This window comes from Marisediminitalea oceani (assembly GCF_003731635.1).
Lineage (GTDB): Bacteria > Pseudomonadota > Gammaproteobacteria > Enterobacterales > Alteromonadaceae > Alteromonas > Alteromonas oceani.
In genome coordinates this window covers 57,672-106,761 of sequence record NZ_RCUA01000005.1, presented here as the reverse complement: position 1 = coordinate 106,761, position 49,090 = coordinate 57,672, and the positions used below count along the sequence as shown (strand labels likewise).

Genomic DNA, 49,090 nt, shown 5'->3' with positions numbered 1-49,090 from the left:
CGTAACCGTTCACCAAGGCCCTATTGACAGGCAGCTTTAAAGTCGTTGAGCAGAGGATAGGTGGTTTTATTCAGCGTCGCAGCAAGTATTGCCCGGATCCATTTCAGAGGATTCAGCTTTTGTTTTCGGCAGGTTTCTACGATGGTGAGTATACGTTGTCTGAACAGTTCGCCCCGATGTGACCACACGCCATAGCTGCCTTTTCGCCACAGCACATAGCTTCGCAATGAACGCTCGGCTTCATTGTTAGTGAGAGGGACGCCATCGTGACTGAGGAATACCCAGCACATGTCATCGTGTTTTAGCAGTAGCTTACACCGGTTCTGATAGCGGGGAGTCACACAGCGTCTTGATGCCAGTTCAAGTTGCTCTCGCCAGGCGATGCGTAGTTTTTCCATCCGGTCCAGGTATCGCTTTTCACTTAGTGCGTTACTCTCATACCGGTGTTGCAGCCGGAACAGTATGCGAATGAGCCTGACTAACGTTGTTCCATAGGTTTTATTCGTACCCCAGCTTTCCGCCAGCGCATTCATGTTTCTTAAGATATGCGCCCAGCACAATTGACGGTGGTCTGAATCGATGTAGTGATAACCGGCATACTGGTCAGTAACAACAATGTTTTCCGGATTATCGCCGAGTAGTTTCTTTGCCGCCCAGGCGCCACGTGAGAAGTGCGTCATAAAGCATGATAATTCTGCTGTGCATACCTGCCACATCCAGCGGTTTTCGTTACCACGCTGATGACGGGTTTCATCGCAGTGCACCACCGCCTCAGTGCGCATCGTCTCTTTGATATCCTGATACGCTGGCGTCAGTACTGAACTAACCCGGCCCTGCGCTTCAGAGATAGCACCGCGACTGAACGATAAACCGAAGTTCTGTTCGAGCTGCTGCTGGATTTTACTGATACTCTGGTGAAACTGCCCCGACTGCATTGCCACATAGGCTAGCAGGTTATTTCCCATCTGCCCCTGATTCACGTTGTCAGGTAGCGTTGCTTTTACCGTTTTACTGCACTGACAACACTGGCCCTGATGCAACTGATGTTCGACTACAGAGAATGCCTGGCTGGGAATATCAAATACCTGATGCCGACGATAAGGGGAATCATTGATAGCAATGTCACCACCGCAAGCACAAGTATCGTCGGGATAATAGGTGCGCGTCTCATCAACGGTATCGGCCAGCATCCGCTTACTACCTTTATGGCCGGATTGCGCACCGCGCTTACGGCCCGTCGGCTTTTTAGCTGGCGCAGATGAAGCTACACTCGGACCATTAGAAGATGGCGGGCGCGATGAATTACGACTGTTTTGATTCAGTCGGTCTTCGAGGTCATTTAGCCTGTCCCAGAGTGTACTAATGAGCTCATTGGCATCATCGAGATTAGTAGCGACGGGTGGCTTTGTGGGCTGCTTTTTACGTGGCATGAAACCACTCTGACAGACTGGCGGGATCAATCAATAGGATCCCCACGATCATTGAAAATAAATATTACTAACTGTCAATAGGGCCCTGGTGAACGGTTACCACCAAAGCTATGTGTATTATTTTTGTTGCCGTTGAACAGCACAAAGACTATCCGCTCATTATTGCTGCTAATCGCGATGAGTTTTATCAGCGCCCTACCCAGCCAAGCCATTGGTGGGATGTGCCAGATACAATACTGGCCGGCAAGGATTTACAGGCCGGTGGCAGTTGGATGGGAGTCCACCGTAACGGCGATATTGCTGCATTGACCAATATTCGCAATCCTGCCCGTGAGCAACCTCAGGCACGCAGCCGTGGTGAGCTGGTGGTTAACTATCTCTCTCGCACAACCAGCGAAGCGCAATTTGAACAGCAGCTTAGCAAAAGTCGCGAAGCCTATAACGGCTATAATTTGCTGTACGGCAATGTTACCCGCCTGCAGGTGTATAACAATCACACTAACCGTTCTTCGCCGCTGGCTACGGGCTTTCAAGGCCTTTCCAACAGTGCGCTCAATACGCCCTGGCCCAAAGTAAGACGCGGCGTAACCAGGTTGCAGGAATACATCAGTTCGGCGACCACCCTAAACAAGGACGCCCTGTTTAACCTGCTTCAGGATAATACCCCGGCTGCGCAACACGAACTCCCGGATACCGGCGTACCGCTTGAATGGGAGCAGCGTCTGTCATCTATCTTTATTGCCTCACCTGAGTACGGCACGCGCAGCTCTACCCTGCTGCTGATTAATCATCGCCGTGAAGTCACCTGGATTGAGCAGGAATATGAACACGGCAAAAAGGTAGCCTCGCCCCGTGAGTTTCAGTGGAAAATTGTGCAGGAATAAGCGCTTTTCTATTCGAATTTGCAGCGGTTGATGGCATAATGCGCAGCCTGACTGGTTAACTCCCGTGCCAGCGGAAGATGATGAAGTGGTCTGACTGACAACAGTGTTGAGCAACAACACACGACCACCGTTGTTTGAGTTTGTGAAAGCCCAGGACTGTTCATAAACTTAGTAAACCGATTCCTGTACATTTAGAGGACATAACGTGTTTGAAGTGCTACCCCAACTTGCCCCGGATCCGATTCTTGGTTTGTCTGCTGCGTTTAAGCAAGATACTAACCCTAATAAAATTGACTTAGGTGTTGGCGTTTATAAAGACGAGCAAGGCAACACCCCTATTTTATCTGCGGTAGCCAAAGCGCAAACCATCTTACTTGAGCGCGAAAAGTCAAAAACCTATATCACCCCACAGGGTGTACAGGGTTTTATCGACGGTATGCTGGGCCTGATCCTGGGTGAAAAGAGCCCGGTATTGATGGCCGATCGCGTAGCAGCCGTGCAAGCGCCTGGTGGTTGCGGTTCATTACGCATTCTTGCCGAGCTACTGACTCGCGTTAATAAAGACACTAAAGTTTGGATCAGCGATCCGACCTGGGCTAACCATATCCCTTTAATGGGCAATGCCGGTTTAAGCCTGGAAACTTACCCCTACTTCGACAAAGCCACTGCTTCGATTCGCTTTGACGCGATGATGGACACTCTGCGCAAAGTTGAAAAAGGCGACGTGGTATTACTGCACGGTTGCTGCCACAACCCAACCGGAGCCGACCTCACCAAAGAGCAATGGCAACAAGTGGTAGAAGTAGCTAAAGAGCGTGAATTCCTGCCGTTCGTAGACCTGGCTTATCAGGGCTTTGGTGATGGCCTGGAAGAAGATGCCTATGGTGTTCGCCTGCTGTGTGAAAACCTGCCTGAAGTGATTATCGCCGCCTCGTGCAGCAAAAACTTCGGCCTGTACCGTGAACGTGTTGGCTTAGCGGCTATCGTTACCGCAGACAGCGCGACCAAGAAAATCGCCCAGGCGCAAATTCAGTCGGTTGCCCGTGGTATGTACTCAATGCCACCAAGCTACGGCGGTGCGCTGGTTGACATCATCTTATCCGACGTTGCCCTTAAGCAAGAGTGGGAAACCGAAGTTAATGAGATGCGTAACCGCATGTCTACTCTGCGTAGCTTGTTAGTTGAAAAACTGACCGCCAACGGCGCACAAAAAGACTTCAGCTTTGTAAACAACCAGAAAGGAATGTTCTCGTTCCTGTGTATCACTCCGGAACAAGTACAGAAGATGCGTAATGAGCACAGTGTTTACTTTGTTGATTCCAGCCGTGTTAACGTAGCAGGTATCAGCCAGGCAAACATCGACGATCTGGCCAAAGCCATGGTAGCTGTGATTAACAGCTAATCGCTGATAGTTAGTAAATACCAGAAAGCCCTGACTGTTTAGCCAGGGCTTTTTTATTATTCATCAATTATTTCTTTTACGAAGCGTTTCTAAAACCGACAAATATAGACCATAGAATAAACTAAGCCTCGCAAACGCGAGGCTTCAGTCTAACTTGGAAATTTTGTTTATTGAGATTCGCAATTATTTTTCTCACGAACGCCAAATAGTCCTAACCATAATAACAATAATGATATCGCCAGTTGCTTGGATAGATAAGAGTAATATCCCCGGTGTTCACCTTTAACAAAAGTAAATTTACCGTCGATTGCAACACTCGTGGCTGCTGTCTCATAAACGTTGTAAACAAAAGGAATTGACGCTAACAGAAAAAATATCCGTAAAGGCCATATGTACTTTTTATCAACGTGGTATTTAATCAACTTCAATCTACATCCCTGCTATTTACCACTTTTGATAAGATCATTGTATTTTATATTAGGTTTACAGATGCCGTTACTCATATTCAGGCTTATTCTAAAAAAACTATGACTGTATTATTAGTAAAAGTTGACTGTCCTTCTTATTCTAATAATCCTTGTATGCTGAATTGAGTTAAAGAATATTACTTATTTGGAATAAATGCCTAATAAATCACCTAATCACCACCAGAAGCAATATTTCCTGAAGAGCTGGCACCACCACCAAAATCCTTATTCCGGGATATTGGTTCATCCTGACTTTTGTTAAACTGCCATAGGCCTAAAGCGCCAATAATTGGCACGAGCCACGCCAGTATAATTTGCAGTACTTTTTGTGCTTTCGTCAGGTCATCCCGTCTGATTAGAAATACCGAAACGGCCAGACTTATAATCACGTACACTGCCAGTGAAACATAGATTATCAACGTGATACTCATCGACTACCTCCTTTTAAAACGGCATTGTCCTACTTTCTCTTTGCTCTAAGCTTTAAAGAATTCGATAATTTCTTTTGATAGCTGCGCAGGTGCTTCCTCTATCACCAGATGTCCGGCTTCGGGAATCGATTTAAGTTGAGCTCCGGATATCTTTTCCTGCAGAAGATAAGCCTGTTCAACGGGGATCCAAGTATCTTCTTCTCCCCATAAAATTAGTACTGGCGCAGTAACTTCATTGAAGCGTTGCTGGAATTCATCGGTAAATCTGGAGCTTGCCTGGGCGATTTGCCGGTAAAACGCAGATTTGCCTTGCTCTGAGCACCACGGAGCCAGAATGCCATCAATGGTTTCTTTGCTCAGTGGCTGATGCGCAGCGGTTTTAATGTAGGCCTCAACTATTGCCCGATGGATATAGTCAGGTACGCCGGCGAAAGCTTGTTCATGTGCTTCTACGTGTTTGAAAAACGGCGAGCCCCAGGGCGATAAGGCAACCGGGTCGATCACTACCAGCTTACGATACGGTCGCTGGTTAAGAATATGGTTTCGGAGCACTGTGGTACCGCCAAAGTCGTGGCCGACTACGTAGGGCAATTCCAGTTGCCAGTGGTCCATCAGGGCATCCAGCAAGGTATTCTGAATCCCCAACGATACGTCGGCATCACTTTTATCAGACTGGCCATAACCGAGTAAATCGAAGTAATGGACTTTAAAATGTGCTGATAAGTGATGTATCAAATGACGTAAATTAAATGACGACCAGGGCGTACCATGAACGATAACCAGCGGTTCACCCTCACCTTTTATACCGTACTTTACCGTACGCCCCTGAAACTCAAACTCATAAGGCAAAATCCAGTCATTCATAAGCATAACCTCCATGTTTAGATATCATTCACGTTTTAGTTATCAGCGCCTTCTCCCTACAACGACAAAGAGTATTCGGCAAAATAACTCTACAAGAATGGCCATCATAACCTCCTCAGCTCACTTGATGCTATTAATCATACGTAAGCCAAAACTACACTCTTGCAGGCTGTATCAAACCATTAGTCACTAAAGTGACAACGTGCTGCGTCTATTCGGATATTAACATGACTGCCTTCAGCCCTATCCGGCGCACTCATATCGAAGTGAATCGGTTTGCCCGCACGCAGAATCGATTTTAGTGAAGGTTGGGAACAAATAAATGCCAACAAGTGAGGTTTATATTCTCTGGCCGGCTCGGGTAGCCCCGTAGCGGTAATTTTAATACTCAACAGTTCGTGAGTGTCAGAATAATAACTCAGCCTGGTACTCACGTCCGGGATACCGAATACCGTATCGTGGAACATTGCATTTATGTTTTCAGCCTGTGCTTTGTCGCGATAGTAATAATAAACACTGCTAATCACAAAGATAACAAAGGCGATGCCAAGCCTGGTCAACTGTTGTTGCTTTGAGAGTTCCCTGCGCATTCTAACTCACTATCCATAACCTGTGAGGAAGCTGCAATCACGACTGATCGGTCAGACGCTCAAATAAAAACTGTTTAAAGAGTACCCCAACCGCTTTCAGGGAGTCATTTAAACGATGATCGCCGGGAATCAGATGTAGCGTGATATTCAGCTGTTTAGCGAAGTTTAAAATATTTTCCGCCGGGATAATTTCGTCCTGCCAGCCGTGAACGCAGGTTACCGGACAGGAGACCGGATAGGATTGTACCTTGTAGCCAGGCATTGCCACGGCAGGCGCCAGCAAAAACACTCCACGTACTTTATGCTGTAAAGCCGTAACCAAAGACACATATCCGCCCATGCTGGAACCCACCAGTAACACTTCGGGATCGTCCTTGGGGATAGATTGCATCAGCCTTTCTACCCTTTTTTCCGGATCCAGGGTGTCGCTGTAGTCAATACTTTGGATCTGACAGCCCATTTCTTCAGCGATGTTTGCCAGAAACCGTATTTTGGTTCCCCACGGGCCACTTTCTTTACCGTGTGAAAAGATAACTTTCACGCACAACTCCTTATCTAGAAGCGTGATTATCCGATATTACGGATAAATAACAATGGTATTTATCTTACATTATACGGTTTTAGTAACAAATTTATGAAACCCAGCTTCAGGCAGCGGTAGCCCAATCTTTTAAGTAGTGACGTTGCACCAGCGACTGTAATTTCTTGCAGGCCTTCACATACTTACTATCCCGCTGGTAGTAAACCTGCTCAATAATCTGGCCGTTTTCGTCAATCAAAAAGCTGGCTAAGCGGGCCTTACGGTGAGGCAGATAAAACTGGTGCAGCGATAAACGGCGGCTCACCGGTAAATTGGCAATGATCTGATAAAAACAAAACGGCAGCTTCATAGTAGTGGCGCGGCTGTCACCGCCGTAAAGATCCAGTACCTGCTGAAAAGCGTCATGCCCCTCGCCCACTGAAATACCAAAGCGTTCAATTAAGTTATCAATTGTTTTTAAACCTGTGTTCATCACAATACCCTCAAATACTGTATAACCAAACAGTACTGTATAATTTATCAGCATTCAAGCTTTTTGTGATTTATTTTAAACCGGTTTATTTTAAACAGAGTGATTTTGCAGACTACAGCCTGAATTAAAAACGCCGGTCAGGTTTCCCTGCCGGCGTTTGTTTAACTACCAAATGTGGCACACATGGAGCGCCCGTAGCGACTATTTGGATATCATCCCTTCAGATGGCTCAGTAGCCAGTGCCGAGCGCTTATTTCTGGTCAGGCCATTTTTAATGTCATCCAGAATAACGTACAGCGCGGGCACCAATAGTAAGGTGATCACCGTGGCAAACAAGATACCAAACGCCAGGGATATGGCCATTGGGATAACCACCTGCGCCTGCAGACTACGTTCAAACATTATCGGTACCAGGCCCATGAAGGTGGTCAGAGAGGTAAGAATAATCGCTCTGAACCGCTGCGTACCTGCACTAATTGCCGCATCCATCAGGCGGTGGCCCTCCTGCCGTGCGCGGTTAACAAAATCAACCATGATCAGGCTGTCGTTAACCACCACGCCCGAGAGCGCGATAATGCCGCAAATCGACAATACACTGACTGCATGGCCCAGCATCAGGTGGCCCAGTATTGCCCCTACGATACCAAAAGGGATCACCGACATAATGATCAACGGTTGCGTATAAGAACGTAACGGAATCGCCAACAACGCATAAATAGCAAACAGGGCAAATAGTAAGCCCTGGGCGAGCGATGTCATGGCTTCCATCTGTTCACGGGAGTTACCTTGCAGTTTAAACTCCACCCGTGGGTACTTTTTCATGATTTCCGGAATGACCCGGGTGATCATTTCCATGGTGACTTCGTTAGGTTCGGCAATGTCTTTATCTACCGCAGCCGAAACCGTTACCGAACGCTGGCCGTCTACCCTGATAATTGAGTCGTACCCTTTGCCCAGTTCGATATCTGCCACCTGTTCAAACGGCACATCTTGACCCGCCGGCGAACGCACCCGCATGGTTTCAAGGTGGCCAATGGAATTACGTTCTTCCTTGGGATAACGCACCATCACTTTTACTTCTTCGTCGTCACGCTGTACGCGCTGAACTTCGGCCCCATAAAAACCGTATCGCACCTGCTGCCCCAGTTGCTGTAAGGTAATACCAAGGGCTTCTGCCTGCGGTTTTAACTGTAACTGAATTTCATCGGCTCCACCGGCGAAGGTATCGTTAATATCAGACACCCCGTTGTATTCGGCCAGTGCAGCTTTAACGTCCTTACTGATGAGTTCGAGCTGAGTAATATCACTGGAACTGAATTCAAAGCTTAAGTCTGAGCCGCCGCCCGGGCCGCCCGGTGCATTAAAATTCAGGGTTTTCACGCCCGGAATTTCCGGCATAAACTCACGCCAGCGGCGCTGAATTTCGGTATCGGTAACTTCCCGTGATTCTCCTTTACTCAGCTCGGCAAACACCTGACCACCCAGCGAGCCCTGATCGAAGGCTACCGCATGGCTAATCACGCCTGAACCGGTTTCCCGCGTGAGTTGTTCATCCATCCGATACATCGCATCCAGCAAAGTATCCATTGCTTTATCACGCTGCGACAACGATGAACCCGGCTCCAGCTCCACCGAAGCCATTACAAAATCACTTGGAATGGTAGGGAAAAAGACAAACCGCACCCAGTCACCCTTAAACATGCCGTAAGTTAAAATCAGCATGCTGACAAAAGCAGCCAGCGTCACATAGCGGGCTTTTACCGCTTTAACTAAAAACGGCGCGTAAATGTTTTTAATAAACGATTTAATGCCTTCACTGAAAAAATCGCGGAAACGCTGAAAACGGTTAGCTTTCGCCGGATCGTAAGGCTTGAGGCGCATGTGCGCCAGGTGAGCCGGCAGGATAAGCTTTGACTCGATGAGTGAAAAGGTCAGGCACACGATGACTACCAGCCCAATGGTTTTCCATATCACCCCAAACGGACCAGACACCATCAGCATCGGCGAAAAAGCAGCAATGGTAGTAAGTACCCCGAAGGTGGCCGGCATGGCGACCTTTTTTACACCGGCAATAACATTATCTGTGCTATGCCCTTTGGCATCGATTTCTGAATAGGCAGATTCCCCCATAATAATGGCATCATCCACCACTATCCCCAGCACCAGAATAAAGGCAAACAAGCTGAGCATGTTAATAGAAACGCCCAGGCCTTCCATGGGCAATACCATCAGCGTGCCTAAAAAGCACACCGGCAGCCCCACCATTACCCAGAATGCGAGTTTAATTTTGAGAAACAGGGACAGTACCAAAAACACCAGCACCCCACCCCAGAACATGTTTTCCAGCATCATGTTAAGGCGGTCGGCCAGGTAGAACGACGAATCGCCCCAGGCATCGGCTCTAATATGCGCCGGAAAGTCCTTTTTATTTTTCTCCAGGTACTGATTCACTTCTTTAGAGATTTCCAGCGCGTTCTGGTCGCCCACGGCTTTTACCCGCACGTTTACCGCTGGCTGGTTATCAAACATGGCATACTGGGGATCTTCTACAAAGCCGTCATCAATAGTGGCAATATCACCCAGCGTCAGGCGCGAGCCGTCAGCGCGGGTTAACAGCACAATCTGCGCAAACTCCCAGCCGGTGTATGCCTGGCCTTTAGTTCGCAGCAGAATATTGCCGTTATCCGATTTGATCGCACCGCCGGGTAAATCAACCGACGACTGACGTACCGCATTTACGACCTCAGAAAAGGTTAAATCGTATTTCTGCAGCGTGTATTCCGACATTTCGATAGAAATTTCATAGTCGCGATCGCCCACCACCTGAACATTAGATATTCCCGGCAAATTGGCAACATCATCACGCAGGTTCTTGGCAAACTCCTTTAATTCGCGTTCGCTGGCGTCGCCGTACACCGCAATCCACAGTACGTCCTGCTGGAACTTGGTACGATAAACAATTGGCTTCTCGGTGTTACCGGGGAAACTGGGAATGGCGTCGACCTGAGATTTTACCTCATCGAGGACCACCTGAACGTCGTAGTCTTCTTCTACCTCGATAGTAACCGAGCCCATCCCTTCGGTGGCAGTCGAGGTGATCTGTTTAATGCCGTCGAGATCTTTAATCGCATCTTCAACTTTTAACAGAACACCTTCTTCTACTTCCTGTGGCGCAGCGCCAAGATAAGGCACCCGCACCGAAATAATGTTCACCTCAAAATTGGGAAACACCTGCTTTTGAATACCGAATGCCCCAAATACGCCGCCGATGAGCAAGATCCACATCAGCAGGTTGGCCGCCACGCTGTTGCGGGCAAACCAGGCTATCAGGCCTTTATGCGTGTTATATGCTTGCATGGCTTATGCTCCGGTATCTAACGCAGCATCTTCATCGGCTACGTCCTGTTCTGCAGGATCCTGCTCAGGCAAACGCACCGGCATACCATTATACGGATTAGGAACAGCGCTACGTACTACCTTGTCGCCGTCGCGCAAACCGGCCGAGATATACACCGACTCCGGGCTGGAGCGGGCAATATCTACCTGTTTTATTTGCAGTTCGTTATTCTCGTCGGCCACCAGAACGGTGCCATCAAGGCGCAGTAAACTGCGTGGGATCACAATTAACGAGCGTGCGTCGGTCCCGCTGATTACGGCTTGCACAAACTGGCCAAAGCGCAGTGGTACGCTAAACTCGCTGTTATCCCGCAGGTACGGATCGCGTACTTCAACAACTGCGTAAATCAATCGGTTAGTGGTATCCAGCACCCCTTCACTACGCACCAGCGTGCCCTGCCACTGCTGAAACTTACCACCTACCATAGCGCTTAGCGTAACCGGGTTACGGTGGGAAATACCGCTTTCAAGATCAATAAAAGCCAAATCCGCATCGGTGAGCGGTAAGCGCACTTCGGCCACCTCGGTAGAATACAGCTCACCTACCAGGGCGCCGGTACCTACAAACTGGCCCAGATCGGCGTTACGCTCAATCACAATGCCATCATACGGGGCAATTACCTGAGTCCGCTCAAGGTTACGTTGTGCTCTGGCCAGCTTGGCTTTAGCGGCTTTTACATTGGCTTGCTCTTTGGCCAGCTGAGGCTTACGCAAACCAAGCTCAGGCGGAACTACACCATTCACCGAACGCCATTCTTCAGCGGCCACTTTACCGCGGGCGATTTCTTCCTGCAGTGCCGCTTCGGCCTGTGCCAGTTCGGCCTCAGCCAGGCTCAGATCAGTTTGATAGTCATCTTGTTCCAGGGTAAGCAGTACGTCGCCTTTGTTAAAGAAACCACCCACCACAAAGTTGTCGGCGATTTCCACTACCCGGCCACTCACCTGGGTGGCAATACTTGTTTTGTGCTTGGGTTGTACGTTGCCCTGACTGGTGACCGTAAACTCCACATGCTCGGTGTAAACCGGCTGTGCATCAACTAAAAACGCCAGCTCTTCTACTACTTTTTTCTCCGGCGGTTTTTTCGACAGGATCATAATACCGGCTGCGATAAGCGCCAGGCCCAGTAATAAAATCGGCAGCGCCGACCTGATTAAAGACGATAACTTCATTAATGTGCCACTCTGGTTGTCTGCTGATCTACGCCAGCCTGCTAAACATAAACTTTTCTAACGCTAATATTACGGAGTAAGCCGGGTAAACGCCTTATTTCTTTTGTTAATAAATGTGTCGATTTATTAAGACGATTGTTGCTTTGGTAACTTTTGCTTTTAATAAACGGTATTGCCGTTAATTTGTGACCACATTTCGAACAAAAGCGCTTGAAACGGTGATAATTTGAGCGTAACTTGTAATTTAATTACAGATTGTTGAGCAGGAGAAAAACAATGAGTCTGAAAAAGCAATATTTAAAATCCAAACCTATCTGCAAAGTAACTTTCAAGCTAAAAGCCAGTGAAGCCAATAATGCCGGCACTGCCAAGCTGGTGGGCGATTTTAATGCATGGGATATCCAGGCTGAACCGATGAAAAAGCTCAAAAACGGCGATTTCACCCAAACGGTTAATCTGCCTGCTGAAGCGGAATATCAGTTCCGTTATTTGCTGGACGACGAAAGCTGGGAAAACGACTGGGAAGCGGATGCTTATTCGCCTTCACCGGTGAGTTTTGACGACAATTCAGTCGTTCGGGTATAACTAAAAGGCCCGGCAGACAGCCTGCCTGCCGGGCCTATTTGACTGGCTCAGCCCTTAGCTGCCCAGCGCGCTTTCGATTTCCGGTAATGCATCAAACAGGTCTGCTACCAAGCCGTAGTCTGCTACCTGAAAAATAGGCGCTTCCGGATCCTTGTTGATGGCAACAATCACTTTGGAGTCTTTCATACCCGCTAAGTGCTGGATGGCTCCGGATATGCCTACCGCAATGTAAAGCTGTGGCGCAACAATCTTACCGGTTTGCCCTACCTGCATATCGTTAGGTACAAATCCGGCATCAACAGCCGCCCGGCTAGCTCCTACGGCAGCTCCAAGCTGGTCGGCAATCCGCTCCAACATGGCAAAGTGTTCACCATCCTGCATACCGCGTCCACCTGAAATGACGATGTCTGCAGCCGTCAATTCAGGGCGGTCTGACTTGGTCATCTCATCACTTTCAAAGGTTACCTGAGTGTTTTCGATTACCGTATCGAGGGTTTCAACAGAAACACTGTTACCTTCTTGTGCAGCATCAAAGGCCGAAGCACGAACCGTAATCACCTTTACTGCGTCGCTACTTTGTACCGTCGCGATAGCATTACCGGCGTAAATAGGCCGCACAAAGGTATCTGCGCTTTCAATGCCAATGATATCGGATAGCTGCACCACATCGAGTAACGCCGCTACCCGTGGCATAAAATTCTTGCCGGTAGTGGTAGCCGCTGCCAGAATATGGGTATACCCCTCAGCGATATCGAGTAGTAAATCGGCGGTGTTCTCAGCCAGTTGATGTGCGTAGGCCGGACTGTCTGCCAGCATGACACGTTTTACGCCGGCTATGGAAGCCGCTTGTTCGGCCACTGCCGCGCAATCTGATCCGGCTACCAGAATATGGATATCGTCACCTAGCTGGGTGGCAGCTGTTACCAGTTTGTGCGTTTCCGATTTAAGGTGGTTGTTATCGTGTTCTGCGTAAATCAGTATGCTCATGAGATCACCTTTGCTTCGTCGCGAAGTTTTGTCATCAGTTCGGCCACTGTTTCTACTTTTACACCTGCACTTCTGGCCGGTGGTGGCGTTACTTTCAAGGTTGTCACCCGTGGGGTAATGTCCACGCCCAGTTCGTCGGTACTCATCACCGCCAGCGGTTTACGTTTGGCTTTCATGATATCCGGCAATTTTGCATAACGTGGTTCATTTAAGCGTAAATCGGTAGAAACCACCGCAGGCATGCTAAGTTTCAGGGTTTGCAATCCACCGTCGATTTCGCGGGTCACTTTCAGGCTGTCGCCCTCCACTTCCACTGCCGAGGCAAAAGTCGCCTGAGGCATTTTGGTTAATGCAGCCAGCATCTGACCGGTCTGGTTATTATCAGAATCGATGGCTTGTTTACCAATAATGACCAGGCCCGGTGATTCCTGCTCTACCAGGCGGGCCAGAATCTTGGCAACCTGTAGCGACTCAGGAAACGTTTCGCATTCCACATGTATACCGCGGTCTGCACCGAGCGCCATGGCATTACGGATCTGCTCCTGACATGCCTTAGGGCCAATGCTAACGGCAACAATTTCTGTTGCGATACCTTTTTCTTTTAATCTGACCGCCTCTTCCACTGCTATTTCGCAAAAAGGATTCATGGCCATTTTAGCGTTGGTTAGATCCACATCGGATTGATCGGATTTTACCCGCACTTTTACGTTGTAATCGATTACCCGTTTTACCGGCACCAGTATTTTCATATAAGCCTCTTTCATCCTTTACGGTTTAGTCTGCTTAGATCGTGCTCCAATAACTATGGCACTTTAATGACAGCAACTGTCAATTTGACGTAACAACACTTTTGCAACATCTTTAGCATAAAATTTACTTGCAGTTGACGTTAACGTCAACCTGGTTTAGTTTGACGCAACGCAATAAAAGCCATGAAAGTGGCAAATATGGTTGCCAGTTAACGCCCCTACAGAGAACAATAAAACTAATCAGACTATGAGGAGAAAGGCCGTGGAAAGAGAATCAATGGAGTTTGACGTTGTGATTGTTGGCGCAGGTCCATCGGGCCTCGCCACCGCTATCCGACTGGCTCAACAGGCTGAGCAGTCAGGCACTGAGTTATCCATCTGTATCGTCGAGAAAGGTTCAGAAGTAGGCGCTCATATTCTTTCCGGTGGCGTGATGGAAAGCGCGGCCCTCAGCGAACTCATTCCCGACTGGCAGGAAAAAGGCGCTCCCCTTAATCAACCGGTAACCGAGGATGCCACGTATCTGTTACGCAGCGAGAGCGCCAGTATCAAGCTACCGGATCTGATTACACCTAAAACCATGCACAATAAAGGTAACTATATTGTCTCACTTGGGAATCTGTGCCGCTGGCTCGCTGAGCAGGCCGAAGGCATGGGCATTGAAATATTCCCTGGTTTTGCGGCCGCAGATGTCCACTACAACGACGATGGCAGCGTGGGCGGTATTATTACCGGCGATATGGGCGTCGCTGCTGATGGCTCTGAAAAAGACAGCTACATGCCGGGTATGTTACTTAAAGCAAAATATACCGTGTTTGCCGAGGGGTGCCGTGGTCATTTGGGTAAAACTTTGATTGAAAAGTTTGCGTTGGATAAAAATGCCACAGCACAACATTATGCCATTGGATTTAAAGAAATCTGGCAGGTCGATCCAGCAGTACATCAACCTGGTCTGGTTGTCCACACCGCTGGCTGGCCATTAACAGAAGCCTCCGGAGGCAGTTATTTATATCATGCCGAAAATAATCAAATTTATGTTGGTTTAATTGTCGATTTAAATTACGACAATCCGTTTTTAAGTCCCTTCGATGAATTTCAGCGCATGAAACATCACCCGCTGTTTGCTCAATATTTAAACGGCGGTGAACGCGTAGCTTATGGTGCGCGGGCAATTACCAAAGGCGGCTTTAATTCGTTACCGCAAATGGCTTTTCCGGGTGGTTGCCTGGTAGGTTGTAATGCCGGAACGTTAAATTTTTCCAAAATTAAAGGCATTCATACTGCAATTAAGTCGGGCAAAATGGCCGCAGAAGTTATTTTTAATCAAATTAACCAAGCGACCAACACAGACTTTTGTACAGAATTTAACCAAGCCTATCAGCAAAGTGATTTAAGAAATGAACTTTTTAAAGCACGGAACTTTGGTCCGGCCCTGCATAAATTTGGCAATTTACTGGGAGGTGCGTTTAATACGCTGGAACAAAATATTTTTAACGGCAATCTTTTTGTGACATTAAAAGATACTGATGCTGACTATAAAAAATTAAAATCTGCCGCCCAGTGCCAGCCAATAAACTATGAAAAGCCGGATAATAAACTCAGTTTTGATAAATTATCATCGGTGTATTTAGCCAATACCAGTCACGACGAGGACCAACCCTGTCACCTGCAGTTAAAAGACCCGGAAATACCGGTAAAGGTTAATCTGCCAAGTTACGCGGAACCAGCACAACGCTACTGCCCTGCTGGTGTATACGAGATAGTTGAGGGTGACGACAAGCAACCGCAGTTTCACATTAATGCGGCCAATTGCGTACATTGTAAAACCTGTGACATTAAAGATCCGGCACAAAATATCCGCTGGGTGGTACCCGAAGGCGCCAGTGGTCCTAATTATCCGAATATGTAATTCGTTTATTGTTTTAAATATAATTTTGAAAAAGCACGAGTTTAAATTAGAATTGTCATAGTTTTTAAACACAGGCAGATAATTAATGAGTGAGTTTTTAGAAATTTTAACTCATGGACGACGTTTACAAGGTGCCGTAAAGGATTTATCGGTAGAAGAGTTGACGAGTGTTCAGGAAAAGCTGAATAACATTATCGAAAAAAGAAAAGAGCAGGAAGCTGAATTAATTAAAGCCCAGCAGGAAAAACTTGCTAAGCTTGAAGAAATTAAAAAACAAATGGAAGAAGCTGGCATTGATGTAGCCGATTTACAGGATGTGGCAGAAACTAAGCCAAAACGTAAATCCGGTAAAAAACGTCCGGTTAAATATAAAATTACCGTTGATGGTGAAACTGTCGCCTGGACCGGCGTAGGCAGAATGCCGGTAGTATTTAAAGATGCCCTTGCAAAAGGTCAGTCTTTAGAAGATTTCGCAATTTAATCTTTAATAGCGGGGACCTTCCCCGCTTTTTTATTTACATGTCAATATCACTTAATTTTGAGCAGTATCACTGCGATAAGCAAAATGCCCCCTGGGTTGTTTTGATTCATGGTTTGTTTGGTAATCTGGATAATTTAGCCGCACTCAGACGCCACCTTACAGACTCCTTTAATGTTATCGCTATCGACTTACCGGACCACGGTGAATCGCCTTGGGTAGACACCTTTACCCTGGCAGACTGCGTTAGCGCGCTGATCCAGGTACTGGATGAACAGCACATTGATAAGTGTCATGTTGTGGGCCATTCGCTGGGTGGCAAAGTGGCTATGCTCACCGCGCTCACCCATCCGGGCCGGGTCGATAAACTGGTGCCCATGGATATTGCTCCGGTAACCTACCCGCCTCATCACCAATCGGTATTTGCCGGACTCAAAAAGGTTGATCTCAGTGCCATAAGCGGACGTAAAGACGCAGACAGTGTGATGCAAACTGAGATTAAAATCCCCGGGGTCAGGCAGTTTTTGTTAAAGAGCCTCTATCAGGATGATGGTGGCCAGTGGCAATGGCGCTTTAACGTAGCAGGTCTGGAAAAAGACTACGCCAACGTAGGCGGTTTCTCTGCTCCGGACAATGCACGCTTTGAAGGTAGTGTGACATTTATTAAAGGTGGCGAGTCAGACTACATTACCCGGCAACATCAGGCAGTTATCGGCAAGTACTTCCCTAACGCTAAAGCCAAGATTGTTGAAGGTGTTGGTCACTGGTTACATGCCGAGAAACCGCAGGTAGTCAACGGGTTGGTCGAACGTGCGTTAACGTCCTGACCATCAATTTTGTAAATGATAAACATTTGCATTTAAAAAAGACCGGTTGTGATATACTCCGCGCCAATCAGATTGTAACAGCTGGCAGGCTGCGGAAGTTGTCATTCTGAGTTGCCGGCACGTTGGCCGCACTGACACAAAAGTCAGTAAGAATGCCTGCGATAGCCACATTACTGTGGTATAGTTTGCGCGCGAAAATACAGTAAAGGTTTTTTATGCTTGCGAAGTATTACGAACAAATAGAATCTATCATGCTCGATTTAGGGCTGGTGATATTGTTTGTTCTGATGATTTTTGCCGTCCATGACGTATTGAAAAAGAACGATGTTCCCATGATTGGCCGGGTTGTCGCCTATGGTGTTCTGGGTCTGGGAGCCATGGGTTTTATTGCAAAAGGGATTATCCAGCTGTTCTGGCAGAGCAGCGGCGTATCCGGATAACCATTTTCAGAGTAAGTAGATAGAGGTTAGATATGGCAAGTGTTGGCCTGTTTTTTGGTAGCGACACTGGCAATACAGAGCATGTTGCCAAGTTAATTCAAAAAGAATTGGGTAAGAACCTGATTGACGTTCACGACATTGCAAAGAGCTCTAAAGAGCAGATTGCAGAGTTTGATTTGCTGATCTTCGGTATTCCTACCTGGTATTACGGCGAAGCCCAGTGTGATTGGGATGATTTCTTCCCTGAGCTGGAGCAAATTGATTTTACCGACAAACTGGTAGCCATCTTTGGTTGTGGAGATCAGGAAGATTACGCAGAGTATTTCCTTGATGCCATGGGTATGGTGCGTGACATCGTTGAAGCCCGTGGTGCTATCCTGGTAGGTCAGTGGTCTACCGACGGTTACGATTTTGAAGCCTCTAAAGGCATGGCCGATGACACCCATTTTGTGGGTCTGGGTATCGACGAAGACCGTCAGCCAGAACTCACCGACGAGCGTGTTCGTGCCTGGTGCCATCAGTTAAACGAAGAGCTTTGTTTAGCCGAACTGGCTTAAAGGCGGCTGAGATCAAAAAACGCAGGTTTAACCCTGCGTTTTTTTGTGCCTGTAAAATGCTAACCTGTGAGGTTTAACCCCGGCTAACCCTCATCCCTACCGAAGCAATAATATCACTGCCGGAACACTCTGTTTTACTGGCCAGTGTTTCCAGTTGGCATTGCCCCGAACCATCTTCAAGACAAAACTCAAAACGGGTCTGGGTTTTAACCGGCTTGTCTAAAATGCCAGCCGGCATAGCCGACCACTTCCACTTTGCGACCACCTGTTCTGCTTCCTTGGCAAAGTATCGGCTGCTCGACTCCACTACACGTATATCGGTTACAGTGTTATCTGGCTTTATTACATACTCAACGGTGGCGCATCCTGTATTCGCTGCCATAGCTTCTTTCTTTGGATAACGGGCAGGAAAACGTTCGAGCGCCTGCCACTCAGGCATAGCCAACACATCGGTGCTTAGTGGTAGTTGGTCATATTCACTTGTGGCGGGAGTCGTAGCAGGCTCAGTGGCGCCGCAGGCCGCTATAAAGCCGGCGGCAAACACCGTTAAAATTGCATTTTTCATTTTTCTTCCCTGAAAACTCTCGTTTAATTTAAACTAAAGTCTAAACTTCGATACCGCCCTTTTCAAGTCAGCAATTTCCACGTCAATTTTCGAGGTTGACTCATTAGCCCGCTCCGTACTGTGAGCGCTGAGCTCGGCCAGTTCAACAATACGCTGTAAACTGCCGGCAACATCAGCAAGCAGCGCATCCTGTCGCTCGGTATCGGTAACGATCTCGCGGTTAATCCGGCTCAGCTCCTGAATAATCACCGAAATTGACGCAACCTGTTCAGTAACCTGCTCGGTAGTTTTAGCGCCTTGTTGCGCCTGCTCGCGACCTGTATTGATAGTTTGCACCGCCTGATGGGCATCCTTTTGTAAGCTGCCGATCATGGCTTCAATTTCTTCAGTGGAGTTATGCGTACGGTTTGCCAGGGTTCTGACTTCGTCAGCTACCACCGCAAATCCCCTGCCCTGTTCGCCGGCACGGGCGGCTTCGATAGCGGCATTCAACGCCAGCAAATTGGTTTGCTCAGCAATGGTTTTAATCACATCCAGAATACTGCCGATATTACGGCTGTTTTCGTCGAGACGATGAACTACCTGCGCTGAAGCTTCGGCCTGACGGGCTTGTTCGAGAACCTGCTGACGGTTATTTTCAGCCAGTGCGGCAATGCTCTGACTCTGCTGTTCCACCTGACTCAGTTTTTCCATGGCAGTCGTGATCTGGCTGAGGTTATGATGACTGGTTTCCCGCACATGATCGGTATTGGTAGCAGTGGTCTGTACCTGCTTGCGTTGTTCGCCCACCTGTTGCAGGCTTTCCTCGCCCAGGGCAATGCTCGATTTAGTCACCTCTTCAAGGCGGTGTTCCTGGGACAGGATATTGCCCACCAGGCTACGCAGACTCTCGGTCAGCGCATTGATTTTGGATGCCAGTGCAGCAAATTCATCGCTGCCGTTATCGTCCAGCTTACGGGTGAGATCGCCCTGACTCAGTTGGGTCAGACCGCGATTAATTTTCACCAGCGGGCGGGCGATGCTGCGGGTAGTAATAACAGCCAGAACCACCGCTGCAATTAAGCCAATGACAAAGACCGCACCGGTTTTAACTAACGCGCCCATTACGGTGTCCAGGATCTTCTGCTGCGCATTCAGCGTACTGGTATTAATTTGTCCGTACAGTGATTCAATCGAGGACTGCGCAGTATTCAGTGCAGCTCGCGCGGCTTTCTGACGCGCGCCACTTTCGCTGGTAAACGCCAGCTTTTGCTTTTGCATCCATACCAGCCCGTTATCGCCGGTGAGTTCAGCAATAAATGCCTCATACTGCTCATTAAACATGGCTACCGTGCCCTGGGTATCCACGGTTTCAGCCAGGCGGTTGAGGTAATCCTTATCAACTTCCAGGTTACTGATTTGATAAGCCAAATCTTCTTCAATCAATGCTGTTGCATCGGCTTCGCGGCTGTTAACCAGATCTTCAATGGCCGTATTCATGGTGAGCAATTTGTTGTCGATATTATTGCCGGTACCGATTACTGTTTCGATGCCCGGATCGCTAGTGTCGAGATAGCCCAGATCGAGCATCAAAGCACTGGCTTCATCGGCAATCATCAGTACCTTTTCGGACTGTTCGGCAATCCGTTGCTCAAACATAAGCTGTTGCTCCAACGCTTCGTACATGCCATGACTTTGCTCAACATACTCCTGACTGGCTTCTATGGCCTGAGTGGCTTGCTTGTCATTGCCCAGCAGTTTAGCCAGTTCGTCGAGGCCGCGTACAAAGGTTTCAGAGCGATCGGCAAAGGTCGACTTACTGTTTTGTAGTTCAGGCAACGAATTCACGTGATAACCATTGGCGGTAATCGTGGCCAGCGTGAGTATTTGTGTATTGACCTCGTTCATCAACGTTTGCACCGGCATCTTTTCTTCGATGACGTCTTCGGCGGAGGTTTGGATACCGGATAATCCCCAATAGGAAAGAATACTGGTAATTAACAATAAACAACCAAAGGATGCGAATCCCAGAATGATTTTATTAACGACTGTTAAGGGCATTAGTATTCCTGTTTGCAGCACGGCAATCTTAGTATAGCAGTGCTGAGGTTAGTGACTTCCGGCGCAACATACCTCTTAATCGGCCTCATTATAAGAAGACTTAAGTTTAAGATTTTACCGGAACGTCAAATCGATGAGTCAGCATGGTCTGGAAAACCCGCAGCGATGCAAACGTTAAAACTTGCACCATCTCATTCACATTATTTTAAATATAGTCTACACCCTATACGTTTAAGCCCAAAATAGACATTATTTATAGAAATCACCATTTTCTATGCCCTGTTAGGCTTTCAAATCTGCTCAAGTTACCTATAATAGCGAGAAATTCGCATCCCAGATGTAGGCACCCAATGGACCAAAATAAAGAATTAAAGAAAGCCGGCCTCAAAGTTACCTTGCCTAGATTAAAAATCCTGCAAATTTTGCAGGAGCCAAAGAATCAACACATCAGCGCAGAAGACGTGTATAAGATTTTGATCGAACAAGGTGAAGAAATCGGTCTGGCTACCGTGTACCGGGTTCTCAATCAGTTTGACGATGCCGGCATTTTAAATCGCCATCATTTTGAAGGCGGAAAATCGGTATTTGAAATAAGCCATAAAGAGCATCATGACCATTTGGTATGCCTGAAATGTGGCAAGGTTATCGAATTCGAAGATGATCTGATTGAACAGCGTCAGGAACAAATCGCTAAAGACAACAAGATGAAATTAACCCATCACAGTTTGTACCTTTACGGCGAATGTACCGACGAAAACTGTGAAAACCTCGATTAAACGTACAAAAGGAGTCTGAAAGACTCCTTTTTTATTTAAGCGGCAGACTCAGCGCCTACAAAACAAATTTCTGTTCGCTGTAAACAGAGAACACTTTTTCCCAGATCTCGCCAACCTTACCGTCGCCTATCTGATTATCGCCAACCTTAACGATTGGCAGGATCTCTTTACCGGAGCTGGTGATCCAGACTTCATCAGCAGACAGTAATTCGCCCACGGTAATGACCTCTTCAGACACTTCAATTCCGGCTATTTTCAGACACTCCAGAACCAGCATCCGGGTGATCCCGGGGAGCAGCTGATTATCCAGCGGCGGTGTAAAAGCCTTGCCATCTTTAATGATAAACACATTACTGCTGCTCGCCTCGGTGATCTCACCCTGATGATTATACAGCAGCGTTTCGGCATTACCTTCTTTAACGCTTTGCTGGAAATGCATTACATTACCCAGTAGCGCCGTTGACTTAATATGACAACGTTCCCAGCGTAAATCTTCTGCCAGTGACACGCTGGCACCCGGGTGTGCATGACGATCGGCTTTAACCGGCGCCGATAAGGCAAAGGCAAAACCAAATACCGTAGGCGTAACGCCTTCCGGATAAGCATGATAACGGCGGGTATCTGCACCACGGCTGACATGCAGATAAACACCGATATTATCGCCTAAGGCCTCACGGTTATCGTCTATCAGACGCTGGACCAGTGTCTGCCACTCATCCCTGTCGATTTTATAATCAATCTCAATGGCTGCCAGGCCTTTGGCAAAACGGGCCATATGCTGACTGAACCCCACCATTTTACCTGCATAGCTGGGGATCACTTCGTAAATACCATCGCCGAAAAGAAAACCGCGATCCAGCGGCGAAATACGTGCTTGTTCCAACGGCACAAACTCGCCGTTTAAATATGCTATGGTCATGAGAGTCTCGTTGAGAAAACGCCCGGTCCACAGACCTCAAAAGATAGCCAGCGTTGAATAGCGGCCTGCATCAGCAGCCATTTTGCTCTGGCATCGTCGGCGTCGAGTTGATAAAAAGTTATCTTATCACCGGGAATGCCCTGTGCGAAATGATTCAGATCACATCGGGCAATGGTCCCGGCTTTGGGATAACCTCCAAGAGTTTGCCGGTCGGCCATCATCACAATGGGCTGACCGTCGGGCGGAATTTGCATCGCGCCAAGCGCAATGGCTTCTGAATATAAAGCCCTTGAGGGCAGCTCTATGGCAGGCCCGCTTAACCGATAGCCCATGCGATCGACCTGCGGCGTGATGGTGTATTCACTATTGAGTAGTCGCTGCCACTGCAATGGGCTTAGCCAGTCATGCTGATAGCCAGGCACCAAGCCTACCCGCGCGTCAGGCTGATAATCAGGGATCAATTGCGCCGGTAGCGCGTCGGGCAATTTTTGCGCTGATGCTACGCTGGCAACCACCACTTCGTCACCCGCCTTTAAAGGTTTACCATCGTTATGCAAACCGCCCAGCTGTTCACGCTTTACCATACTGGCACTGCCAACCACCCGGGGAAACTCAAAGCCGCCCTGAATCGCCAGATAGTGTTTGCTGCCGATTCTTGCCGGCGCCACAATAAGCTGCTGACCGGCGTTAACCTGTATCGACTGCCAGCTTTGATGCAGCTGATTATCCAGGGTGATCTCAGCGGCCGGCCCGGTAACGCTCACCACTGCCGGAGCGGTAAATTCCACGCCCAGGCCGCCAATAAACTCGATGGCCGTAGCACCCTGTTGTCCGCACAGTAAATTAGCCAGCGAAAACGCATAGAGATCCAGCGGGCCCGACTGACAAAACCCCTGATGTAATTGCCCCCGCCGGCCGGCATCCACCGGATAGGCGGTTAAATCGACGCGGGTAAAACGTACTGCCATCAGGCCGACTCCCCTGCTTTCTGCGCCAGGGCGTGATACTCATCTTCACTGATGGCATAAAACTCAACCTTGTCACCCGCCTGCATCAACGTTGGCTCTGTAGCGCCGGGTTTATATAGATCTACCGGACAAAGGCCAAGTAAATGCCAGCCACCAGGCGATACATCCGGATAGACTGCGGTCTGCCGGTCAGCAATCGCTACAGCGCCCTTAGGTACCGCTTGACGCGGGTTTGCCAGACGCGGTGTAGTCAGCTCCGCCGCCAGCTCTCCCAGATAGGCAAAGCCTGGCGCAAACCCCACAGCAAAAACGGTGTAAGCAGACTGCTGATGACGTTCAATAATCTCGGCAGCAGATAATCCAGTAGTATTGCTAACCAGCTCGAGATCATTGGCCTCAGGCGCGCCATACCACACCGGTAGACGGTGTAATGTGGAGGCGGCCTGACTATTGGTATCGGTTATCGGTAGCTGTTTAACAAACTGATAAACGCCGTGGTAATCCACCTCGCTCATATTAAACACCAGCATTAAACTGTCGTAGGAAGGTACCAACTCTGTTAACCAGTGGGGACGATGCGTCACCAACGCTTGATGCAGCGCGTTAACCGCCTGGTTCTGCGCGGCCAGATCAGCTCCGCTGGTATAGAAAATAACGCCGTCCTCACCGGCGGCCTGCACTGCCCGTATCGTACCGAAAGGTTGCATATCAGGCGTTCGCTCCCGGCCTCACGTGACTCAGCTTACGTTTGGTTAACGCTACCCGCAGCGACTCTGCCATGGCGACTGCACCAGGCGAATCACCATGCACGCAAAGTGTATCCACCGGCATGCTTAACACGCTGTAGTCGCTGGCAATAATAATTCCGTCATCCATTAACCGGGTAGCCTGTTCATACGCCTGCTCCTCGTTGAGCACAGCACCGGACTCCTTACGCGACATCAGGTAGCCTTCAGGAGTGTATTTACGGTCGGCAAACGCCTCAAATAATAACACCAGGCCAAACTCAGCGGCCTCCCGGCTTAATTGCTGATGGTCCGGATGCGCCTGAATCATCAGCGGAACATCCGCAACCGAACAACTGGCAACTGCCTGCATCACAGTGCGCCGAAGTGCAGGCTTTTGCATCAGATCGTTATACAAAGCGCCATGGGGTTTAATGTACTCCACCTCGCCGCCCTGTGCCCGGGCCATTCCATCTAGCGCAGCAATCTGGTAGTGCAGGCAGGCAATCAGTTCATCGTCGGCCATGGCCAGGCTACGGCGGCCAAAACCAGCCAGGTCGGGATAAGCAGGATGGGCTCCAATAGCTACATTGTGTTCAATGGCCAGGCCAATGGCTTTTTGCAGGGTAAGCGGATCGCCGGCGTGAAAACCACAGGCAATATTGGCCATGTCGATATGAACCATGATTTGTTCATCAACAGGCATTGTCCAGGCGCCATAACTTTCGCCTAAATCGCAATTTAACATCATAAGCGGTTAGTTCTTCGTGACATATCGGTTATCATGTTACTTGTTTTATTTTAAAAGTCAGTCCCCATGCTAAAAATTGGTCAGATTAACCCGCTTAAAGTGGTTGGAGAGTTTCCCTTCGGTTATCAGTTGTCTCACGCGGATGATGATCGCAGTATTGTGCTTACCGAAGAGGTAGAACAACCACTGGCAGTCGACAGCGAAGTGCAGGCCATGGTGTATACCGGTGAAAACGGCCAGCTCGCGGCCAGCCTGGTAACCCCAAAAATTCTGGCTGGTGAGGTCAAAGTATTAAAAGCGGTGGGCGTTACCGATTTTGCCGCTTTTTTCGACTGGGGATTGCCGCGCGATTTGATGGTTCCCCGCCAGAACCAGGCAATGCCGGTTAATCAGGGCATGGTTTACCCGGTTTATCTGTATTTTGATGAGCCCACCGGCCGCCTGCTGGGTACCACCAAATTACACCCGTTTTTAAGCGAGAATGGCATCTACTTTAAGGCCGGCCAGGAAGTCGAGCTGATTGTATGCGGCCAGACCGACCTGGGTTACAAAGTAGTCATCAACCAGACTCACCTGGGGTTAGTATTTGCCAGTGACGCCTTTAAGAAGCTGCGCATTGGCGACGAAACCACCGGGTACATTAAGCAGGTGCGTGAAGACGGCAAAATCGACGTTGCCCTGCAACAGGTTAACGCTACCGGGCGGGATGCACTACAACAGGCAATCCTCGACGATCTGGAAGCCCACGGTGGCTTTTCCACGCTCACCGATAAAAGCCCGCCGGAAGAAATTTACGCCCACTTTAACGTGAGTAAAGCGGCTTACAAACGCGCTTTAGGCGCCTTGTATAAGCAGCAGAAGATTAAACTGGATAAACAAAAAATCACCCTGGTGGAATAATAACAATGAAAGCGACAGTCAGTTGGCAACAAGCCCTTACCTTCTCAGGAAAAACCGAAAGCGGTTTCAGCCAGACCCTCGATGGCAATGGTGAAACCCTGTCCCCCATGGAAACAGTATTACTGGCGGTTGGCGCCTGCTCCAGTATCGATGTGGTGGATATTCTTAAAAAACGCCGCCTGACCATTCACGACTGCCAGTGCGAGCTGGAGGCAGACCGTGCCGAAGAACCGCCGCGGGTATTTACTAAAATCCATGCCCATTACATCGTGAGCGGTGACAACTTAAAAGAAAAAGACGTCGACCGCGCAGTGTCACTGTCGGCCGAGAAATATTGCTCGGTGATGCTCATGTTAAAAGGCAATGTGGTTATCACCACCAGCTACACTATTGTTGATTAACCATCATTTTGCGGCGGGCAGTTAACCCACAACTGCCCGCACATTCATCATACTGCTAAGGGTTGCTCCCGCAGTCGTGGGACTGGCCGCTCATCAATAAACACATGTACCAGCGCAGTAACCAGTGCTATCGAACAGGCACTCCACCACACCACATCGTAAGAACCGGTAAGGTCGTACAAATAGCCGCCCAGCCAGACACCGCTGAACGAGCCCAGTTGATGACTTAGAAAAACGATACCGTACAACAGCCCCATGTAAGGCAGGCCAAATAATTGTGCCACCAGCCCGGACGTTGGCGGTACAGTGGCTAACCACAGCAATCCGGTAACAATAGAAAACAGGTACACCGACATTTCACTCATTTCAAACAGCATAAATGCGGCTATCGCAATCGCACGCAACGCGTAGATAATGGTCAGCAGGTTTTTCTTCGAATATTTACCCGACCACGAGCCGGATAGCAGACAACCAAAGATATTAAACAATCCAATCAGCGATAAACTCACTACCGCGGTGTTAGCCGAAAATCCTCGGTCACTTAAAAACGCTGGCATATGCACGGTAATAAATGCCAGTTGAAAACCACACACAAAAAAGCCCACCACAATCAGCCAGTAATGCCAGTAACCACAAGCCTCTTTCAGTGCCTCACGCATGGTTTGTGCGGTACTGTCTTTATTAACCGCCAGCTGCGCCCCGCCCGATTGGCGGAACGTAGCAGCCAGCACCGCCATTAACAACGAACATCCGGCCAGCAATAACAGCGCGTTTACCCAGCCAAAACCGAGAATAAATTCCTGGGCAACCGGCACGACCAGAAGCTGCCCGGCAGACCCTGCGGCGCTACCAAGCCCCAGCGCAAAAGCGCGCTTTTCCACCGACACCATGCGTGCCATAGCGGGTAACACCACTCCAAAACCGGTGGCGGCAATGCCCATTCCCATCAGCAATCCTGCGCCGGTGTTCAATCCGGCAACCGAATCTGTTGTGGCGGTTATGGCTAACCCTGCCGCATATAAAAAGGCGCCAACCACCACGGTTCTGGCCGTACCGTACTTATCGGCAATAGCGCCGGCGACAGGTTGTGACAGCCCCCACCACAGATTTTGCAACGCCAGTGCAAAAGCAAACACCTCCCGGCCATAACCGAACTCGGACGACACCGGCTCCATAAAAAAGCCCATGGAAGAACGAATACCAAAATTGAGAGCCAGAAGAATGCAAATAAAGGCAATGGAGAAGCTGACTAATTTAACCGGTGCTGACATGAAAGAATCCGAAAACGCTGCAATAAAATTGAGGTGAAACCAAGACCCGTAATTGTTACAGCCCCAACCACAATTGTCGCCTATTGATTGTATTTTTCTGCTCTTGGGGGCCTGAATGACAGAAAAATTGTTTCTACGCTCATTAAAATAGTCAAAATCCTCAACATATAACCAATTCACTCAACAGTTAGCCATTACCGCCACACCAAATTGATACAATTGCTTACACAAAGATACATCTGCTCGCTAATTTATTGTTTTGTAGGGATTTATACTTTACTTAACAATTTGGCACAGCGAATGCTGTTAGGCGTATATAACTATATACTTTCAAGGTAAAACGATGGAACACGTAAAAACCCACCGCAACATCAGCTCATTACTCATTGCCGGCCTGCTGGCCAGTAGCGTGACCTTAACCGGTTGTATTAACGCCGAGGCCACCGACACCAAAGCTGAGCAAAAAGAAGAAGTGGTTGTCAGCATCCCCGTAGAAGCCACGCCTGTGACCATGGGCGATATCTCATCGAGCTATCAGACCACGGCCATCTTAGAAGCCAAAGAAGAAGCGTTTGTAGTCGCCCGGGCGTCAGGTATTGTTGAGCACATTTTTGTCGAAGAAGGCGATTATGTCGAAAAGGGTCAGGTACTTGCCCAGCTCGACAAAAAACGTTACGAGTTAAACCTGAGTAAAGCCCGTGCCGATCTCACCGGTATCGAAAAAGAATTAAGCAAAATTAAGAAAGTGTATTCCAGCAAGCTGGTGAGCGACGACACCTTTGATAAGCTCACCGCCCAGTACGAAGCAGCCAAAGCCGTGCTGGCACTGGCCGAACTGGATCTGAAAGAAACTACCATCACCGCCCCCATCAGCGGTTACATTGCCGAACGTAATGCCAAGGTGGGTAACCTCACCGAGTCTTTCCAGCGCGAAAGAATGTTCCATATCGTTCAGCAAAAAGCCTTACAGGGAATTGTTTACCTGCCTGAAAGCGAAATGGCCTCCATTGCGGCAAAACAAAATGCCAGCCTGAAAATTGCAGCGCTGGGTAACGCCACGGTAACTGGCTATGTAGAACGGATCAGCCCGGTAGTTGATGCGACCACCGGCACCTTTAAAGTTACCCTCACCGTTCCTAATACTAACGGCCGCCTGAAAGCAGGTATGTTTTCTGAAGTCTCTATAGATTACGATACTCACGCGAATGCGACCTTATTACCCCGTAAAGCGCTGCTAACCATCGACGACCAAACCAGTGTGTTTGTGGTGGAAGAAGGCGTAGCGAAAAAGCTAGATGTAACCACCGGCTTTGAAAACGGTGAATTTATCGAAATTACCAACGGCCTTACTGGTTCAGAAACCGTTGTTACCGTCGGGCATCACAATCTGAAAGATGCGTCACCAGTTGAAATTGTAAACAGCTGATAGCCGCCAGGAGATTGTTATGCAACTTGTTGATATTGCGGTAAAGCGCCCTGTCGCGATTGCTATGTTCACACTCGCCGTGCTGTTATTTGGCATGGTCTCTTTAGGCCGGTTATCGGTAAACCTGTTACCCGAACTGGCCTACCCGACTCTGACAATTCGTACCGACTACACCGGTGCGGCGCCTGCTGAGGTAGAACAGCTGGTATCCAAACCCATCGAAGAAACCATTGGCACCGTTAAAGGCGTGCGCACCGTTAAATCTATTTCACGGCCTGGCCAGTCAGACGTTGTGCTGGAATTCGCCTGGGGCACTGCCATGGATTTCGCCAGCCTGGAAGTGCGGGAAAAACTGGATATCCTGCAACTACCACTGGATGTCGATAAACCCCGTTTATTGCGCTTTAACCCCAGCCTCGATCCTATTTTGCGCTATGGCCTGAGCTTCAATACGCCGGATCCTTCCGTTGAAGCCATGAAGTCGTTACGTATTTATGCCGATGAGCAGATTAAGCGTCAACTGGAGTCCATTGAAGGCGTTGCTTCGGTAAAAATTGGTGGTGCCCTGGAAAACGAAATTCAGGTACTGGTGGACCAGCGCCGTGTCAGCCAGTTAAATATCAGTATCAACACCATTATCACTCGTCTTAAAGAGGAAAACCTCAACACCGCAGGCGGTCGCATTGATAACGGCAATCAGGCGTTTCTGGTGCGTACCCTGAACCAGTTTACCGGTCTCAATGAGATTGGTGAGCTGTATATAGCCAACCGTAACGGCAAGTCTATTCGCCTGCGCGATGTGGCTACCATTCAGAATACCTATAAGGAACGGGATGCCATTAGTCGGTTTAACGGCAAGGAAGGCGCTGAGATTGCCATATACAAAGAAGGTGACGCCAACTCAGTAGACGTAGCACGTCAGGTAGGGATTGCCCTTGAGCGGATCCAAAATCAGCTGCCTTCTGACTATGCGCTGGATAAAGTGTACGATCAGAGTGAGTTTATTAAACAAGCCATCGAAGATGTAAAATCGTCTGCCATTATCGGCGGCATCCTTGCCATGATCATTCTTTACCTGTTCCTTAAGGATTTCTGGCCAACGCTGATCATCTCAGTATCGATTCCGCTATCGGTTATCGCCACATTTAACCTGATGTACGGAAACGATATCAGCCTTAACATTATGAGCCTCGGTGGTATTGCTCTGGCGGTAGGTTTGTTAGTGGATAACAGTATCGTGGTACTGGAAAATATCGACAAACACAAACAGCGCGGCAAGGGCCTGATGAGCGCTGCGACGGCGGCGACCGAAGGCACCAAGGAAGTCTCCAGTGCCATTTTAGCCTCCACGCTCACTACCCTGGCAGTATTTGTACCGCTTATTTTTGTCGAAGGCATTGCCGGTCAGTTATTCAGCGACCAGGCCATGACCGTTTCGTTTGCCCTAATAGCCTCACTGATTGTGGCCCTGACGGTGATCCCGGCACTGGCCGCCAAAGCCCACCGTGAAGACAGTTTCACTGAGCAGGATGCGCTGGAGCCGACACCTGCTGGCCGCCCTGAAGGCTGGCGCAAGATCGTGTTTTACATTACCTGGCCGCTACGCATGCTGGTTAAGCTGGTATTCGGGATCATTCCCATGCTGGTTACGACCCTGCTTATTACAGTGTGGCGCGCTATCAGCACCGCTCTGTCGTTTATTTTTAAGCCACTCACCGGCCTATTTGGCCTGGCCTTTAACGGTATAGAGAAGCTCTATAATGTCAGCCTGAAAGCTGCCCTGCGCACCCGCTGGTTGGTGCTGGGCGTGGCTGTTGCCGTTACCGCGTCGGCGTTTATGCTCATCCCTCGATTAGGCATGGAGCTTATTCCACGCATGTCACAGGGTGAATTTTTCATTGAAGTCACCCTGCCGGCAGGCTCACGTGTTGAGCAAACCGACGACTTACTGACCCGTTTGGCGCTCTATACCGAATCCTTGCCTGATGTTGATCGTACCTATTCACTGGCCGGTACCGGCAGTCTTATAAGTGCTGGGCCATCACAGGGAGGCGATCACTGGGGCAAACTTAACGTAGTACTGGATAAACAGGCCAGCGATGCCGATGAAGCCCGGGTTAAAGAGTCATTACGTGAATACCTGGCTAAACAGGCCGGTGTGCAGAGCAAGTTTGGTTACCCGGAATTATTTACCTTTGCGGCACCGATACAGATTGAACTGCAAGGTTATGATTTAGCGCTGCTCCAGCGCAGTGCCGACTCGTTGAAGCAGGCACTGGAAGGCAGCAGCCGTTTTGCCGATGTAACCAGCAGTCTGCGGGTCGGTAACCCTGAACTTAAAATTAACTTCAATCACGCGGCCCTTGCCCGCCTGGAGTTGGATGCGTCTACCGCCGCCAAGCTGGTAGCCGCACAAATTGGCGGTGAAGTAGCAACCCAGTACAGTATGCGCGACCGTAAAGTGGATATTCTGGTACGCACTGCCGATACACAACGCGACCAGATTGACGATATCAGCCAAATCATCATTAATCCGGGCGCAGAACAACCCGTGCCCTTACATGCTGTGGCTGAAGTCTTTGTGAGTAACGGTCCCAGTGAGATCACCCGGGTAGGCCAGCAACGTGTAGCATTGCTGGAAGCCAATCTGCGCTATGGTGATTTGGCTCAGGGCGTGACTGAAGCAGAACAAATTATCCGTGAAATTGCCCTGCTGCCGCAGTTGCGGGCAACCATTGCCGGTCAGAGCGAAGACATGCAGCAAAGTTTTGACTCGCTGATGCTGGCCCTGGCGCTGGCTATCTTTATGGTGTATCTGGTAATGGCTTCACAGTTTGAATCACTGGGTCACCCGCTGCTGATTTTATTTGCCATTCCCATGGCCGTAGCCGGCGCTATTTATGGTCTGCTGCTCACCAACACCAACGTTAGTGTGGTGGTGTTTATCGGATTAATAATGCTCTGCGGTATCGTGGTTAATAACGCCATTGTACTGATAGATCGCATCAATCAGTTACGTGAACAGGGTCAGGATAAACATAGCGCCATCATCGATGCCGCTAACAGCCGCTTACGTCCCATTATCATGACCACGCTGACCACTATTCTTGGCCTGCTGCCCATGGCCATTGGCTTTGGTGAAGGTGCCGAGGTGCGCACGCCTATGGCCATCACCGTAATCTTTGGTTTACTGTTCTCTACCTTGCTGACCCTTATTCTGTTACCGGTGATTTACTCACTGTTCGACCGCAAACAGTTTGCCGTAACGGCGAGCGACACTGCCGGAGACAAAGTTTATGGATAAGTTTGCTCAGGCTGGCGCCACTCTGACCAGCTTTGCCCTGCGCAAACCGGTCACTATCTGTATGTGTTTCCTGTCGATGCTGATTTTCGGCATCGCTGCAGGACGCTTGTTACCGCTGGAGAAATTTCCCGGCATTGATATCCCGCAAATGGTAGTACAGGTGCCCTATCGCGACGCCACTCCGGCCGAAATAGAGCGCATGATCACCCGTCCGGTGGAAGAAGCGATTGCCACCATGTCCGGCATCAAACGGCTACGGGCAACCTCGTTTGAAAACCGCGCTGAAGTGTTTGTGGAATTTGACTGGGACGCCAACATTAAAGCCAAAAGCATCGAGGCCCGGGAAAAAATTGATGCTATTCGCGACGAACTGCCCGATGATGTTGAGCGCGTGATGGTGTTTAAATTTAATACCAACGACATGCCGATTTTCCAGCTGCGGGTCTCCAGCGAACGCGATCTGTCGAACGCCTACGATCTGCTCGACCGCAATTTAAAAGGCGAAATCGAGCGGGTTCAGGGTGTCTCCCGGGTTGAATTGTATGGTGTTGAGAAAAAACAAATCAGTATTCGCCTTATCCCGGAACGCATTACTTCACTGCATATCGACACCAACGAACTGGGCAGACGGTTGCGGGAAGCCAACTTCTCGATGACGGCCGGGCACTTTTTTGCCAACGACCAGAAGTTTATTGTTAATCCCCAGGGCCAGTTCTCTGATATGCGCGATATCCAGCAGCTCTATGTTGCACCGGGGATCATGCTTAAAGATATTGCCACGGTGGATTATGAAACACCTGAGCGTAACAATGGCCGCCACCTCGACCGCGCCTATGCGGTGGGTCTGAATATCTTCCGTGAATCAGGCAGTAACCTGGTAGAAGTCAGTGAACAGGTAATGGCGGTGGTTGAAAAAACCAAACAGGATCCGGCTTTTAACGGCATTAACCTGTACGTAATGGATGACGTGGCCGAAAGTGTCACCTCATCGTTATCAAATCTGGTGGAAGCGGGTTTATTTGGTGCGCTACTCTCGGTTGTGGTGTTGTATTTATTCCTGCGGCAACTCACAACCACCCTGTTGGTTGTGCTGTCTGTGCCGTTTTCTATCTGTATTACCCTGGGCGTCATGTATTTGCTGGGGTACTCGCTGAATATCCTGTCGCTGATGGGCCTGATGCTGGCGGTAGGTATGCTGGTAGACAATGCGGTAGTAATCACTGAGAGTATTTTTCAGCAGCGGGCCACCCATGCCGATGCGAAACAGGCTACCAAATTAGGCGTTGGCAAGGTGAGTCTGGCTGTCATCGCCGGTACCACTACAACGGCTATCGTCTTTTTACCCAATATTGTGGGCGTTAAGATTGATGTCACCGTGTTTCTGGAGCACGTGGCCATTGCCATTTGTATCTCGCTGTTTGCCTCACTACTGATTGCACAAACGCTGATCCCCCTGCTGGCCTCAAAGGTTAAGCCGCCTGCCGCTCACCATGCAAAGCCTGCAGGGTATATTAAGCGTTATCGCAAAATCTTAAACTGGGCCATGCATAATCAGGGCAAAACCTCAGTTATTGCGTTAGCTATTCTGGCCAGTACGGCTATTCCGCTGGGCGTTATTTCCAACGATGATGAAGGGAATGATAACCGCTCCCGAGTCTGGCTGAACTATCACATCAGCCAGAATTACACTCTGGAAGAAGTAGAGAAAACCGTTGATAAAATGGAAGCTTATCTCTACGACAATCAGGAAAAGTTCTACATAAAACAGGTGTATACCTATTACGAAGCTGGCCAGGCAACATCTGGTATCACCCTGCAGGATGATTTACCGGTACCGGTAAGCGAAATTAAACGCCTGATACTTGAGAATATGCCGAAGTTTGTCCGGGCTAAACCGTCTTTCCGCTGGAACGAAGGCAATGGCGGTGGGGTCAGACTCACCCTGCTTGGCGAATCTTCTGATCAGCTCAGAGTGATCGCCAACCGTGTGGTAGAAGTGCTGGACAACGTTGATGGCTTAACTGATGTGCGCGCCGACGTTGGTAGCGAACGCCAGGAACTGCAGATCCGTATCGACCGCGACAAAGCTTATCAGCTGGGCCTCACCACTCAGCAGGTGTCAGGTCTGGTAGCGACTGCCCTGCGCGGTAATAACCTGCGCACCTTCCGCTACGGTGAAGCCGGCGAGGTCAATGTCAAACTCATGTATGGTAAATCGGTGCAAGAATCACTTAATGCACTGCAAAACCTTAATTTAACCAACAATTCGGGCCGTAATATCACCCTGGACATGGTGGCCGACATTTCGGTTATGCCGCAACTGGCGCAAATAAATCGCTATTATCGTCAAACCGCCCTGTCAGTGGGTGCCAATCTGGAAGAAGGCACCACTATGGAACAGGCCCGCGAACGAATTGAGGCCGCCATGCAGTACATGAGCCTGCCCTCTGGCTATAGCTGGACGCTGGACGGCGGCTTCCGTCGTCAGGACGAAGCCTTTGCGGTAATGCAAATGAATATGTTGCTGGCTGTGTGCATGATCTACATTGTTATGGCAGCGCTGTTTGAATCCTTGCTGCTACCAACCGCCGTTATTACGTCACTGCTGTTTAGTATTACTGGCGTATTCTGGGCCTTTATGATCACGGGCACTTCTATGTCGGTAATGGGCATGATAGGCATGCTGATCCTGATGGGAATAGTGGTAAACAACGGTATTGTGCTGGTAGATAGAATTAACCAGTTGATTGGCGAAGGCGAAGCCTTAATTACCGCTATAGTAGATGGATGCAGCTCGCGGATCCGGCCAATTCTGATGACGGTTTCCACCACGGTACTGGGTCTGGTACCTCTGGCAATGGGCAGCACCCGTATTGGTGGCGACGGCCCGGCCTACTCGCCCATGGCAATAGCCATTATTGGCGGCTTAGTGTTCTCCACACTAACCAGTCTGTTTCTGGTTCCATTGGCTTATGTACTGTTACTGAAGTTACGTTATCGGGTGAGCAAAATGATTTTCCGCTCGAAAGTACAGGTGAGTCGTTGGATTAGGGCTTAAGGATAAAGCGCCTGAGAAGGAAGGAGTTAAACGGGAACTCGGTTTTTTGACCACTGCGGTTCCCGTTTACTGATTCCCGGCACGATTAGCTGCGTGCAGTCAGGAATTGATAGACGTTTGATGCGTCACGAGACTGAGAAAACTCAACCAGAGATACACCATTACAAGTTACACCGTCTTTTGCACTAACTACTTTCAGTACTTCACGCTGGCTCGCACCAATCAGACCGATGTTACGTGATACAGAAGAACGCAGCAGGCGAACGTCATCTTTTACTACCGCTTTACAAAAACCAGCGAACTCAGTATCACCTGTAAAACGAACACCTTCAGCAGTTACGTCAGCAGAAGCAGTTGATACACCCATTACTGCTAATACTGCAGCAGCGATTGTTGATTTGATTACTTTAGTCATTTAAATTTCCTCTCATATTATCTTGGTATCCACCGGAAGCTGTAGAGCGAAATTGCTGTTTATCAGTTCTGGTGTCAGCCCAACGATTTGCGCTGAGCGTTTCTCGTTGGTGCACTATATTTATGCCCCATCTGAAAGAAAATTACTGTTTTATTATTGTATAGGTATGGTGAAAATAGCGTAAATTATAATGTTAATAGCCAATTAACAACTTACACCTTTGTTTTTAAAGGGTATTTTTTAAATAAATATTACCATTCAGAATATCTATTAAACTTTAGATATAAAAAAGTTCTAAAAAACACCTTCAATTCTGAAAGTTTTTAGCTTGATTCAGCCAGTTATTCACAAATTTATACAACTTAAGTTGATAAAACGGCTCTTAGAGCTCACTTAACCTGTAATTTAATTACAGAAATAATGTAAAAACGATGAAAATTTGGCTATTTTGAAAGTCAGACAGAACGACAATCGTCATCAGAAAGAAGATTCATCAGCGCCCGTAATGATTTCAATTAAAGATAAATTGGTTGCGGGGCAAGGTTAAAAGCAGAAAAAAGGGTAGCCAGACTATATGCCCGACTACCCGTAGGTTATGAAGGAGAGGTCGAGAGCCGGATTAAACGTATTCACGTTCCCGCTTGGTTTCGATGGCATCAATGTAACCATGCCAGGAGGCATAGCCAAGTAATGGCATTAATACAATGAAGCCGATAAACCCGGTAACAAAGCCAATGGCAACGATGGAGAAAATGATACCAGCCCAGATAAACATCGGTACCTTATTCACCCATACAGCATTAATGCTGGTCATCACAGCAGTGGCTAAATCAACTTTCCGCTCCAGCAGAATGGGCTGAGTAAATGCGGTAACAAAAAACATACCGATACAGAACACTGCGCCTACGCCGGTTCCAAGAATAAGGAAAGGCATTAAGCTTTCCAGACTCTCAATCTGATGCTGCGGATACAGTGCATGGATCAGGGAGGCAACACGTAACCAGAAGATCATCAGGATCATCAGCAAAATGCCAAATCCCCACTCGTTCACCGCATTACGGCGCATGGCACGTAGCGAATGCGATAAAGTGGGCTTATGGCCTTTTTCATGTTCCCAGCTTATATCGTACAAGCCCGCTGCCAGAAACGGACCAATCAGCATAAAGCACACTATCGAGGGCAAAATAATCAGGTGCCAGCCGGTCATCGCCACTAAAAAGGAGATTAACCAGGGAATGACGGCGAATAATAAACCATAGAAAACGGACAATAACGGGGTTTTTAATAAATCCTGAAAGCCCAGAGACAACCATTTAATGGGATCGCCGACATCGAGCTCTTTACAGGGAATGACCCTGGCGATACCGCTGTCGGTGATAGCGTTCTGGGGTGTTTCTTTAAAGTGTTGTGACATAAATTCACTTCCCTCAGTTGTTACTGTTAAGCGCAAAACAGGGGAACATTCACTTATCCACGATATTTACCGATCTTCTGAGCGAACCGGTGCTACTTACTGCAGAATCTTCCCCACCGTTATATATACGATAGATCCAATTACTAAAGTTCACAATTTATTAACAATAAAAATATTAAATATTAATATATACGAGGGATACTGACCGGTTGCCAGTAAAGGCGACGGTGAAAGTAGCGATTCACCGCCACATTAAAATCGTAAAAACTACATACTGCGCTTTTTTGCCCGGTGGCCACATCAAAAGTGAAACGATGACAATTATTGCCCCAGGGATGGTATTCAATATAAGTAAAGATGCGCGATACGGCACGCTCGGCGGAGCCATCGGCTACCAGCGGTTGCAGATCTTTATCGCAGAGCATATAAATGTGCTCGCCACTGCGGTCGTTTAAAAAACGCTGAGGCGACACGGCTTTCACCAATCCACTGCCATGCAGTTCAATAATGTGCCCATCAACCCACATACCCGTGTGTTCGAAAACGCCATAAATACCACAGCAAACCATGGCACCATCAACAGGTTTTACCGACACCCTGCTCTCGCCCGGGTAATGTTCTACCCCGGCGCTGTGATCTACAACTACATCTGAATGGCGCATGCGGACACCCTGCAAAAAGCAAACTTATTCTCTAAAAGCACTATTTTGAGTTATAGCCCTTCCTTTTTACTGTCTCAAGTCGGTTTTTGTAACAGTTTATGCAATATATTTGCGCTAAAGCGCAAAATTTGCTTAACAGCGTATAGCCCGATGCGATACCCTGAAAGCCCCGTAATTTAAGTAGTTTAAGATGAAACCGGTACACAGTTCGCACAAGTTAGATAACGTATGTTATGACATTCGCGGTCCGATCGCCGCGCAGGCTCGCAAGATGGAAGATGAAGGCCATCGTATTCTCAAACTGAATATTGGCAACCCTGCCCCGTTTGGATTTGATGCCCCCGACGATATCCTTAAGGACGTCATTCATAACCTGCCAACCTCACAAGGCTATTCTGACTCTACCGGTATTTACGCGGCCCGTGTTGCAGTAATGCAGTACTACCAGCAAATGAACATTCGCAACATCCAGGTTGATGATGTGTTTATTGGTAATGGCGTGAGTGAAATGATCATGATTGCCATGCAGGCGCTGCTTAATATGGGCGACGAAGTATTGTTACCCAGCCCGGATTACCCGCTATGGACGGCTGCGGTAAGCTTATCTTCCGGTACCCCGGTGCATTACCGCTGTGACGAACAGGCTGGCTGGTTTCCCGATATTGATGACATCAAAAGTAAGATCACCAAGAAAACCAAAGCCATCGTACTGATCAACCCGAATAACCCCACCGGGGCCGTGTACAGCAAAGAATTACTGCAACAAATTGTTGATTTAGCCCGCGAGCATGAGCTGGTGGTGTATTCCGACGAAATCTACGACAAGATTCTGTATAACGATGCCAAGCACACGTGCATAGCCTCACTGGCCGATGACGTGTTTTTTGTGACGTTTAGCGGTTTATCCAAAAACTACCGCGTGGCGGGCTTCCGTGCCGGCTGGCTGGTGGTATCCGGTAATAAACGCCTGGCTAAACACTATATTGAAGGGCTGAATATTCTGTCATCCATGCGGATGTGCGCCAACGTGCCCTGCCAGAGCGCTATACAAACAGCGCTTGGCGGCTATCAGAGCATCAACGATTTAGTCAAACCCGGCGGCCGACTGCAATTACAGCGGGATTTGGCGGCCCGTCGTCTGAATGACATCGACGGCATCACCTGTGTGCCGCCGAATGGCGCCATGTACTGTTTTGCTAAGGTCGATGCTGAGAAGTTTAATATCGCCAACGACGAACAAATGATCCTCGACCTGCTCAGCAGCGAAAAAATCCTGCTGGTTCACGGCCGTGCCTTCAACTTAAACGAAGGCATTTATTTCCGTCTGGTATTTTTACCGCACAGCGATATTTTAGGCCCGGCCATGGATCGCATTGAAAACTTCTTTAATGGCTACCGCCAGAAAGGTAAAAAGTAATGGCTGAAAACAGCCATTTCTTTGCCCACCTGGCCAGGATGAAACTGATTCACCGCTGGCCGCTGATGCATAATGTGCGTATTGAAAATGTTCAGGAGCACAGCCTGCAGGTGGCTATGGTTGCCCATGCCCTGGCGCTTATTCGTAATCGCTTTTTTGATGGTCAGCTCAATCCCGACCGGATTGCCACCCTGGCGATGTTCCATGATGTGTCTGAAGTGCTTACCGGCGATCTGCCTACGCCGGTTAAGTACTACAACCCGGCCATCAAGGAAGAGTATAAAAAGATTGAGAAAATCGCCGAGCAGAAGCTTATCGATATGGCCCCTGAGCCCTTTCGCGAAGATTACGCCGAATTAATCAGCGGTGACAAACACGGCGAAGACGAAGCCTTTATTGTAAAAGCCGCCGACGTTATTTGTGCCTACCTGAAAACGCTTGAGGAGCTCAGCGCCGGTAACCGTGAGTTCACGCTTGCCAAAAAGCGCCTTGATAAAATGCTCAAAGACTACCATTCAGACGAAGTGGATTATTTTTTAAAACAGTACGTGCCCAGCTTCTCTCTGAGTCTGGATGAAATCACTCAGGAAGATCACGGCGAGTAATAAAGGAGTCAGTCTGTATGCAATCCGATCGGCAATCCATCTGGTCCGAACGTCGGTTACCCCGCACTCAGGCAAGAGACGGCGATCATCGTTCGCCTTTTCAGCGTGATAAAGCGCGGGTACTCCACTCAGCGGCCTTTCGCCGTTTACAGGCCAAAACACAGGTACTGGGGGTGGGATTAAGTGATTTCTACCGTACCCGCCTCACCCATTCACTGGAAGCGGCGCAGATTGGCACCGGCATTACCGCACAGCTGCAAGGCAAATTTCCCCGCTTAACCGAATATGTCAGTCTCGATCCCTATTTAATTGAAACTCTTTGTCTGGCCCATGACATTGGTCACCCGCCGTTTGGCCATGGCGGTGAAATAGCACTGCATTACATGATGCACCAGCACGGCGGATTTGAAGGCAATGGCCAGACGTTTCGCATTGTTACCCGGCTGGAGCCCTATACCGCAGAACACGGCATGAACCTGAGCCGTCGTAGTGTTCTGGGCCTGGTGAAATACCCCAATTTTATCGATACGCTGACCAATCAGGATATTGTGCCGGCAGATGATTTACGCATGCGTCAGGTGAAAGCCGAAAACTGGCACCCGCCTAAAGGGCTGTTTCGCTGTGATGAAAATCTGTTTGACTGGTTACTCGCTCCGTTAAAACCAGAAGAACGCGACGCTTTTATGGCATTTAATCAAAGTGCCGGTAAGCACGGTAAAACCAGTCATAAGTCCTTTGATTGCAGTGTGATGGAGCTGGCCGACGATATTGCTTATGGTATTCACGATCTGGAAGATGCCATTGTGATGGGGATGGTTAAGCGCGCCGAATTCAGTGAAGAGCTGGAAAAGCCGTTGATTGAACTCAAAGTGTCGTGGCTGTCTGATGCTATCAGTAAACTCGGTGACCGCTTATTCAGCATTGAACAGTTTGAGCGCAAAAACGCTATTGGCGCACTGGTTAACTGCTTTATTACCGCAATCCGCATCGAGGAAAACCCGCAGTTTACTCACCCCTTGTTGTGTTATCAGGCGGTTCTTCCTCACCACCACAGTGAAGCCCTGGCCCTGTTTAAACAATTTGTATATCGCAAGGTCATTCGCAAACCTGAAGTGCAATTACTGGAATATAAAGGCCAGCAGGTAGTGATGGAGCTTTTTGAGGCATTCAGCTCAGATCCCACCCGCCTGCTACCGGAAAACACCCGCAGTCGTTGGTTACAGGCCGAGGAGCAAGGCAACGGTCACCGCGTGATTGCCGATTATATTTCAGGCATGACCGACGAATTCGCCGCCCGTCTCTATTCCAATATGTTTGTGCCTAAGCGCGGTGGTGTACTCGATACTTTGTCATTGTAAACGCCTGAACGGATGTTTAATACGCTTGCCTACCTGTAAGCAATCAGCAGCAGAGGCAGGCTACATATTAATGCAGGGCCAGTTTTACCGCGTTTAACTCGCTGGCTTCTGCAGAGGTCGGCATTGCTTTGGCGTCTTCCACCATTACAGCCATGGAATCCAGCACATCCAGAAAGTCTTTTAATTGCTCAGGATTCATTTGCGCAGACAAGGCTTCAATTTTAGCGATCAGGCTTTTTGTCGGTAATCTCATAAGTGTCAATATTCTGTGGTTTTAGGCATTGAACCAACAATGTTACAAATATCTTGCCAACTTGTAGGGGGTAGCGTGAGCCGCCGGCGCTGCGACTAATACTATCCGGCGGGGATGAAATTTTTTTGTGCTTAATGCGGTCTTAGTACGTAACCAGAGGTATTAGTTTTCGCAAATCAGGTATTATGACTAAACGATTTAAACCATCTCAAACTTTTAAAAGTCACGAAATTACCGACGAATCAGTGTTCTCATCGCGGCGCAGATTGCTCAAATCCATGGGGTTTGTTGGTGCTGGCGCGCTGTTAAGCGGTTCAGCAACAGCTCGTGGCTGGTTTGATGACGATGATGACAAGCCAGCATTCAAGGCCAAACCGCTGGATTTTACCCGCAACGACAGCCTGTCTACCGACGAAACCATGACGCCTTATGCAAAAGTCACCTCATACAACAACTTTTATGAGTTCGGCACCAGTAAAGACGATCCGGCAGAAAATGCCCAGGACTTTCAGGTTGACCCGTGGTCACTGAAAATTGACGGTATGGTTCGCAACCCCATTACCCTGAGCTATGACGATATCCTCAATAAATTTCCATTAGAGGAACGGGTGTACCGGTTAAGATGCGTTGAGGCCTGGTCGATGGTGATCCCCTGGCTGGGTTTTGAATTAAATAAACTACTCAAGCTGGCTGATCCGCTCGGTTCGGCTAAATATGTTGCGTTTAAAACCCTGTTCGATCCGAAACAGATGCCGGGTCAACGCAACCCGTTTATGGGTGGTGGTATCGACTACCCTTATGTGGAAGGCCTGCGTCTGGATGAAGCCATGCACCCGCTATCCCTGATGTCGGTTGGCGTGTATGGTAAAACCCTGCCACCGCAGAACGGCGCGCCAATTCGGTTGGTAGTGCCATGGAAATATGGCTTTAAAAGTATTAAATCAGTGGTGCGCATTACTCTCACCGATCAGGAGCCGCCGACTACCTGGAATCGCCTGGCAGCCCACGAGTATGGCTTTTATGCCAACGTGAACCCGAATGTTGCTCACCCACGCTGGAGTCAGGCCAGTGAACGACGGATCACTAAAGGCGGCCTGTTTTCACAGAACCGTATCGATACCGAGATGTTTAACGGCTATCAGGAAGTCGCCCCGTTGTATTCCAATATGGATCTCACCCGCTACTATTAGTATTTGATGAAGTTACTGAATAAACCGTTAAGATTATCTGCCCGGCAAATCACGCTGGGCAAAACGTTATTGCACCTGTTGATCCTCGGTTGGGTGATTTTCACTTTTTATCTGGGTGTCACCGATAACCTGGGGGCTGACCCGGTGAAAGCGCTGATTCATTTTACCGGTATCGGCGCCTTAAACCTGCTACTGATCACCCTGCTTATCAGTCCGACTGCCCGCTACCTTCCCGCCCCGGTTTTAATGCGTTTCAGGCGAATGCTGGGCGTCTATGTGTTCGTTTACGCTGCTATCCATCTGCTGACATATATCAGCTTTGAGTTACAGTTTGACTGGTCGTTGGTGGTGGGTGAAATTATTAAACGGCCGTACATTACCATAGGCATGGTTGCCTTATTACTGCTGGCTGCTTTAACCATTACCTCGCCTAATAAAGTCAGGCAACGTCTTGGCAAACGCTGGCAACCCCTGCATAACACAATCTACCTTGTTGTTTTTCTGGCCCTGTTACATTTTAGCTGGTCACGCAAAACCGGCTTGCAGGAACCTTTGATTTACTGGGTAATCGCCTTGCTGATTTTGCTTCCCAGACTGCAATACCTGAAACAGCGTCTGCGACGCGCACGCTGACACCTCAGCAGTATGTAAATTTTATATAGGATTAAGTGAATATTTCTTTCGTTGCTGAAAATTTTTGTAGCGATAACCTTTAATACCCTGTTTTAAAATAACTTTTTATTCGGCATGACATTTGAAAGCTTATGGTGAAGTGAATACATTCACGTTGTGCGCGGCACAACACCAAAGTGGAGTTAACCTATGTTTTTTGAATCTGTTAAAACACCGGGCATTGCCCACCTTTCCTACCTGATTGGCAGTGATGGTGAAGCCTGTGTGATTGATCCTCAGTTAGATACGCAACATTACCTCGCCCTTGCCGGAAAGCATGAGTGCCGGATCACTACCATTATCGAAACCCACCGCAATGAAGACTTTATCTCTGGCGCCGTAGCTCTGGCCAACCAGACCGGTGCTGAAATTTACCATGGTAAAGACGCTGACGAGCCTATCGAATATGCCCACAAGACCGTTAATGGCGATAAATTTGAGATTGGTAAATGGACACTCGAGGTCATTGCAACGCCCGGCCATACCAAAGACAGTATTTGTGTGTTGGCTATCGACAACGAACAGGATGGTCAGCCCATTGGTGTATTTACCGGCGATACCTTATTTGTCAGTGAAGTTGGCCGCACGGACTTTTACCCTGAGGAAAAGGAAAAAATGGCGGGCCAGCTTTATGACAGCCTGCAAACGCTGGCCAACCTGGGTGACGATATTATTGTATACCCCGCTCACGGCGCCGGCTCGGTGTGTGGTTCAGGCATGGCAGCGCGTGAGTTTACCACCATAGGGATAGAGAAACGGCAAAACCCGGGCTACCAGTGCACCTCTAAAAAAGCATTTATAGAGCGTAAGTTAAAAGAGAACCATTATATTGCTCCCTACTTCAGCAAGATGGAGCAGTCTAATGTTACCGGGATGGATACGCCTATACCGGCAGTGGCTTGTCAGAAATTGGCGCCGGATGCCCTGCCTGCCTGGCAGAAAAGCGCCGAACGTCCCGGTATACTCATTGATGTGAGAAGTCATGCTCAGTTTCGCGACTGTCACTATCCCGGTAGTCTTAATCTGCCGGGCGGTTTACTCAGCGCGTATGGCGGCTGGTTTCTTGACTATTCCACCCCTATCGCACTGGTAGCTGATTCCCATCAACAAGCTACCGAAAGCGCCGAACAGTTGTGGCGGATGGGCTATCAACAAATTAGTGGTTACCTGACCATGGTACCAAAGCCAGATACTGTCGAGGCGTACCAACGTCAGCATGTGAAATCCGTTACCGCAGATAAGGTTGATGAGCGCATTAAAGCGCCACGAGCCAACTGGCAACTGCTGGATGTTCGTAAACAGGAAGAGGTTGAAAATAACGAATTTAAACAGGCTAAGCATATCTACTTAGGCTATCTGCCGGAAATGCACCACCAGCTGGATAAATCCCGCCACTATACGCTGGCCTGTGGCAGCGGTAAGCGCGCTACCGTAGCAGCCAGTTATCTGTTGGCCCAGGGTTTTGATAACGTGGATGTTTTCATTGGATCAATGCAGGCCTGGCAGAGCTACCAACAAGGCGCATAACAGATTTACAGTCTGTATTGCAGAGCACATCCTAACGGCAAGGAGGCCGGATGTGTTAGCCTGAGTAGTCGGGGTTACTTGCTTTATGCGGCAATCACTGCAATATTATTGAAGTAACACGGATTTTCGTTACCTGATTTACAAGATTTATTCACCAGATTTCACGGATTGAAAACATGGCAAATCATCACTTTTCTTCATTCTGCTCCTGTCAACCTGACCGGGGGTGGCTATGCCTTTAAAAGCACTCAGCTTCGTAGTTGCAATCGCCATTATTCTCTATCAGATTTATGTTGTCACTTCGCCGAGTGTCAGTTTGCTGAACAGCTCTGACAGCGAAATCGTTGAGGGCAACATTGGCCTGAACAATGGCGAGTTGTCGTTTGGTCAACTCCAGGACGGTGAGGATAAAGCACTTTCTTATTCACTGTTGTCAGGCAGCGGTGAATATACCTATTATTTCAGACTCAGCAACAACACCATACTGACCGGCACATGTGGCGACTTTAAAAACTTTGAAGTCAGCAAACGGGTGATATTTATGGTCAGTAATAAAAAAGTGATTTATGCCAACAGCAACGGCGAACCACATGTCTGCCGGAGCACCCGGGTATAGAGACACCGGCAGATGGTTAAACGTGCTGCAAGCCGTCAAAGCTCTAGCGACATGATTTGCCACCGACTTTCTGTCTGCCCGCCCAGCCGTTTATAAAACCGCTGAGCAGACTGGTTGTCGGCTAATACTTCCCATTTCATTTTGCTACCGCCTCGAGCTATACAGTGCGCCCGGGCTGCGTTAAATAATGCTTCACCAACGCCCCGCCCCCTGCACTCGGCAGCAACAAACAACTCTTTGATCACCATCCACGGCTGAAGGTCGTAAGTAAAAGGCTGATAAAAGTAAACCAACATGCCCGCTACATAATAAGGCTCTTCACCAGAATCTTCGGCAGCCACCAGTACACCGGCTTGAGAATTATGCTCAATCAACTGCCCGAGGCTATTACGGTTCACTTTAAACTGCTCGCTATAGCCTTCAAAAGCCGCCAGCCCTTGCATTAATGGCAGTACGCTATCAATACCATGAACTGTGGCTTCTCTTACCAGCAGCTCATTCATCACTGATTAACTCAAAACCTTCATCCAGCCAGCCGGTAACCCCGCCAATCATTTTCTTCACCGGCCAGCCCAGGCGCGCCAGCCTGATAGCCGCTTTTTCGGTAGCGTTGCAATGTGGCCCCGCGCAATACACCACAAATACGGTTTCTGCGGGATAGTCAGATAATGTCTCTTCGTTTATCTGCCCATGGGGCAAAAATGTAGCTCCCTCAATGTAGCCTTGCCGGGCCACTTCCACTGCGCGTACATCAAGCAAGACAAAATCGGTCAGATCGTTGTGCAGCGCATAGTGGACATCCCAACAGTCAGTTTCAAATTTCAGTAATCGCTGAAAATGGGCTAAGGCTTCCTCACTGGCAGCAGGTCTGGGGCGAATAACAGTAGATGGCATAATAAAACTCCCTGATGAATTGAAAGTTAATTATCACTGCTGGATCGCCTCGCCAAAACTGTCTAAAATTACCACTATCGATAATATTTAGACAAATTAGTCGTTATAAGTGCGGGTCCCTATGATAAAAGTCACCATTTTGCTTTGTGAAACGCTGTCGTTGTTTGAACTTGGCTGCGCCACTGAGCTATTTGCCCTCCCCCGACCGGAGTTTAAAGACTGGTATCAGACCAAAACCGTGACACTGGGCAGGCAAACACTGCAAGGTTTAGGCAATACGGCCTTTCAGTGCCCTGCGGTTGAGCAACTCCCGGCCACTCATCTGCTGGTGATCCCCAGTTTTCCGGTGGACGTTGAGCGTATCGACCCGCTGTTAGCCAGTGAAGTGCGTCGTCATTATGATCAGGGGGGCCGGATTATCAGCTTTTGCTCCGGCTCATTTTTACTAGCGGCACTCGGCCTGCTCAATCAACGCACGGCGATTACACACTGGCGCTATGCCGAACAATTTAAGCAACGCTTTCCACATATCACCTACCGGGATGACAGTTTGTACTGGTACGACGGCCGGATTGGCTGCTCGGCAGGCAGTGCCGCTGCCATTGACCTGGGAATAGCGGTTATTCGAGATGATTTTGGTTATGAATATGCCAATGCGGTGGCAAGACGCCTGGTGCTACCTGCACACCGCGACGGCGGCCAGTCGCAATTTGTACAGAAACCGCTGGCGCCGGTGAACGCTGCGCTGGCAAAAGTACTCGACTGGGCGGTAAAACATAGTGGGTCTGGATTAACCGTGGAGCAGATGGCAGCTAAGGCCAACATGACCCGACGCACTCTGGATCGCCATTTTATTCGCCACTTTAATATGACCCCCCATCAATGGCTGTGCGAACGCAAGCTTGAGGTAGCCCGGCAACTGCTGGAAACCACTCACCTCTCCGTAGAACAAATTGCCGGGAGAGCAGGCTTTGATAATGCTGTAACCCTAAGACACAATTTTAATAAATATCTGTCGGTATCACCGACGAAATACCGCCAGACTTTTCAAAGTAGTCAGCAGCCGTTTTAAGTGGTTACCTTATTAATTTTAAGACAGCGCTATTGCTTGGAAACTTGCTTGAGTGGTCTGGCTTTTTCCCATTTAAAAATGCCAACCCAAAAACCCAGTTCCAGTAGCATACCCACAATTACCAATACAAAAATGCCGGTAGCAAAGCCTGCCTGATAACAAAGCAAGGCGCCCATAAGCAAAGCTATCAGCAGTATTACGCGTTTAACGTTAAACATGAAATGCGACTCTTCTTAGTTTTCCCTGACTAAAAGTAAAGCGTTCAATCGCCCTTAGCGCAATCAGTAAAATGTAACTAAGCATAACGCGGCTACCCGTTTCGGCCATGCATAATCTTTAAACCCTCCTTTTATCTACACCACAGCGCCACCTTTGAGTAACCATTGGCGAAGGATCGGGTAAGATCGATTAAAAAAGTAGCAAAAAATTCTTGCATGTTGTTTTACACAGTATTACTGTATATCCATACACTGTATATATTAACAGGGAAAACAAACATGACTATGGCAACCACAACTTTTGAGACTGAAAGCAACATCCTGCAATTTCCTCAGCGCGAGGCCAAACGCGCACCAGCGCACAAAGGCTGGTCATATTTGTTATCAAATTCCGTGGCTTTTCAGAAAGATGTCGACTACGCCATTCGTATACAGAAACCAGACCAGGAAAAAGTACCAGCCTGGATCTGCCGCCTGATTACCAGTGGGCAGTGCCGCTCTATTTATGTAGAGGATCTCATTCTGACGCCAGAAGAGCGTGTTTCTATTAAACAACTGTGCGAGCAATATGCAGTGTCTTTAGTGGCGGTATCCGTAAATGACAAGGTGGCCGGCAATATCCTGCAAGGCCCTTGGTAAAACCGGCGTCTCGCCTTACACTACTGGCATTATCATTTAACAGGATTAGCCGGTGTTGTGTTTTTGTTGTAGTAATAAGCCTTATAGCGAGTGTTGTGAGCCTAAGCATACCGGGGCAACAATAGCAGAATCAGCAAAAGCCCTGATGCGCTCTCGCTTTAGTGCATATTGCCTGAGTAACTGGGCGTATATTTTAAAAACCTACGCAAAAAAACAACGAGCCTCATTAAGTGAGCAAGCGTTAGAAGAAAGTGCTTCTGGAACCAAGTGGTTGGCTTTATCAGTAGTCCCCCCCTCAGCCGAAGCACAACAAAGTTCTGCGATTACCGATCAGGTAGAATTTAAAGCCTATTACGCTGTTAACCACAAACCATACCTGATGCATGAAACCAGCGACTTTGTTATGGAAGATAATGAATGGCGTTATACCACAGGCATCATGCACAGCGATTCCGGCTTACTCAAAACGGGCCGCAACGATCCCTGCTTTTGTGGTAGCGGCAAAAAATTTAAGCAGTGTTGTTTAAAGCGAATATAGCGACGCCTGCCGCGTAATCTGCCTACCCCGCATATATTTTCTGCCCTTATTCATATTTCCATTTTTGCCTGTTTAGACAACTCCCTACATATCATCCTGTAATCCCTGTACTACACCCTATCGCTATTGCTAACCGCCTGTATCACTTGGCTTTAGCCGGGAATGTGATTACAGTGGTAAGCGTGCTCAAATAGGTACATACCTTATGTAGTACGGCTATTTCAGCCTCAAATCATTGCAATATAACAACAAGGGAGTCACCCCAATTAAGCGGTTATTCCCAAAACGAGAGAAGCATTATGAAAATGACCCGTCTT

49 protein-coding genes (1 of these 49 running past the window's edge) are annotated in these 49,090 nt (G+C 48.5%); 25 read left to right on the top strand and 24 right to left on the bottom strand.

All coding sequences use genetic code 11. From position 1 onward, the window contains the following. Nucleotides 1-20: 20 nt before the first annotated feature. Nucleotides 21-1,430, bottom strand: coding sequence for an IS66 family transposase (tnpC, locus tag D9T21_RS01380; RefSeq protein ID WP_123323152.1), 1,410 nt, complete (start codon nucleotides 1,428-1,430; stop codon nucleotides 21-23). 110 nt (nucleotides 1,431-1,540) lie between these two features. Between tnpC and D9T21_RS01375 the strand changes: the two genes are divergently transcribed. After that, nucleotides 1,541-2,314 (top strand): NRDE family protein, encoded by a 774-nt coding sequence (locus tag D9T21_RS01375; protein ID WP_123323387.1) that lies wholly within the window; start codon nucleotides 1,541-1,543, stop codon nucleotides 2,312-2,314. A gap of 205 nt (nucleotides 2,315-2,519) precedes the next feature. Then, entirely contained in the window at nucleotides 2,520-3,716 is a 1,197-nt protein-coding gene (locus tag D9T21_RS01370) for an amino acid aminotransferase (protein WP_105933193.1), read from the top strand. 637 nt (nucleotides 3,717-4,353) lie between these two features. On the opposite strand, the gene D9T21_RS01360 is transcribed toward D9T21_RS01370, so the two are convergent. The 7 genes from D9T21_RS01360 to D9T21_RS01330 form a co-directional block, all read right to left on the bottom strand. Further along, entirely contained in the window at nucleotides 4,354-4,614 is a 261-nt protein-coding gene (locus tag D9T21_RS01360; protein WP_123323385.1) for a hypothetical protein, read from the bottom strand. Between the two features lie 45 nt (nucleotides 4,615-4,659). Then, nucleotides 4,660-5,478: an alpha/beta fold hydrolase gene (locus D9T21_RS01355; protein WP_123323392.1), complete on the bottom strand. Its 819-nt coding sequence runs from the start codon at nucleotides 5,476-5,478 to the stop codon at nucleotides 4,660-4,662. 182 nt (nucleotides 5,479-5,660) lie between these two features. Beyond that, nucleotides 5,661-6,068, bottom strand: coding sequence for a hypothetical protein (locus D9T21_RS01350; RefSeq protein WP_123323384.1), 408 nt, complete (start codon nucleotides 6,066-6,068; stop codon nucleotides 5,661-5,663). 37 nt (nucleotides 6,069-6,105) lie between these two features. Further along, nucleotides 6,106-6,609: an alpha/beta hydrolase gene (locus D9T21_RS01345; RefSeq protein WP_205664738.1), complete on the bottom strand. Its 504-nt coding sequence runs from the start codon at nucleotides 6,607-6,609 to the stop codon at nucleotides 6,106-6,108. Nucleotides 6,610-6,715: 106 nt separating this feature from the next. Further along, nucleotides 6,716-7,081, bottom strand: coding sequence for a hypothetical protein (locus D9T21_RS01340; RefSeq protein WP_123323391.1), 366 nt, complete (start codon nucleotides 7,079-7,081; stop codon nucleotides 6,716-6,718). 201 nt (nucleotides 7,082-7,282) lie between these two features. Continuing rightward, nucleotides 7,283-10,438, bottom strand: a complete 3,156-nt coding sequence (locus D9T21_RS01335) for an efflux RND transporter permease subunit (RefSeq protein ID WP_123323383.1) — start codon at nucleotides 10,436-10,438, stop codon at nucleotides 7,283-7,285. A gap of 3 nt (nucleotides 10,439-10,441) precedes the next feature. Beyond that, on the bottom strand, nucleotides 10,442-11,647 hold the full coding sequence (locus D9T21_RS01330; RefSeq protein ID WP_123323382.1) for an efflux RND transporter periplasmic adaptor subunit: 1,206 nt from the start codon (nucleotides 11,645-11,647) through the stop codon (nucleotides 10,442-10,444). A 276-nt stretch (nucleotides 11,648-11,923) separates the two neighbouring features. On the opposite strand from D9T21_RS01330, the gene D9T21_RS01325 reads away from it, so the two are divergent. Further along, nucleotides 11,924-12,232 carry an isoamylase early set domain-containing protein gene (locus tag D9T21_RS01325; RefSeq protein WP_123323381.1) on the top strand — a complete coding sequence of 103 codons (309 nt, stop codon included), beginning with the start codon at nucleotides 11,924-11,926 and terminating at the stop codon, nucleotides 12,230-12,232. Nucleotides 12,233-12,286: 54 nt separating this feature from the next. Here D9T21_RS01325 and D9T21_RS01320 read toward each other — a convergent pair whose 3' ends face one another. Continuing rightward, nucleotides 12,287-13,219, bottom strand: coding sequence for an electron transfer flavoprotein subunit alpha/FixB family protein (locus D9T21_RS01320; protein WP_123323380.1), 933 nt, complete (start codon nucleotides 13,217-13,219; stop codon nucleotides 12,287-12,289). Continuing rightward, nucleotides 13,216-13,968 (bottom strand): electron transfer flavoprotein subunit beta/FixA family protein, encoded by a 753-nt coding sequence (locus D9T21_RS01315; protein WP_123323390.1) that lies wholly within the window; start codon nucleotides 13,966-13,968, stop codon nucleotides 13,216-13,218. The genes D9T21_RS01320 and D9T21_RS01315 overlap by 4 nt, the downstream gene beginning before the upstream one ends. 262 nt (nucleotides 13,969-14,230) lie before the next feature. Here D9T21_RS01315 and D9T21_RS01310 point away from each other — a divergent pair, with 262 nt between their 5' ends. The 5 genes from D9T21_RS01310 (at nucleotide 14,231) to fldA (ending at nucleotide 18,179) form a co-directional block, all read left to right on the top strand. Beyond that, nucleotides 14,231-15,877, top strand: a complete 1,647-nt coding sequence (locus D9T21_RS01310; protein WP_123323379.1) for an electron transfer flavoprotein-ubiquinone oxidoreductase — start codon at nucleotides 14,231-14,233, stop codon at nucleotides 15,875-15,877. Between the two features lie 85 nt (nucleotides 15,878-15,962). Continuing rightward, entirely contained in the window at nucleotides 15,963-16,358 is a 396-nt protein-coding gene (locus tag D9T21_RS01305) for an H-NS histone family protein (RefSeq protein WP_105933184.1), read from the top strand. Between the two features lie 38 nt (nucleotides 16,359-16,396). After that, nucleotides 16,397-17,182: an alpha/beta fold hydrolase gene (locus tag D9T21_RS01300; RefSeq protein WP_123323378.1), complete on the top strand. Its 786-nt coding sequence runs from the start codon at nucleotides 16,397-16,399 to the stop codon at nucleotides 17,180-17,182. 215 nt (nucleotides 17,183-17,397) lie between these two features. Beyond that, nucleotides 17,398-17,622 carry a DUF2788 domain-containing protein gene (locus D9T21_RS01295; protein ID WP_070175106.1) on the top strand — a complete coding sequence of 75 codons (225 nt, stop codon included), beginning with the start codon at nucleotides 17,398-17,400 and terminating at the stop codon, nucleotides 17,620-17,622. Between the two features lie 32 nt (nucleotides 17,623-17,654). Beyond that, nucleotides 17,655-18,179 (top strand): flavodoxin FldA, encoded by a 525-nt coding sequence (fldA, locus tag D9T21_RS01290; RefSeq protein WP_123323377.1) that lies wholly within the window; start codon nucleotides 17,655-17,657, stop codon nucleotides 18,177-18,179. A gap of 73 nt (nucleotides 18,180-18,252) precedes the next feature. Here fldA and D9T21_RS01285 read toward each other — a convergent pair whose 3' ends face one another. Further along, on the bottom strand, nucleotides 18,253-18,744 hold the full coding sequence (locus D9T21_RS01285) for an energy transducer TonB (protein WP_123323376.1): 492 nt from the start codon (nucleotides 18,742-18,744) through the stop codon (nucleotides 18,253-18,255). A gap of 33 nt (nucleotides 18,745-18,777) precedes the next feature. Continuing rightward, complete coding sequence (locus tag D9T21_RS01280; protein WP_123323375.1) at nucleotides 18,778-20,784, bottom strand: methyl-accepting chemotaxis protein; 2,007 nt, start codon at nucleotides 20,782-20,784, stop codon at nucleotides 18,778-18,780. 350 nt (nucleotides 20,785-21,134) lie between these two features. Here D9T21_RS01280 and fur point away from each other — a divergent pair, with 350 nt between their 5' ends. Then, nucleotides 21,135-21,560, top strand: a complete 426-nt coding sequence (gene fur, locus D9T21_RS01275; protein ID WP_105935779.1) for a ferric iron uptake transcriptional regulator — start codon at nucleotides 21,135-21,137, stop codon at nucleotides 21,558-21,560. 55 nt (nucleotides 21,561-21,615) lie between these two features. On the opposite strand, the gene D9T21_RS01270 is transcribed toward fur, so the two are convergent. Genes D9T21_RS01270 through D9T21_RS01255 form a run of 4 tightly spaced genes read right to left on the bottom strand, consistent with a single transcriptional unit; the run spans nucleotide 21,616 to nucleotide 24,923 of the window. Beyond that, nucleotides 21,616-22,479, bottom strand: coding sequence for an aminotransferase class IV (locus D9T21_RS01270; RefSeq protein WP_123323374.1), 864 nt, complete (start codon nucleotides 22,477-22,479; stop codon nucleotides 21,616-21,618). Further along, nucleotides 22,476-23,447 carry a 5-oxoprolinase subunit C family protein gene (locus D9T21_RS01265; RefSeq protein ID WP_123323373.1) on the bottom strand — a complete coding sequence of 324 codons (972 nt, stop codon included), beginning with the start codon at nucleotides 23,445-23,447 and terminating at the stop codon, nucleotides 22,476-22,478. Before D9T21_RS01265 ends, D9T21_RS01270 begins: the two co-directional genes overlap by 4 nt. Then, on the bottom strand, nucleotides 23,447-24,154 hold the full coding sequence (gene pxpB, locus D9T21_RS01260; protein ID WP_105935781.1) for a 5-oxoprolinase subunit PxpB: 708 nt from the start codon (nucleotides 24,152-24,154) through the stop codon (nucleotides 23,447-23,449). Before pxpB ends, D9T21_RS01265 begins: the two co-directional genes overlap by 1 nt. 1 nt (nucleotide 24,155) lies before the next feature. Then, on the bottom strand, nucleotides 24,156-24,923 hold the full coding sequence (locus D9T21_RS01255; protein WP_105935782.1) for a 5-oxoprolinase subunit PxpA: 768 nt from the start codon (nucleotides 24,921-24,923) through the stop codon (nucleotides 24,156-24,158). Between the two features lie 66 nt (nucleotides 24,924-24,989). Between D9T21_RS01255 and D9T21_RS01250 the strand changes: the two genes are divergently transcribed. Further along, entirely contained in the window at nucleotides 24,990-25,823 is an 834-nt protein-coding gene (locus tag D9T21_RS01250; protein ID WP_123323372.1) for a CvfB family protein, read from the top strand. Nucleotides 25,824-25,828: 5 nt separating this feature from the next. Continuing rightward, the gene (locus D9T21_RS01245; RefSeq protein WP_105935784.1) at nucleotides 25,829-26,224 is read left to right on the top strand and encodes an OsmC family protein; all 396 of its coding nucleotides are present in this window, start codon (nucleotides 25,829-25,831) and stop codon (nucleotides 26,222-26,224) included. A 47-nt stretch (nucleotides 26,225-26,271) separates the two neighbouring features. Here the strand turns inward: D9T21_RS01245 and D9T21_RS01240 are convergent, their stop codons facing one another. Next, complete coding sequence (locus D9T21_RS01240) at nucleotides 26,272-27,495, bottom strand: MFS transporter (RefSeq protein WP_105935785.1); 1,224 nt, start codon at nucleotides 27,493-27,495, stop codon at nucleotides 26,272-26,274. A 343-nt stretch (nucleotides 27,496-27,838) separates the two neighbouring features. On the opposite strand from D9T21_RS01240, the gene D9T21_RS01235 reads away from it, so the two are divergent. Genes D9T21_RS01235 through D9T21_RS01225 form a run of 3 tightly spaced genes read left to right on the top strand, consistent with a single transcriptional unit; the run spans nucleotide 27,839 to nucleotide 35,283 of the window. Beyond that, on the top strand, nucleotides 27,839-28,921 hold the full coding sequence (locus D9T21_RS01235; protein WP_123323371.1) for an efflux RND transporter periplasmic adaptor subunit: 1,083 nt from the start codon (nucleotides 27,839-27,841) through the stop codon (nucleotides 28,919-28,921). Nucleotides 28,922-28,940: 19 nt separating this feature from the next. Beyond that, entirely contained in the window at nucleotides 28,941-32,225 is a 3,285-nt protein-coding gene (locus D9T21_RS01230; protein ID WP_123323370.1) for an efflux RND transporter permease subunit, read from the top strand. Further along, the gene (locus D9T21_RS01225) at nucleotides 32,218-35,283 is read left to right on the top strand and encodes an efflux RND transporter permease subunit (protein ID WP_123323369.1); all 3,066 of its coding nucleotides are present in this window, start codon (nucleotides 32,218-32,220) and stop codon (nucleotides 35,281-35,283) included. Before D9T21_RS01230 ends, D9T21_RS01225 begins: the two co-directional genes overlap by 8 nt. An 85-nt stretch (nucleotides 35,284-35,368) precedes the next feature. On the opposite strand, the gene D9T21_RS01220 is transcribed toward D9T21_RS01225, so the two are convergent. From D9T21_RS01220 to D9T21_RS01210, 3 genes are all read right to left on the bottom strand, one after another. After that, on the bottom strand, nucleotides 35,369-35,698 hold the full coding sequence (locus D9T21_RS01220; protein WP_105935789.1) for a DUF3718 domain-containing protein: 330 nt from the start codon (nucleotides 35,696-35,698) through the stop codon (nucleotides 35,369-35,371). 619 nt (nucleotides 35,699-36,317) lie between these two features. Then, complete coding sequence (locus D9T21_RS01215; protein ID WP_105935790.1) at nucleotides 36,318-37,112, bottom strand: DUF2189 domain-containing protein; 795 nt, start codon at nucleotides 37,110-37,112, stop codon at nucleotides 36,318-36,320. A gap of 182 nt (nucleotides 37,113-37,294) precedes the next feature. After that, a complete protein-coding gene (locus D9T21_RS01210) occupies nucleotides 37,295-37,774 on the bottom strand; it encodes a hypothetical protein (protein ID WP_105935791.1) in 480 nt (159 codons plus the stop codon). A gap of 190 nt (nucleotides 37,775-37,964) precedes the next feature. Between D9T21_RS01210 and D9T21_RS01205 the strand changes: the two genes are divergently transcribed. The 3 genes from D9T21_RS01205 to D9T21_RS01195 are packed head-to-tail and all read left to right on the top strand — an operon-like array spanning nucleotide 37,965 to nucleotide 41,154. After that, nucleotides 37,965-39,191 carry a pyridoxal phosphate-dependent aminotransferase gene (locus D9T21_RS01205; RefSeq protein WP_105935792.1) on the top strand — a complete coding sequence of 409 codons (1,227 nt, stop codon included), beginning with the start codon at nucleotides 37,965-37,967 and terminating at the stop codon, nucleotides 39,189-39,191. Beyond that, a complete protein-coding gene (gene yfbR, locus D9T21_RS01200) occupies nucleotides 39,191-39,796 on the top strand; it encodes a 5'-deoxynucleotidase (RefSeq protein ID WP_105935793.1) in 606 nt (201 codons plus the stop codon). Before D9T21_RS01205 ends, yfbR begins: the two co-directional genes overlap by 1 nt. 17 nt (nucleotides 39,797-39,813) lie before the next feature. Beyond that, nucleotides 39,814-41,154: an anti-phage deoxyguanosine triphosphatase gene (locus D9T21_RS01195; protein ID WP_105935794.1), complete on the top strand. Its 1,341-nt coding sequence runs from the start codon at nucleotides 39,814-39,816 to the stop codon at nucleotides 41,152-41,154. 67 nt (nucleotides 41,155-41,221) lie between these two features. On the opposite strand, the gene D9T21_RS01190 is transcribed toward D9T21_RS01195, so the two are convergent. Then, nucleotides 41,222-41,407, bottom strand: coding sequence for a hypothetical protein (locus tag D9T21_RS01190; RefSeq protein ID WP_105935795.1), 186 nt, complete (start codon nucleotides 41,405-41,407; stop codon nucleotides 41,222-41,224). 185 nt (nucleotides 41,408-41,592) lie between these two features. On the opposite strand from D9T21_RS01190, the gene msrP reads away from it, so the two are divergent. The 4 genes from msrP to D9T21_RS01170 all read left to right on the top strand — a co-directional run bounded on the left by msrP (nucleotide 41,593) and on the right by D9T21_RS01170 (nucleotide 45,412). Beyond that, the gene (msrP, locus tag D9T21_RS01185; RefSeq protein ID WP_105935796.1) at nucleotides 41,593-42,597 is read left to right on the top strand and encodes a protein-methionine-sulfoxide reductase catalytic subunit MsrP; all 1,005 of its coding nucleotides are present in this window, start codon (nucleotides 41,593-41,595) and stop codon (nucleotides 42,595-42,597) included. A gap of 6 nt (nucleotides 42,598-42,603) precedes the next feature. Further along, the gene (locus tag D9T21_RS01180; protein ID WP_123323368.1) at nucleotides 42,604-43,230 is read left to right on the top strand and encodes a protein-methionine-sulfoxide reductase heme-binding subunit MsrQ; all 627 of its coding nucleotides are present in this window, start codon (nucleotides 42,604-42,606) and stop codon (nucleotides 43,228-43,230) included. 189 nt (nucleotides 43,231-43,419) lie between these two features. Further along, nucleotides 43,420-44,796 (top strand): MBL fold metallo-hydrolase, encoded by a 1,377-nt coding sequence (locus tag D9T21_RS01175; protein WP_123323367.1) that lies wholly within the window; start codon nucleotides 43,420-43,422, stop codon nucleotides 44,794-44,796. A gap of 232 nt (nucleotides 44,797-45,028) precedes the next feature. Next, nucleotides 45,029-45,412, top strand: a complete 384-nt coding sequence (locus tag D9T21_RS01170) for a hypothetical protein (protein WP_123323366.1) — start codon at nucleotides 45,029-45,031, stop codon at nucleotides 45,410-45,412. A gap of 35 nt (nucleotides 45,413-45,447) precedes the next feature. Here the strand turns inward: D9T21_RS01170 and D9T21_RS01165 are convergent, their stop codons facing one another. Next, complete coding sequence (locus tag D9T21_RS01165; protein ID WP_123323365.1) at nucleotides 45,448-45,915, bottom strand: GNAT family N-acetyltransferase; 468 nt, start codon at nucleotides 45,913-45,915, stop codon at nucleotides 45,448-45,450. Then, the gene (locus tag D9T21_RS01160; RefSeq protein ID WP_123323364.1) at nucleotides 45,908-46,306 is read right to left on the bottom strand and encodes a rhodanese-like domain-containing protein; all 399 of its coding nucleotides are present in this window, start codon (nucleotides 46,304-46,306) and stop codon (nucleotides 45,908-45,910) included. Before D9T21_RS01160 ends, D9T21_RS01165 begins: the two co-directional genes overlap by 8 nt. A gap of 121 nt (nucleotides 46,307-46,427) precedes the next feature. On the opposite strand from D9T21_RS01160, the gene D9T21_RS01155 reads away from it, so the two are divergent. Continuing rightward, nucleotides 46,428-47,378 carry a GlxA family transcriptional regulator gene (locus tag D9T21_RS01155; RefSeq protein WP_123323363.1) on the top strand — a complete coding sequence of 317 codons (951 nt, stop codon included), beginning with the start codon at nucleotides 46,428-46,430 and terminating at the stop codon, nucleotides 47,376-47,378. 29 nt (nucleotides 47,379-47,407) lie between these two features. On the opposite strand, the gene D9T21_RS01150 is transcribed toward D9T21_RS01155, so the two are convergent. Then, the gene (locus D9T21_RS01150) at nucleotides 47,408-47,596 is read right to left on the bottom strand and encodes a hypothetical protein (RefSeq protein WP_105935803.1); all 189 of its coding nucleotides are present in this window, start codon (nucleotides 47,594-47,596) and stop codon (nucleotides 47,408-47,410) included. Nucleotides 47,597-47,875: 279 nt separating this feature from the next. On the opposite strand from D9T21_RS01150, the gene D9T21_RS01145 reads away from it, so the two are divergent. From D9T21_RS01145 to D9T21_RS01135, 3 genes are all read left to right on the top strand, one after another. Further along, a complete protein-coding gene (locus tag D9T21_RS01145; RefSeq protein ID WP_123323362.1) occupies nucleotides 47,876-48,235 on the top strand; it encodes a deoxyguanosinetriphosphate triphosphohydrolase in 360 nt (119 codons plus the stop codon). A 52-nt stretch (nucleotides 48,236-48,287) separates the two neighbouring features. After that, complete coding sequence (locus tag D9T21_RS01140) at nucleotides 48,288-48,773, top strand: YchJ family protein (protein WP_123323361.1); 486 nt, start codon at nucleotides 48,288-48,290, stop codon at nucleotides 48,771-48,773. Nucleotides 48,774-49,072: 299 nt separating this feature from the next. After that, nucleotides 49,073-49,090, top strand: the 5' portion of a protein-coding gene (locus D9T21_RS01135) for a M2 family metallopeptidase (RefSeq protein WP_123323360.1). The gene runs 1,815 nt beyond the window's last position; only the first 18 of its 1,833 coding nucleotides appear in the window; the start codon lies at nucleotides 49,073-49,075; the stop codon falls past the right edge of the window.

Excerpts from the sequence above, each read along its gene's own strand:
- tnpC (WP_123323152.1), bottom strand. The coding sequence starts at position 1,430 with ATGCCACGTAAAAAGCAGCCCACAAAGCCACCCGTCGCTACTAATCTC.
- D9T21_RS01375 (WP_123323387.1), top strand. The coding sequence starts at position 1,541 with ATGTGTATTATTTTTGTTGCCGTTGAACAGCACAAAGACTATCCGCTC.
- D9T21_RS01360 (WP_123323385.1), bottom strand. The coding sequence starts at position 4,614 with ATGAGTATCACGTTGATAATCTATGTTTCACTGGCAGTGTACGTGATT.
- D9T21_RS01355 (WP_123323392.1), bottom strand. The coding sequence starts at position 5,478 with ATGAATGACTGGATTTTGCCTTATGAGTTTGAGTTTCAGGGGCGTACG.
- D9T21_RS01350 (WP_123323384.1), bottom strand. The coding sequence starts at position 6,068 with ATGCGCAGGGAACTCTCAAAGCAACAACAGTTGACCAGGCTTGGCATC.
- D9T21_RS01340 (WP_123323391.1), bottom strand. The coding sequence starts at position 7,081 with ATGAACACAGGTTTAAAAACAATTGATAACTTAATTGAACGCTTTGGT.
- D9T21_RS01335 (WP_123323383.1), bottom strand. The coding sequence starts at position 10,438 with ATGCAAGCATATAACACGCATAAAGGCCTGATAGCCTGGTTTGCCCGC.
- D9T21_RS01330 (WP_123323382.1), bottom strand. The coding sequence starts at position 11,647 with ATGAAGTTATCGTCTTTAATCAGGTCGGCGCTGCCGATTTTATTACTG.
- D9T21_RS01325 (WP_123323381.1), top strand. The coding sequence starts at position 11,924 with ATGAGTCTGAAAAAGCAATATTTAAAATCCAAACCTATCTGCAAAGTA.
- D9T21_RS01320 (WP_123323380.1), bottom strand. The coding sequence starts at position 13,219 with ATGAGCATACTGATTTACGCAGAACACGATAACAACCACCTTAAATCG.
- D9T21_RS01315 (WP_123323390.1), bottom strand. The coding sequence starts at position 13,968 with ATGAAAATACTGGTGCCGGTAAAACGGGTAATCGATTACAACGTAAAA.
- D9T21_RS01305 (WP_105933184.1), top strand. The coding sequence starts at position 15,963 with ATGAGTGAGTTTTTAGAAATTTTAACTCATGGACGACGTTTACAAGGT.
- D9T21_RS01300 (WP_123323378.1), top strand. The coding sequence starts at position 16,397 with ATGTCAATATCACTTAATTTTGAGCAGTATCACTGCGATAAGCAAAAT.
- D9T21_RS01295 (WP_070175106.1), top strand. The coding sequence starts at position 17,398 with ATGCTTGCGAAGTATTACGAACAAATAGAATCTATCATGCTCGATTTA.
- fldA (WP_123323377.1), top strand. The coding sequence starts at position 17,655 with ATGGCAAGTGTTGGCCTGTTTTTTGGTAGCGACACTGGCAATACAGAG.
- D9T21_RS01285 (WP_123323376.1), bottom strand. The coding sequence starts at position 18,744 with ATGAAAAATGCAATTTTAACGGTGTTTGCCGCCGGCTTTATAGCGGCC.
- D9T21_RS01280 (WP_123323375.1), bottom strand. The coding sequence starts at position 20,784 with ATGCCCTTAACAGTCGTTAATAAAATCATTCTGGGATTCGCATCCTTT.
- fur (WP_105935779.1), top strand. The coding sequence starts at position 21,135 with ATGGACCAAAATAAAGAATTAAAGAAAGCCGGCCTCAAAGTTACCTTG.
- D9T21_RS01270 (WP_123323374.1), bottom strand. The coding sequence starts at position 22,479 with ATGACCATAGCATATTTAAACGGCGAGTTTGTGCCGTTGGAACAAGCA.
- D9T21_RS01265 (WP_123323373.1), bottom strand. The coding sequence starts at position 23,447 with ATGGCAGTACGTTTTACCCGCGTCGATTTAACCGCCTATCCGGTGGAT.
- pxpB (WP_105935781.1), bottom strand. The coding sequence starts at position 24,154 with ATGCAACCTTTCGGTACGATACGGGCAGTGCAGGCCGCCGGTGAGGAC.
- D9T21_RS01255 (WP_105935782.1), bottom strand. The coding sequence starts at position 24,923 with ATGATGTTAAATTGCGATTTAGGCGAAAGTTATGGCGCCTGGACAATG.
- D9T21_RS01250 (WP_123323372.1), top strand. The coding sequence starts at position 24,990 with ATGCTAAAAATTGGTCAGATTAACCCGCTTAAAGTGGTTGGAGAGTTT.
- D9T21_RS01245 (WP_105935784.1), top strand. The coding sequence starts at position 25,829 with ATGAAAGCGACAGTCAGTTGGCAACAAGCCCTTACCTTCTCAGGAAAA.
- D9T21_RS01240 (WP_105935785.1), bottom strand. The coding sequence starts at position 27,495 with ATGTCAGCACCGGTTAAATTAGTCAGCTTCTCCATTGCCTTTATTTGC.
- D9T21_RS01235 (WP_123323371.1), top strand. The coding sequence starts at position 27,839 with ATGGAACACGTAAAAACCCACCGCAACATCAGCTCATTACTCATTGCC.
- D9T21_RS01230 (WP_123323370.1), top strand. The coding sequence starts at position 28,941 with ATGCAACTTGTTGATATTGCGGTAAAGCGCCCTGTCGCGATTGCTATG.
- D9T21_RS01225 (WP_123323369.1), top strand. The coding sequence starts at position 32,218 with ATGGATAAGTTTGCTCAGGCTGGCGCCACTCTGACCAGCTTTGCCCTG.
- D9T21_RS01220 (WP_105935789.1), bottom strand. The coding sequence starts at position 35,698 with ATGACTAAAGTAATCAAATCAACAATCGCTGCTGCAGTATTAGCAGTA.
- D9T21_RS01215 (WP_105935790.1), bottom strand. The coding sequence starts at position 37,112 with ATGTCACAACACTTTAAAGAAACACCCCAGAACGCTATCACCGACAGC.
- D9T21_RS01210 (WP_105935791.1), bottom strand. The coding sequence starts at position 37,774 with ATGCGCCATTCAGATGTAGTTGTAGATCACAGCGCCGGGGTAGAACAT.
- D9T21_RS01205 (WP_105935792.1), top strand. The coding sequence starts at position 37,965 with ATGAAACCGGTACACAGTTCGCACAAGTTAGATAACGTATGTTATGAC.
- yfbR (WP_105935793.1), top strand. The coding sequence starts at position 39,191 with ATGGCTGAAAACAGCCATTTCTTTGCCCACCTGGCCAGGATGAAACTG.
- D9T21_RS01195 (WP_105935794.1), top strand. The coding sequence starts at position 39,814 with ATGCAATCCGATCGGCAATCCATCTGGTCCGAACGTCGGTTACCCCGC.
- D9T21_RS01190 (WP_105935795.1), bottom strand. The coding sequence starts at position 41,407 with ATGAGATTACCGACAAAAAGCCTGATCGCTAAAATTGAAGCCTTGTCT.
- msrP (WP_105935796.1), top strand. The coding sequence starts at position 41,593 with ATGACTAAACGATTTAAACCATCTCAAACTTTTAAAAGTCACGAAATT.
- D9T21_RS01180 (WP_123323368.1), top strand. The coding sequence starts at position 42,604 with ATGAAGTTACTGAATAAACCGTTAAGATTATCTGCCCGGCAAATCACG.
- D9T21_RS01175 (WP_123323367.1), top strand. The coding sequence starts at position 43,420 with ATGTTTTTTGAATCTGTTAAAACACCGGGCATTGCCCACCTTTCCTAC.
- D9T21_RS01170 (WP_123323366.1), top strand. The coding sequence starts at position 45,029 with ATGCCTTTAAAAGCACTCAGCTTCGTAGTTGCAATCGCCATTATTCTC.
- D9T21_RS01165 (WP_123323365.1), bottom strand. The coding sequence starts at position 45,915 with ATGAATGAGCTGCTGGTAAGAGAAGCCACAGTTCATGGTATTGATAGC.
- D9T21_RS01160 (WP_123323364.1), bottom strand. The coding sequence starts at position 46,306 with ATGCCATCTACTGTTATTCGCCCCAGACCTGCTGCCAGTGAGGAAGCC.
- D9T21_RS01155 (WP_123323363.1), top strand. The coding sequence starts at position 46,428 with ATGATAAAAGTCACCATTTTGCTTTGTGAAACGCTGTCGTTGTTTGAA.
- D9T21_RS01150 (WP_105935803.1), bottom strand. The coding sequence starts at position 47,596 with ATGTTTAACGTTAAACGCGTAATACTGCTGATAGCTTTGCTTATGGGC.
- D9T21_RS01145 (WP_123323362.1), top strand. The coding sequence starts at position 47,876 with ATGACTATGGCAACCACAACTTTTGAGACTGAAAGCAACATCCTGCAA.